The organism is Sporosarcina sp. P25, assembly GCF_002743235.1.
In the GTDB taxonomy this organism is placed as follows: domain Bacteria; phylum Bacillota; class Bacilli; order Bacillales_A; family Planococcaceae; genus Sporosarcina; species Sporosarcina ureae_B.
Map to the genome: position 1 here is coordinate 288,357 of NZ_PDYV01000001.1, position 57,671 is coordinate 346,027.

Annotated in this window: 44 protein-coding genes, 1 pseudogene and 1 other annotated feature (1 of these 46 only partly in view); of the genes and pseudogenes, 31 read left to right on the plus strand and 14 right to left on the minus strand. The window is 40.6% G+C overall.

Features of this window, described 5'->3' with window-relative positions; all coding sequences use genetic code 11:
- Positions 1–42 precede the first annotated feature (42 nt).
- The 4 genes from CSV70_RS01340 to CSV70_RS01355 all read left to right on the plus strand — a co-directional run bounded on the left by CSV70_RS01340 (position 43) and on the right by CSV70_RS01355 (position 6,801).
- Positions 43–1,923: an ABC-F family ATP-binding cassette domain-containing protein gene (locus tag CSV70_RS01340; protein ID WP_099660897.1), complete on the plus strand. Its 1,881-nt coding sequence runs from the start codon at positions 43–45 to the stop codon at positions 1,921–1,923.
- Positions 1,924–1,944: 21 nt separating this feature from the next.
- Complete coding sequence (locus CSV70_RS01345; protein ID WP_099660898.1) at positions 1,945–3,066, plus strand: virulence factor; 1,122 nt, start codon at positions 1,945–1,947, stop codon at positions 3,064–3,066.
- A 159-nt stretch (positions 3,067–3,225) separates the two neighbouring features.
- Positions 3,226–5,328: a methyl-accepting chemotaxis protein gene (locus CSV70_RS01350; protein ID WP_099660899.1), complete on the plus strand. Its 2,103-nt coding sequence runs from the start codon at positions 3,226–3,228 to the stop codon at positions 5,326–5,328.
- A gap of 165 nt (positions 5,329–5,493) precedes the next feature.
- Positions 5,494–6,801: a globin-coupled sensor protein gene (locus tag CSV70_RS01355; RefSeq protein ID WP_099660900.1), complete on the plus strand. Its 1,308-nt coding sequence runs from the start codon at positions 5,494–5,496 to the stop codon at positions 6,799–6,801.
- Between the two features lie 126 nt (positions 6,802–6,927).
- Here CSV70_RS01355 and CSV70_RS01360 read toward each other — a convergent pair whose 3' ends face one another.
- Entirely contained in the window at positions 6,928–7,842 is a 915-nt protein-coding gene (locus CSV70_RS01360) for a LysR family transcriptional regulator (RefSeq protein ID WP_099627770.1), read from the minus strand.
- Positions 7,843–7,954: 112 nt separating this feature from the next.
- Between CSV70_RS01360 and CSV70_RS01365 the strand changes: the two genes are divergently transcribed.
- From CSV70_RS01365 to CSV70_RS01380, 4 genes are all read left to right on the plus strand, one after another.
- A complete protein-coding gene (locus CSV70_RS01365) occupies positions 7,955–8,992 on the plus strand; it encodes a YeiH family protein (protein WP_233191734.1) in 1,038 nt (345 codons plus the stop codon).
- Positions 8,993–9,106: 114 nt separating this feature from the next.
- Positions 9,107–9,553 (plus strand): MarR family winged helix-turn-helix transcriptional regulator, encoded by a 447-nt coding sequence (locus tag CSV70_RS01370; protein WP_099629156.1) that lies wholly within the window; start codon positions 9,107–9,109, stop codon positions 9,551–9,553.
- A gap of 3 nt (positions 9,554–9,556) precedes the next feature.
- Entirely contained in the window at positions 9,557–12,205 is a 2,649-nt protein-coding gene (locus CSV70_RS01375) for an MMPL family transporter (protein WP_099629155.1), read from the plus strand.
- A gap of 105 nt (positions 12,206–12,310) precedes the next feature.
- Positions 12,311–13,507, plus strand: coding sequence for an NAD(P)/FAD-dependent oxidoreductase (locus CSV70_RS01380; RefSeq protein ID WP_099629154.1), 1,197 nt, complete (start codon positions 12,311–12,313; stop codon positions 13,505–13,507).
- 144 nt (positions 13,508–13,651) lie between these two features.
- On the opposite strand, the gene CSV70_RS01385 is transcribed toward CSV70_RS01380, so the two are convergent.
- The 4 genes from CSV70_RS01385 to CSV70_RS01400 all read right to left on the minus strand — a co-directional run bounded on the left by CSV70_RS01385 (position 13,652) and on the right by CSV70_RS01400 (position 18,735).
- Complete coding sequence (locus tag CSV70_RS01385; protein WP_099629153.1) at positions 13,652–14,977, minus strand: CitMHS family transporter; 1,326 nt, start codon at positions 14,975–14,977, stop codon at positions 13,652–13,654.
- Between the two features lie 187 nt (positions 14,978–15,164).
- Complete coding sequence (locus CSV70_RS01390; RefSeq protein ID WP_099629152.1) at positions 15,165–15,860, minus strand: response regulator; 696 nt, start codon at positions 15,858–15,860, stop codon at positions 15,165–15,167.
- 15 nt (positions 15,861–15,875) lie between these two features.
- Positions 15,876–17,516: an ATP-binding protein gene (locus CSV70_RS01395; protein ID WP_099629151.1), complete on the minus strand. Its 1,641-nt coding sequence runs from the start codon at positions 17,514–17,516 to the stop codon at positions 15,876–15,878.
- A gap of 319 nt (positions 17,517–17,835) precedes the next feature.
- On the minus strand, positions 17,836–18,735 hold the full coding sequence (locus tag CSV70_RS01400; RefSeq protein WP_099629150.1) for a diacylglycerol/lipid kinase family protein: 900 nt from the start codon (positions 18,733–18,735) through the stop codon (positions 17,836–17,838).
- 159 nt (positions 18,736–18,894) lie between these two features.
- Between CSV70_RS01400 and CSV70_RS01405 the strand changes: the two genes are divergently transcribed.
- Positions 18,895–19,449, plus strand: a complete 555-nt coding sequence (locus tag CSV70_RS01405; RefSeq protein WP_099629149.1) for a DUF488 domain-containing protein — start codon at positions 18,895–18,897, stop codon at positions 19,447–19,449.
- Positions 19,450–19,490: 41 nt separating this feature from the next.
- Here CSV70_RS01405 and CSV70_RS01410 read toward each other — a convergent pair whose 3' ends face one another.
- Entirely contained in the window at positions 19,491–19,856 is a 366-nt protein-coding gene (locus CSV70_RS01410; protein ID WP_099629148.1) for a DUF2188 domain-containing protein, read from the minus strand.
- Positions 19,857–20,128: 272 nt separating this feature from the next.
- On the opposite strand from CSV70_RS01410, the gene CSV70_RS01415 reads away from it, so the two are divergent.
- Genes CSV70_RS01415 through CSV70_RS16400 form a run of 3 tightly spaced genes read left to right on the plus strand, consistent with a single transcriptional unit; the run spans position 20,129 to position 21,900 of the window.
- Positions 20,129–20,320 carry a hypothetical protein gene (locus CSV70_RS01415; RefSeq protein ID WP_232319157.1) on the plus strand — a complete coding sequence of 64 codons (192 nt, stop codon included), beginning with the start codon at positions 20,129–20,131 and terminating at the stop codon, positions 20,318–20,320.
- On the plus strand, positions 20,313–21,731 hold the full coding sequence (locus CSV70_RS01420) for an amidase (RefSeq protein ID WP_099627740.1): 1,419 nt from the start codon (positions 20,313–20,315) through the stop codon (positions 21,729–21,731). Before CSV70_RS01415 ends, CSV70_RS01420 begins: the two co-directional genes overlap by 8 nt.
- Position 21,732: 1 nt before the next feature.
- Entirely contained in the window at positions 21,733–21,900 is a 168-nt protein-coding gene (locus CSV70_RS16400) for a hypothetical protein (RefSeq protein WP_157111265.1), read from the plus strand.
- Between the two features lie 167 nt (positions 21,901–22,067).
- Here the strand turns inward: CSV70_RS16400 and mgtE are convergent, their stop codons facing one another.
- Positions 22,068–23,426, minus strand: a complete 1,359-nt coding sequence (gene mgtE / locus CSV70_RS01425; RefSeq protein ID WP_099629147.1) for a magnesium transporter — start codon at positions 23,424–23,426, stop codon at positions 22,068–22,070.
- A 444-nt stretch (positions 23,427–23,870) separates the two neighbouring features.
- Between mgtE and CSV70_RS01430 the strand changes: the two genes are divergently transcribed.
- The gene (locus tag CSV70_RS01430) at positions 23,871–24,452 is read left to right on the plus strand and encodes a 3D domain-containing protein (RefSeq protein ID WP_085132912.1); all 582 of its coding nucleotides are present in this window, start codon (positions 23,871–23,873) and stop codon (positions 24,450–24,452) included.
- A gap of 68 nt (positions 24,453–24,520) precedes the next feature.
- On the opposite strand, the gene CSV70_RS01435 is transcribed toward CSV70_RS01430, so the two are convergent.
- From CSV70_RS01435 to CSV70_RS01445, 3 genes are all read right to left on the minus strand, one after another.
- Positions 24,521–25,933, minus strand: a complete 1,413-nt coding sequence (locus tag CSV70_RS01435) for a GGDEF domain-containing protein (RefSeq protein ID WP_099629146.1) — start codon at positions 25,931–25,933, stop codon at positions 24,521–24,523.
- A gap of 244 nt (positions 25,934–26,177) precedes the next feature.
- Positions 26,178–26,477 (minus strand): hypothetical protein, encoded by a 300-nt coding sequence (locus CSV70_RS01440; RefSeq protein ID WP_099629145.1) that lies wholly within the window; start codon positions 26,475–26,477, stop codon positions 26,178–26,180.
- A gap of 92 nt (positions 26,478–26,569) precedes the next feature.
- Positions 26,570–27,046 (minus strand): VanZ family protein, encoded by a 477-nt coding sequence (locus CSV70_RS01445; RefSeq protein WP_099629144.1) that lies wholly within the window; start codon positions 27,044–27,046, stop codon positions 26,570–26,572.
- Positions 27,047–27,407: 361 nt separating this feature from the next.
- On the opposite strand from CSV70_RS01445, the gene CSV70_RS16405 reads away from it, so the two are divergent.
- Positions 27,408–29,921 (plus strand): S-layer homology domain-containing protein, encoded by a 2,514-nt coding sequence (locus CSV70_RS16405; protein ID WP_099629143.1) that lies wholly within the window; start codon positions 27,408–27,410, stop codon positions 29,919–29,921.
- Between the two features lie 143 nt (positions 29,922–30,064).
- Positions 30,065–31,624 (plus strand): FMN-binding glutamate synthase family protein, encoded by a 1,560-nt coding sequence (locus tag CSV70_RS01455; RefSeq protein WP_085132917.1) that lies wholly within the window; start codon positions 30,065–30,067, stop codon positions 31,622–31,624.
- Between the two features lie 40 nt (positions 31,625–31,664).
- Here the strand turns inward: CSV70_RS01455 and CSV70_RS01460 are convergent, their stop codons facing one another.
- Positions 31,665–32,348 (minus strand): C40 family peptidase, encoded by a 684-nt coding sequence (locus CSV70_RS01460; protein ID WP_233191735.1) that lies wholly within the window; start codon positions 32,346–32,348, stop codon positions 31,665–31,667.
- Between the two features lie 183 nt (positions 32,349–32,531).
- A complete protein-coding gene (locus tag CSV70_RS01465) occupies positions 32,532–33,149 on the minus strand; it encodes a YflT domain-containing protein (RefSeq protein ID WP_099627735.1) in 618 nt (205 codons plus the stop codon).
- A 345-nt stretch (positions 33,150–33,494) separates the two neighbouring features.
- On the opposite strand from CSV70_RS01465, the gene CSV70_RS01470 reads away from it, so the two are divergent.
- The 4 genes from CSV70_RS01470 (at position 33,495) to CSV70_RS01485 (ending at position 35,624) form a co-directional block, all read left to right on the plus strand.
- Positions 33,495–33,908 carry a cation transporter dimerization domain-containing protein gene (locus CSV70_RS01470; protein WP_099627734.1) on the plus strand — a complete coding sequence of 138 codons (414 nt, stop codon included), beginning with the start codon at positions 33,495–33,497 and terminating at the stop codon, positions 33,906–33,908.
- A 386-nt stretch (positions 33,909–34,294) separates the two neighbouring features.
- Complete coding sequence (locus tag CSV70_RS01475; protein WP_085132920.1) at positions 34,295–34,879, plus strand: TetR/AcrR family transcriptional regulator; 585 nt, start codon at positions 34,295–34,297, stop codon at positions 34,877–34,879.
- An 81-nt stretch (positions 34,880–34,960) separates the two neighbouring features.
- Positions 34,961–35,347: a DMT family transporter gene (locus CSV70_RS01480; protein WP_085132921.1), complete on the plus strand. Its 387-nt coding sequence runs from the start codon at positions 34,961–34,963 to the stop codon at positions 35,345–35,347.
- Positions 35,310–35,624, plus strand: coding sequence for a DMT family transporter (locus tag CSV70_RS01485; protein WP_085132922.1), 315 nt, complete (start codon positions 35,310–35,312; stop codon positions 35,622–35,624). The genes CSV70_RS01480 and CSV70_RS01485 overlap by 38 nt, the downstream gene beginning before the upstream one ends.
- A gap of 169 nt (positions 35,625–35,793) precedes the next feature.
- Here CSV70_RS01485 and CSV70_RS16855 read toward each other — a convergent pair.
- Positions 35,794–35,838 (minus strand): annotated as a pseudogene (locus CSV70_RS16855) (hypothetical protein); the annotation flags it as partial.
- 777 nt (positions 35,839–36,615) lie between these two features.
- Here CSV70_RS16855 and ilvD point away from each other — a divergent pair.
- The 9 genes from ilvD to CSV70_RS01535 all read left to right on the plus strand — a co-directional run bounded on the left by ilvD (position 36,616) and on the right by CSV70_RS01535 (position 49,363).
- Entirely contained in the window at positions 36,616–38,283 is a 1,668-nt protein-coding gene (gene ilvD, locus CSV70_RS01495; protein ID WP_085132924.1) for a dihydroxy-acid dehydratase, read from the plus strand.
- A gap of 2 nt (positions 38,284–38,285) precedes the next feature.
- Positions 38,286–38,536: a binding site (T-box leader), on the plus strand.
- A 104-nt stretch (positions 38,537–38,640) separates the two neighbouring features.
- A complete protein-coding gene (gene ilvB, locus CSV70_RS01500) occupies positions 38,641–40,386 on the plus strand; it encodes a biosynthetic-type acetolactate synthase large subunit (RefSeq protein WP_099660902.1) in 1,746 nt (581 codons plus the stop codon).
- Positions 40,383–40,901, plus strand: coding sequence for an acetolactate synthase small subunit (gene ilvN / locus CSV70_RS01505; RefSeq protein ID WP_085132926.1), 519 nt, complete (start codon positions 40,383–40,385; stop codon positions 40,899–40,901). The genes ilvB and ilvN overlap by 4 nt, the downstream gene beginning before the upstream one ends.
- A gap of 29 nt (positions 40,902–40,930) precedes the next feature.
- Positions 40,931–41,965, plus strand: a complete 1,035-nt coding sequence (gene ilvC / locus CSV70_RS01510; protein WP_099660903.1) for a ketol-acid reductoisomerase — start codon at positions 40,931–40,933, stop codon at positions 41,963–41,965.
- Positions 41,952–43,493, plus strand: a complete 1,542-nt coding sequence (locus CSV70_RS01515; protein ID WP_099660904.1) for a 2-isopropylmalate synthase — start codon at positions 41,952–41,954, stop codon at positions 43,491–43,493. Before ilvC ends, CSV70_RS01515 begins: the two co-directional genes overlap by 14 nt.
- Before the next feature lie 68 nt (positions 43,494–43,561).
- Positions 43,562–44,662, plus strand: a complete 1,101-nt coding sequence (leuB, locus tag CSV70_RS01520; RefSeq protein ID WP_085132929.1) for a 3-isopropylmalate dehydrogenase — start codon at positions 43,562–43,564, stop codon at positions 44,660–44,662.
- Between the two features lie 144 nt (positions 44,663–44,806).
- Positions 44,807–46,219, plus strand: coding sequence for a 3-isopropylmalate dehydratase large subunit (leuC, locus tag CSV70_RS01525; RefSeq protein WP_099629139.1), 1,413 nt, complete (start codon positions 44,807–44,809; stop codon positions 46,217–46,219).
- Between the two features lie 13 nt (positions 46,220–46,232).
- Positions 46,233–46,817 carry a 3-isopropylmalate dehydratase small subunit gene (gene leuD / locus CSV70_RS01530; RefSeq protein ID WP_099629138.1) on the plus strand — a complete coding sequence of 195 codons (585 nt, stop codon included), beginning with the start codon at positions 46,233–46,235 and terminating at the stop codon, positions 46,815–46,817.
- Between the two features lie 281 nt (positions 46,818–47,098).
- The gene (locus CSV70_RS01535; protein WP_232319159.1) at positions 47,099–49,363 is read left to right on the plus strand and encodes an S-layer homology domain-containing protein; all 2,265 of its coding nucleotides are present in this window, start codon (positions 47,099–47,101) and stop codon (positions 49,361–49,363) included.
- Between the two features lie 321 nt (positions 49,364–49,684).
- Here CSV70_RS01535 and CSV70_RS01540 read toward each other — a convergent pair whose 3' ends face one another.
- Positions 49,685–51,709: an S-layer homology domain-containing protein gene (locus tag CSV70_RS01540; RefSeq protein WP_099629137.1), complete on the minus strand. Its 2,025-nt coding sequence runs from the start codon at positions 51,707–51,709 to the stop codon at positions 49,685–49,687.
- A 309-nt stretch (positions 51,710–52,018) separates the two neighbouring features.
- On the opposite strand from CSV70_RS01540, the gene CSV70_RS01545 reads away from it, so the two are divergent.
- From CSV70_RS01545 to CSV70_RS01555, 3 genes are all read left to right on the plus strand, one after another.
- Positions 52,019–53,488, plus strand: coding sequence for an O-antigen ligase family protein (locus CSV70_RS01545; protein WP_099629136.1), 1,470 nt, complete (start codon positions 52,019–52,021; stop codon positions 53,486–53,488).
- A gap of 745 nt (positions 53,489–54,233) precedes the next feature.
- Positions 54,234–56,504, plus strand: coding sequence for an S-layer homology domain-containing protein (locus tag CSV70_RS01550; RefSeq protein ID WP_099629135.1), 2,271 nt, complete (start codon positions 54,234–54,236; stop codon positions 56,502–56,504).
- 122 nt (positions 56,505–56,626) lie between these two features.
- Positions 56,627–57,671: the 5' portion of a polysaccharide pyruvyl transferase family protein gene (locus CSV70_RS01555; RefSeq protein ID WP_099629134.1), read on the plus strand. 104 nt of this gene lie beyond the right edge of the window; the window shows 1,045 of its 1,149 coding nt (coding positions 1–1,045); its start codon is at positions 56,627–56,629; its stop codon lies beyond the right edge, outside the window.

Sequence of the window (57,671 nt, forward strand, 5' to 3'; positions counted from 1 at the left end):
TATACTAAGACTAGAAGCAATTTAAGAATAGGATGTGCCAGGATGAGTCATTTAGTAGTAGAGAAATTAACCAAAACGGTTGGAGATAAAACCCTTTTTAAAGACGTTGGCTTTAATTTGACGAGCGGAGATAAAATTGGTCTGATCGGTATTAACGGTACCGGTAAATCTACGTTATTATCTATTCTTGCCGGACATGGAAGTGCAGATACGATTATAATGGATCATCCGAATAAATTCCGTGTGGCCTATTTACCGCAAGAGCCGATTGTGAATCCAGATTTAACCGTAATGGAGGCGGTATTTGAAAGCGATGCACCTGTTATACGTACAAACCTCAATTATGAGCATGCCTTGCAGCAACTAACTGAAGATTCCTCAAATCCTGAGTTCCAGGAACGTTACTCCCATTATCAAAATGAAATGGATGAAACAGGCGGCTGGGATTTGAATGCATTAGCGCGGACGATTTTAATGAAGCTAGGTATTGAAACATTCGATAAAAAGCTAGGTGAACTGTCGGGCGGTCAGCTAAAACGAGTAGCATTAGCTAAAGTGCTGATCGAACCAGCAGATTTACTATTGTTGGACGAGCCAACGAACCATCTGGATGTTGCATCGATCCAATGGTTACAAGATTTCTTGCAAAATGTTCAAGGGGCAGTATTATTCGTTACACACGATCGGTACTTCTTGGATCAAGTTGCTACGCATATTTACGAATTAGCGGATAAAACGCTTTATTCGCATACCGGAAATTATGCAGATTATTTGGAGTCAAAAGCACTGCGAGAAGAGATGTCAGCTGCTTCGGATCAGAAAGACCGTAATCGCTACCGTAGTGAATTGAAATGGATTCGCCGAGGTGCTAAAGCGCGTTCAACGAAACAGAAAGCGCGAATCGATCGCTTTGATGATCTTCAAGCGAAAGTGAAGCAGACTGATGAGTCACTAGACTTTGAAATGGATTTACAAACGACACGTCTAGGTAAAAAAGTATTGGAAATCAACAATATTTCGAAAAAATTTGACGACAAAGTGATATTGAACGGTTTTTCTGCTATTCTACAGGCGAAAGAACGTATTGCAATTATCGGACCGAATGGTGTAGGGAAGACGACACTTCTTCAAATGCTAGATGGCACGACTATGCCGGACTCGGGTGAAGTTGATATAGGCTCTACCGTAAAGATTGCTCATTTCCATCAACATTTACCACCAATGAAGGAAAATCAACGAATCATTGAATATATCCGTGAGACGTCCAATGACATTGAAGCGGGGAATGGTGAACGGTTGTCTGCCACGCAAATGTTAGAACGATTTTTATTCCCGTCTTCTGCACATGGAACACCGATCGGGAAATTGTCAGGTGGAGAGCGCAAACGTCTCTATCTATTAAAGCTATTGATGGAACAGCCAAATGTCTTACTGTTGGATGAGCCGACGAATGACTTGGATCTCGAAACGTTGTCCGTTCTGGAATCGTTCATTGATACATTTGCTGGTGTAGTCGTGACGATTTCCCATGACCGTTTCTTCTTGGATCGAATCTCACGTAAGTTATGGATTCTTGATGGCTCGGGTGAAATCGATGTACGTCTTGGTCTATATTCAGATTTCCTTGATGAAAAGAATACAAAAGAAGTGAAGCCACAAGCTAAAGTGGCGGTTGTTACGCCTGCTTCAGAAATTACAGCGCCAAAAAAGAAAATGACATTCGCTGAAAAGAAGCAATACGAAACGATTGAGTCGGATATAGAAAAGTTAGAAGAAAAAATAGCGGAAACGGAACAACAGATGACGACTACAGGCTCAGATTACGATCAGCTACGCCAACTGGATGAAGAGCTAGTAACGCTGAATCAACAATATGAAGAACTGGTCGAGCGCTGGGCTTACTTACAGGATTTAGCTGATTAATTACATTGGAGGAGATTTTTCTTGAAAATCAAATCGATTGAACCGACACCAAGTCCAAATTCTATGAAAATTATTTTAGATACCCCTTTACCTGATGGAACAAGCCATAACTATAAGAAGAAAGATGAAGCACAGGCGCCTGAGCCGGTACGTTCTCTTTTAGCTATACAAGGAATTAAAGGAATCTATCATGTACTAGATTTTATGGCAGTAGAGAGAATTGGGAACGTTGCGTGGGAATCTATTCTTGCCGAAGTACGCTCTGTTTTAAATGAAGACGGCGAATCGCTAGAACAAGCGCAAGAGCAAAAGATAGACGAGCATTTCGGCGAAGTCTACGTGCATGTACAGACGTATAAAGAGATTCCGTTGCAAGTGAAAGTGTTCAATAGTGATGAGGAATCCCGGTTTGGCTTAAGTGAACGTTTCATTCAAGCGATGGAAACCGTTCATCATTCCGAAGTGGAAAACTATATTTTACTTCGGAAATGGGTAGATTACGGAATCCGCTACGGAGAATTGCAAGAAGTGGGCGAGCAAGTTGTACAAGAACTTGAAGCTGCGTATCCTGAAACACGCTTGCATGAGCTTGTGGCAAAAGCAGAAAAGGCAGACGAAGAAACAAAAGTTCGTGGAGAGAAAGTGACACTGGTGGAATTTACTGTTCCGGAATGGGAAACGCGCTTCCGCTTATTGGATCAAATGCCAGACCCTGACGTTTCAGATTATCCAGTACTCACGCAAGCTCTTGAAGACGAGAAAATGTCCATCCGCAGATTGGCTACAGTGTACCTAGGTATGATCGAGGATGAAACAGTCATTCCGTTTATCGAAAAAGCACTCGAAGATAAAAGTTGGGCGGTTCGCCGTACAGCTGCTGACTGTATGAGCGACCTTGGCTATGTTGGTTTTGAATCTGCTGCTATTCGCTTATTGCAAGACAAAAACAAGTTGGTCCGTTGGCGTGCCGCTATGTTCCTCTATGAATCTGGAACAGAACGAGCATTACCCGCACTGCACGAAGCAGAAAACGATAACGAATTTGAAGTGAAACTGCAAGTCCGTATGGCGATCGCTAGAATTGAAGAAGGCGAAGAGGCAAAAGGCTCTATTTGGCGTCAAATGACCGAAAGAACTAACTAATTTAGTAAAGCCCAGTGGGAGTCGTTATGTATCTCAAATCCTTAACCTTGTCTACCCGACAAGGTTTTCTTTGTGACTTTCGGATAAAAAGGTATACTTTTAGCAAGGACTAAAGGTATACTATTGATCTGATCATAATTTACTAGGAGGGCTCATGAAGTGAAGAAGTCTGCAAGTATTGCGATGAAACTCTCGGGACTAATTATCGCATTATTTTTATTACTATTTTTGGTATACTCAGTCGTTACTAGCGTCATGTTACATAAGCAAAGCATTAAAGATGCTGAGGAATTTGCGTTGGAAAGTGCAAATAAAAATTCACTTGTTCTTAGTGCAAAACTGAATGAAACAAATGAAATGTTACGCACAACAAGTCACATATTGGAAACATTACAAGCAGCAGGCGATATGGAACCGGAGGAAATTATCCGGATCATCAAAAGCAATTTGAAGAAAAATGAGGACGCTACCGGGATGGCGGCGGTAATCAATCAGTCCGCGTTCGCTGAAGGGGAAGTTATGCCGAAGAATTTGCTAGATGATAATCAGCAATTCATTCCATACGTCTTTAAGCAAGACAATACTACGGATCTAGAACCATTAAGTGGCATGGATGATTCTACAGCGAATAGTTGGTATACTGTTCCCAAAAATGAAGTCCGTCCGATATTAACAGAACCTTACTCGTATGAAACAAATGGTAAAACCATCCTCATGACTACTATTTCCGTTCCGATGGTAGATGCGTCTGGAAACTATTTTGGTTTGTTGACCACCGATTTATCTATAGATTTCTTGACGGATGTAGTGAAGACGATTCAACCAAAAGGCGGTTATGCGTCTGTCATTACAGATGCTGGTTATATCACAGCGAACAGTTTGAAGCCCGAATTAAATACTAGTAATATGGCCGATGCAATTGATTGGAATAGTGCTAAAGTGGACCTAGATCAAGGTGAATTGGCGAGTATGTATGTGGATTCTAAAAGTCTGCATGAAGAAGCATTTAATGCATTCGCTCCTATTAACTTAAAAGGAATCAATGAGAAATGGTCAGTACAAACGGTTACACCAAAATCTGAAATTCTAGATACGTTTACTACTATTTTGTGGATTACGGTCATATCTGCCATTGCCATCGTGTTGCTGATGTCAAGTGCATCTACAATCTTCATTTATCGTCAATTGAGACCGTTGAAAACGTTACAACAATCAATGCAAACTGCTGCTGCAGGTGACTTGACGATGATGGTAGATGAACAGAATATCCGCCATGATGAGATAGGATTAGTAGCACTTGCTTATAACGATATGTTGCGTCGGACGAATGCGGCGTTACAAACCGTGCAGTTGTCTTCAGGTCAGTTGAGCGATTCATCCTCGCAAGTCACACATGCTTTCGAAGAGCTAGTAGCTGCGAATCAGGAAGTATCGGTAGCGACAGATGAAATCGCACAAGGAGCTTCTAAACAATCCGAAGATACGGAAGTAACAAGTCTACGAATTTCTGATTTGGCGGACCGTATGGATCATATCCACACGATGTTCATGACCATGAATCAGTTGTCTACAGACGCTTCCAATTCTGCGGAAAATGGAATGACGGAAGTGAAAAAACTACGTGTTCATAATACGACAGCAAATGAAATGAATAAAAAAGTACAGTTGCAAATCCAAACATTGACCACTAAAATTTCATCTATTAATCAAGTCATTCAAACATTGCATGATATTACTGCAAGCACGAATCTTCTAGCGCTGAATGCGAGCATTGAAGCGGCTCGAGCGGGTGAAAGCGGTAAGGGATTTGCAGTTGTTGCGAATGAAGTACGTCAGCTAGCGGAACAATCCCGCAGTGAAACTGAAGTAATTCAAGAAACCGTGAAAGAAATCTTGTCAGAATCACAGCAGACGGTCGATGTCATTGAACTGAATATGAAGTCAATGGACGGTCAAAACCAGTCCGTTACGGATACAGAAGAGTCGTTTGTACAAAATGCAGGCATCATCGATCAAATTCGCCAATCGATTACGGAATTATCCGAAAAACTTGCTGAAATGATGGAATATAAGGACGAAGCCATTTTAGCCATCCAAAATGTCTCTGCCATTTCCGAGCAGACGGCTGCTTCATCTGAACAAGTGAGTGCATCAGCTGCCGCACAGCAAGGCGAATTGGAGCAAGTAGCAGATTCTACAAATCAAATGAATCAGATCGCTGGGGAACTGCGAAGTGTAGTTGATCGATTCAAATTATCGTAATTCAATAGCGTAATCGGCAGAAGTGGCATAGTCCACTTCTGCTTTTGTCTGAATTCAAGCGTCATTAAGGAAAGGGGGGCGAGGTAAGTAAACACTTAATAAGTAGAATGAAATGATATACTAATAGTTTACTACACTAATATCTTAAAAGAGAGTTGAAGCCAAGTGTTACGTTTATTTAAAAAAGGTGAGAATCTAGCAACGGTAAAAGAGATGGAAGACCTCGAACAGCACAGTACTGGTATTATATCGTTGGAAAGATATCCGGCTGTAAAAAAGCAACTGCGAATGATTAATCTAACAGAGCAAGATTTAAAGTATCTCTCCTGTATGCAAGTGCAAATGCAACCTATTTTACCTATGATGACCAATCGTTTCTATCAAGCGATGGATGATCAGCCTCAACTTCTACATATTATTGCGGAACATAGTAGTATGGACCGTTTGAAAAAATCATTAACGAAACATATGCAGTCAATATTTCAAGGGAAAATTGACGAGAACTATTTGAAACAACGTCGCATTATAGCGAAGGTGCATGTCCGAATTGGTTTGGAACCGAAATGGTATTTAGCGGCAGTAGAATCATTGTATGAAGAGTTTTTTGCTTTTATTGAACAACAGGACTTGCCCAAGAAAAGACAATTTAATACATTGCGTGCGTTTATGAAAGTCATGAACTTTGAACAACAATTGGTTTTGGATGCATATGAAGAAGAGAATAAAGTGAAGCGACAGGAAGTAGAACATTCCAAAGCGGTCGTGAAAGATCAAGTGTTAAATACGTCCCAGAATCTAGCGGCAATCAGTCAGCAGACGAGTGCATCAACAGACGAACTATCCAAAAAAGCACACGTATTAGAAAATATGACCGTTCACAACCTACAATTTATTACGGAAACCGAGAAAACTTCATTGACAGGCAAAGAATTGGTAGTCACTCAAACTGAACAATTTGGCCAAATGGTGGAGTATATGTCAGATTTCAAGGACCGGATGAAGGCGTTACATCATTCTTCAGAGCAAATCCAAGGAGTCGTGACGCTTATTACTTCCATTGCTGATCAAACAAACTTACTTTCATTGAATGCAGCAATTGAAGCAGCACGAGCAGGTCAGCATGGTAAAGGATTTGCTGTAGTTGCGGCAGAAGTGCGAAATTTGTCGGTGGAAACTAAACAAGCAATAGGTAAAGTTACCGGCATGATTGAAGTCACCGATGCGAATATCGCCGAGATGTCTAACTTTATGAAGCAGATGGAAAAACTAATTCAGGAAAGTGCAAATGGAAACGAGCTAGTGACGCAATCATATGACGGGATTGTCCAAGCGGTAAGCGGGATGAAAGAACAAACAGCTGAATCACATACATCCATCGAAAGCACGGTTCAAATCTTAGAAGAGATTAATCAGGCAATTGAAACCATTGCTCATTCATCAGATGGATTAATTCAGTTAGCAGATGACTTGTAAGTTAGATAACTTCCGTAGGTATGCCTAAGTTACACGCAATCCAACGAACGCTCTTGCTGTGGTAGGCGAAGCCAGAGCCAAAGTGACTCCACTTTCATGCATCTAACCATAATCCAGAAATGACCATCACGATGACGTCCCGACATTCAAAACCGTCAATTCCTTGCTATTCTTCAATAAATCAATAAACACCTGCAACGCTTTCGTTTGAAACGGAGAATTTGTCACGATAGAGAAATGCCGCTTGAATGGCGTTCCTTTCACCGACAGCGTTGTCAAATCACCATGGCGCAATTCCTTTTGTATCGCCCACTGTGACAGCAAACTGACGCCAAGTCCGGCTTCAACAGATTCTTTAATCGGCTGCGTACTGCTGAATTGCATAATGCGCTTCGGATAGAATCCAGACTGGGAGAAGAATAGTTCTGCCGCCTCGCGTGTACCAGAACCTTCTTCGCGTAATAGCCAGATTTCGTCTTCTAGTGCAGTGATTGATTGGCGCCCTTTTTTTTGCGCCAGTGGATGATCAATGGAAGTCACGACGTACATTTCGTCTTCTGCGAAATCCTCATTTTGAAGCGGTGCAGCTTCCTTGAAATGTCCTTCGATTAAACCGACATCGAGCTGGTGCGTGATGACTAACTCCGCAATATCGGCTGTATTGCCAATTGTGACTTGTGGTTCAATCGATGGATAATCTGCGACAAGTTTAGACAGAATATGAGGTAAGACGTATTCGCCAAATGTGTAGCTAGCTCCAATGGTAAGAGGGCCGCTAGCTTTATTAGCCAAGTCATCGACTAAGTTTTGCATTTTGGAATACAGGCCCGCGATTTCTTTTGCATGATGATAGACAATCTCCCCAGCTTGGTTGAGTCGAACGTATTTATTAGTTCGCTCGAGCAGTCGTACACCAATAGATTCTTCGAATGAGCGAATATATTGGCTGACAGCAGGTTGTGTCATATGGAGTTCTTTTGCTGCTCTAGAGAAGTTCTTTTGCTCAGCTACCTCAATGAATACTTGTAGTTGCGGATCGATAGGGAAGCAACTCCTTTCTATGTATATAGATTTACTTATCATAGCTATTATAAATAGTTATTTCTCTTATAGCGAGCTATTTTCTATACTACTAGTAGGAGGTGTTGTCATTATGGTTTCTTTAAATAGGTCACCAGAACAGCACACACCACAACGTCCATCTAAATGGGGATCGTGGGTCGGTGGAATAGCTTTCACATTCTTCATTGCATTTTTAGGATATTTACTAGCAAAAGTACCAGGTTTCGATCATATCGGACAACTGGCATGTGCGATTATTATCGCGGTGGCATACCGTCAATTCTTCGGCTATCCTGAAATAATAAGAAGTGGGATTGCTTTCTCATCCAAGCGCTTGCTTCGCACAGCCATCATTTTATACGGTTTGAAATTAAATATAGACACAGTCTTAAGCGACGGACTCGGTTTACTCGCGCGCGATGTAGGTGTCATCATTTTCGCTATCTTCATGACTATTTGGCTCGCTAAGGTATTTAAGGCAGATAAAAATATTTCCTTGCTTTTAGGTGTCGGAACAGGTGTCTGCGGTGCAGCGGCAATTGCAGCGGTCGCGCCGATTATCAAAGCAAAAGATGAAGACACAGCAATAGGTGTAGGAATCATCGCATTAATGGGTACGGTGTTTGCGATCGGCTATACCATTCTGCGTCCAATTCTTCCGCTCGATTCAATTGAGTACGGAATGTGGGCAGGAATCAGTTTACATGAAGTGGCACACGTAGCCTTGGCCGGGGCACCGGCAGGCGAAGACGGTTTAGCCATTGCTTTGCTAGCCAAGCTTGGTCGTGTATTCCTATTAGTACCACTTTGCTTCATTTTAATATTTATCATGAAACGTAAACATAAAGATACAGACGAAACGGGCGCTAAAATTGAATTTCCGTGGTTCCTTGTAGGATTTATCGTTTTAAGTATCCTAGGAAGCTACGTGTTCGGTCATTCCATTCCTGTATCAGACAACGTAATGGAAGGCGTCTTCACATTGACTACATGGTTACTGACAGCGGCCATGGTAGGGCTTGGACTCAACGTTAGTTTACGAGACTTGAAAGATCGAGCCATGCGACCACTAGCCGCGATGACCATTACATCCATACTACTATCGGTCATCGCCTACTTTATTATTTAATACGGTTCATAACTAGCTAGCTTCAGAGAAATATCTCTAAAGCTAGCTTTTTTATTTGACTTTATTTAGTCTACTCCCTAAACTATTAATTATTGGTTTAGGGGGTAGACTATTTTGAATTATCAACTTCAAGAAGCAGTAGAACTATTTGAAGAAGTCATGATCTACGGCACGGAACATGTCGTGAAAAACTTGGACGTTCCTATCTGGAAAGATTACTCACCAGAACAAATCCAAGTACTGAAAATACTTTCTGCCTATGGCCATCTATCTAGCGGACAACTGGCAGAGATTCAAGGCGTACATAAAAGCGCCATCTCGACACGTCTCAAGAAACTGACCGAAAAAGACCTGGTGCAGTCTGAAAAAGACGTGAACGATCAGCGGATCAATCGAATCTCACTGACCCAAAAAGGCCAAGAAGTACTAGCTGTTTCAAATGCAGCAATAAATGAAAGCATCGAAAACCTGTTCACAGACCAAATTGATGAACAGGAGCTCGAACAATTCATTAAGACATTCCGTAAACTTAAATCGATTTTAGTAATGAAGGAGAGATAACGCATGAAAACGATAGTAAAATTCAAATGGCCTATTGCGATCGGTATCGTTATACTGACTGCTGTTTTATTTATAGTAGCACCCGATTTGGCAAAGCAGGCGGAAAAAGCAGGTTCCTTCCAATTGCTCGACTCAGCAGATTCCCAAAAGGCTACACAAATGCTAGAAGATGCAGGCCAAGCAGATGAAACGATTTCGCTAGTCTATGATCTCGATGAACCGGCAGATAAAGCAAAGAAACAAGAAATTTCTACGACTGCCAAAGAGATTGCGAATGCCAGCAAGATTGTAACGGATGTTCTAGATCCGTTTGAAAGTAAAGACATGGAAGACCAACTCGTTTCTGAAGATCACAAAACGGTATTACTTCCTATAACGGTAGACGGTACAGATGATGAAGTCATTCAGTTGGCTGATAAAATAAAAAAAGATATTGTATCTAAAGAAGACAAAGTGTATATGACTGGCGAAGTAATCATCAATCATGACGTAAATGAGAGTGCGCAAGAAGGGCTAAAAAAGACTGAGATTATTACGGTTGTATTGATTTTTGCTTTATTACTCATTGTTTTCCGCTCGATTGTGACACCATTCGTTCCGTTAGTGGCGGTAGGGATCACCTATTTATTAAGTCAGTCATTCGTAGCGTTCTTTATCGACTGGTTTGGATTTCCGGTTTCGAATTATACCCAAATATTTTTAGTGGCAATTTTATTCGGTCTTGGAACGGATTATTGTATTCTGTTGTTAAGTCGTTATAAAGAAGAGTTACTAGCAGGGCATGACGTGGAAGAAGCAATTATTAATACGTATAAAACAGCAGGCCGCACACTTTTCATCAGTGCACTTGCGGTATTTATCGGTTTCGCGGCAATCGGTTTTGCAGACTTCCCAATATTTAAATCGGCAGTCGCAGTAGCGGTAGGGATTGCGGTGTTAATGCTCGTTCTATTCACTGTCGTACCGCTGTTAATGTCTATTTTGAAAGACAAATTATTCTGGCCTGCAAAAGGTTCAGCTACTCATAAGGATAGTAAATTATGGATTGCGTTCAGCAAATTATCTGTTATGCGTCCATTACTTTCCATGTTCATCGTAGCCATCATTACGGTTCCGCTATTATTGACGTATGACAATGATCTATCCTTCAATACGGTAGATGAAATTGATGGAAGTAAAGAGTCTGTAAAGGGATTACATCTTATTTCAGATGCTTTCGGTGAAGGGGATTCACTACCAGTACAAGTAGTAGTAAAGAAAGATTCTCCAATCGTTAAAGAAGGAGATATCACCTATTTAGAAGCGATTTCCCGAGACTTGGAGAAAGTTGAGGGAGTCAAAAGTGTTCGTACTATCACACGACCGACTGGTGAAATATTGGAAGACTTATATGTAGATCATCAAATCGGTTTGATGGCAGATGGCTTAAACCAAGCGAATGATGGGATACAGGAAATTCGTTTAGGATTAGCGGCAGTGCAGTATAATTTACGCGACGTAGCTAATCAATTGCCTGCCGGTGGAACTAGTGGCGGCAGTGGCCTAATTCAAGCTGCAAACGGTATTGAGCAGATCAATGGCCAGCTCGCGCAGATTTCGGGTGGCTTGCAACAAGGTCTTTCTGCCGCACAAGCAGCTGGAGGGTTGAATGCATTAGGTAATGAATTGGATAAGATCAGTAAAGGCATTGCAGGAGCTGGATCTCACATCAACCAAAGTGGTTCGCAAATTGGTCAATTAAAAGGTGGATTGAAACAGCTAGGCAGTGGTGTCAAAGCTTCCAAAGACGGTTTAGCAGAAGTGACGACAGGCCTTCAAGAAATTGCAAGTATGCTGGATGATATGGCGGATACGAAAAGTGTACGCGATACTGGTTTATTCATTCCAAAAGGTACGCTTGGTAATGAAGAGTTTGCACCAGTCATCGACCGCTATACATTCGATGATGAAAAAGGAATTTTGATGGAAGTCATCCTAAAGGAAAATCCTTATTCACGTGAAGCGATTTCTACTGTACATGAAATTAAAGATACGGTGAAACGCTCGGTCATTGGTACACCATTTGAAGATGCGGATTTGGCGTTTAGTGGTATTTCTAGTATTAACTCAGATTTAAGTGATATTTCGTCCGCTGATTTTACGCGTACGGTAACTATCATGTTAGTCGGTTTGTTCGTTGTTCTCTTGGTCTTATTCCGTTCAGCTATCATGCCTTTGTATATGATCGGTTCGCTATTGTTGACATATTATACAGCGATATCTATTACGGAATTGATCTTCGTCAACGGTCTTGGTTATGACGGCATCAGTTGGGCAGTTCCATTCTTCGGATTTATCATGCTGATTGCGCTTGGCGTGGATTACTCCATTTTCTTACTCGATCGTTTCCGCGAAGAGAGTATTGGGGGTATGAAGATTCGTGAAGCGTTGATGTACTCAATGGCGAAGATGGGTACTGTGATTATTACGGCAGCTGTGATTTTGGCAGGCACATTCGGTGCTATGATGCCTTCAGGCGTTTTGAGTCTTATGCAAATCGCAACGATTGTTATTTCAGGGTTACTACTCTATGGTTTAATTATTTTACCGCTGTTAATTCCAGCCATTACGATGTCATTCGGACGTGGTGTATGGTGGCCGTTTAGAGGATAAAGGAAAAGGTGCTCAGCTACTGACTGAGCACCTTTTCTCTATGTTTATAGGAACAGTCTTACAGGGTAAAGAAAGGAAAAACGAATAGATAGGGGATTGCTACTTATGAAGTTACATACGGGGTCATTGTATTGGGAGTCGACTTTTACAAAAGAAGGTTTTGCAAAAGTAAATCGTCAGGATCTATATGATGTCGCGATAGTTGGTGGCGGGATGTCGGGTGCACTGACTTCATACGTATTATCGAATGAAGGCTATTCGATTGCGTTGATTGAACAAGAGGAAGTAGGTGGGGGAAGTACTTCTGCAAATACTGGTTTATTACAATTCTCCAATGATATTATGTTGCATGAATTAATAGAGCAAATTGGCGAAGAGAAAGCTGTGGAATTTTATCGGGCATGTAAAGAAGCAATGAAAAATTTGCAAGACGTTGCGGAACACGCACCATTTGATGTCCATTTCCATACACGTGATAGTTTGTATTATGCCAGCACAGAAGAAGATGTGGCGAGATTGCGCAAAGAGTTTGAAGTGTTACAAAAATATAGTTTTCCGGTAGAATTCTGGGAACCTGAAGATATTGAAGCGCATTTCCCATTTTCACAACCTGCCGCTATCGTGACAGCAGGGGATGCAGAAGTGAATCCGTTGCGTTTGTGTATGGGTGCCATCCAGTATGCATATGAAAAGGGCATGGACATATTTGAACATACCGAAGTACTCGGCATTCTAGATACAGAAGAACGTGTAATCATTAAAACGACGAATGGAGAATTTCAGGCAAAGTCCGTCGTGGTCACTACTGGTTATGCACCGACTCCGGATATGATGATCCCTCAAAAAGACTTAAAAGTTACGTATGCAGTCGCAACAAAGCCGATAGAAGATTTGTCATTCTGGCATGATCGTATGATGATTTGGGAAACCAAACGCCCTTATTTGTATATGCGATTGACGGATGATAATCGCATCGTGGCGGGTGGCTTGGATCAGAATATGGATACAATACCGAGTTCACAAGAAGAAATCAATAAGAAATTCAGGCAATTAAAACAGGAATTGCAAGAGTTGTTTCCTCACCAGAAGTTCGATTTTGAGTATGAGTGGACGGCGTTATTTGGAGAATCGACAGATGAGCTACCAGTAATCGGGCGCCATCCATTCGAGCCGCATATTTACTATTTGATTGGACTTGGCGGGAACGGAACGGTCTATAGTATGTTGGGTGCGTATTTACTGCGTGATGAATTAGCAGGGAAGTCGAATCCTAATGAACCTATAGTAGAAATAGAACGTTAAAAAACACATGGGCATTAGTTCTTCAGTTGCTTATAACAAGTATAAACAGAAATCGGCTATCGAGAAGCTCATTCATACATGAGGTTCCGCGACAGCCGATTTTTTCAAGATGGTGTTAATAACGATATGGAATGATAAGAGAGTTTACAACGTAATAACGCCCATAGCCATTGCAATGAGGAATAATACGATACTGAACCCCCACATGATAAGGAATGAGTAGCGGATATGCTTGCCCATCTCTAAACCTGCAAGTCCCAATGCCAGCCAAAGTGCAGGCGAGAAAGGACTAACGAATGTTCCTATAATATTTCCTACGATTAATGCGTACGCAATGGAAATCGATGGAACGCCGAAGCCGGAGACAACTTGCTCTACAATCGGTAGTAATGCGAAGTAATACGCATCCGTACTAAGCAATAGATCGAACGGAACACCGAAAAGGCCGATGATGATGTGCAAATACGGTACGATGATTGCCGGTAACACTTTCACTAAATCGGTCGCTATCGAATCTAGCATATTGGTACCATTCAGGATACCGAGGAATGAACCGGCTGCTAGAATGATTGCAGCCATTAGTAGAGCATTCGGTGCGTGTGTCTTAATACGGTCCATCTGTTCATTCACAGTGCGATAGTTTAACGGAAGCGCGATACTGAATCCGACCATGAAGATAAAGCCTGCCGGCACTTTTCCCCAAACGAGTAAGCCGATCACGCTTACGGCAATCATCACGTTAATCCATAACATGTTTGGTCGAAGGAGGGAAATGCCTTTAGATTCTTCTTTTTGCTCTTCCTCTTCTCCGAGTTCATCTAGTTCGTCTTCAAAAAATCCACTGGCTACTTTCTTAGCGATGACTCGCTTTTCACGTAATCCGAGTATGAAAGCAACTACGATTAATAGGAGAAGGCCAATGATTTGGATTTTGATAAGTGGACGCCATAATTCTGTAACGTCGACACCAAGTACAGCGGCTGCCCGCCCAAGTGGGCCTCCCCATGGAACCATGTTGACGATACTTGCTGAGATGCCGACAAGCAGTAGCAGTAAGTAAGGACTCATTTTCAACCTTTTATAGAGCGGTAAAAGCGCAGGGATTGTAATGAGGAATGTGGAAGCGCCTGAGCCATCTAACTGTGCAATAGCTGCGATTACCACTGTCGCCATGGCAACAGCAATTACATTTCCTCGTGAAATTTTAATCATAGTATTAATTAGCGGGTCGAATACGCCGGCATCTTGCATAATGCCAAAGAACAAAATCGCAAAGATGAACATAATGACAACGCTAATAACAGATTCAATTCCGCTGTTGAAAAACTCTCCGATTTCTATGAAGTTGAATCCAGCAAAGAATGCACCGAAGATGGGAACTATAACCAGACCGACAATTGGTGTGATCCGGCCACTGATCAATAATGCGACGATAATAAAGATCGTCAGAATTCCAATAATACTTAACATAGCGATTTTCCTCCAATAGATAAAATGGTGAAAGAGGTATGTAAGCGGATACATACAAAGGTATCTGAATAATCCCTCTTAAGCTGTCCATAATGTACCATGAGAAAAAGTCGCTAAAAAGCTTGTTTACATAAGAAGGATATATTTCATATTACGTATTTTGTTCATTTTGTTCACGGGCAAGTATTTAAAGTTTTCTATATGTCCTTTCAGGTCTACCGACATCTCCATAATGTAGTTGCGCTCCTACTATTTCAACCGATACGAGGTACTCCAGATATCGACGTGCAGTAGAACGACTGACACCCGCTGCTTCACCTACTTGAACAGCAGTTATTCCTTCTGCTGGACTTTGAAGTAAAACATTTTCTATACGTTCAAGTGTCAGACGGTCGATCCCTTTTGGCAATACGTTAGAAGTAGGATCCTGCCGCATTTCAGTACCAAATAATACGCGGTCAAGATCTTCTTGAGAGAGTTCATTTTTGGATGATAGCAATACTTTTCTAGAACGGTATCGTCTAAATGTTTCTGCAAACCTCACAGGCTCAACAGGCTTGATTAAATAATCCAACACCCCTCCGTGGAGTGCTTCCTCTACTATTTTCGTCTCTTTAGCAGCTGTTAGCAACATAATATCGATTGTGGGGAATTCACTTCGTAGATGCCAAAATAAATCGAGTCCTGGACTGTCGGGTATGTAAACATCCAATAAAATCAGATTGGGTAGGGCTTCAGCCTGTCGCAAAAAGGCGATGGTCTCTGAGGCAGTTCTCGTTTCTGTCACGACCTTATAGCCGGCAATCTGTTCGATTAGTTGGCGGTTAATCTCTGCCACTCGAAAATCATCTTCCACAATTATGACTTGTATAGTACTGATCACGGGGAAATCTCTCCTTTATTTATCTTTTGGTAATGAGACGACAAAATATGTACCACCCAGTTCACTCGGTTCAATGGACAGCTGGCCATTCGCTGCTTCAATAGCATTCTTTGTTAAAGCCAAGCCAAAACCTCTACCTGCTCCATCTTTTGTAGAGAAACCGCGGGATAAGACATTATCAAGTGAAGCTTCATCGATTCCCGGACCTGCATCATCAATTTCAAACAGCAGATCTTGTCCGATATCAGTAAAAGAAATCGATATGTCCCGGGAAATGGCGCGTTCGTCATAAACTGCGTCAAATGCGTTGTCAAGAAGATTTCCGATAGCTGTCAGCAGTGCTTGGCGGTTTAAGTCGGATAGTATGGAATGTAATTGGCTGTCGGGCTGGACGGATACATTAATTTGCAATTCACTCGCTTGACTTAGCTTTCCAACAAGTAGCCCACTAATATATGGATCATCTATATTATCAAGAAGTGTGTTTGTCCAGTGTTGCTGGATGTTTGTTTCTTCTTGGATGAAATCGAGCACATCATCTTTCTTGTTCAGCTGCGTCAGTCCCATGATCGTATATAATTTATTTGAGAATTCATGTGTCTGAGAGCGAAGAGCGTTAGCATATTGTTGGATATGTGCCAGTCTTTTCGTCAAATTCTCAATCTCGGTTTTATTCCGGAAAGTGGCGACTGCACCGAGCAATTCATGCTCGTAGAAAATCGGTGCACTATTTACATAAACGATATGATTGTTGAAAAGCCTTTCCTGATCGAAGACTGATTTGCCGTGCTCTAGCACATAGGGTAAATCAGAATTCGGGAAGCACTCTTGTATAGGTTTACCGATCCAATCGTCCGCTTGCTGTTCACCACCTGTCAATAGTTTTAATGCGGTGGAGTTGATCATCGTAATGAGGCCATCCTTATTGGTAGCAATAATACCTTCATGAATAGAGTGCAAAATGGTTTCTTTTTGAAAGAGTAAATGTGATATTTCTTCAGGCTCCAATCCAAACAACACTTTTTTGATATAGTTCGCGATCAGCACTGCACCGATGATGGCGGCTGTGCAAATACCAAGAAGGACCAACCAGATTTCCTGGCTATATTCCCAAATGATTGATTCGATAGAGCCTACCAAGAAACCTACAGAGACGACACCAACAATTTCTCCATCTAAGTAGACCGGAGCTTTTGCACGAAGTGAGCTTCCTAATGATCCAATTGATTTAGAAATATAGGATTCTCCGTTACTTAACGCACGTTCATTATCTTCACCGATCATCTTGTTGCCGATTCGGTCAGGACTCGGATGGGCATAGCGGATTTCTTGTTGATTACCAACAACGATAAACTCGGCGTCTGTCTGTGCTTGGATTTTCTGCACGATAGGCTGGATAATAGCGGAAGGGTCATTCGAATCAAAGGCCTGAGAAATCTCTGGTATCACGGCTACACTTTTTGCTACACTGAGAGCCCTTTTACCAATTTGAGTTTCTAATGTGTCCGTGACGAAGAAACTCATGAATCCGCCAATCAATAGAATAATTGCGACAGAAAGCGCACCGATTAAGCCGATCATTTTCAAATGGAGATTGATAAAAGGTCTGTCATTCGTTCGATGAATGAATAAATCTTCTCTACGTATACGGATCATGTCGAACCTCCGATAAACATGTTAGTAAATATAGAATACCATGCGATGCATAATATTAAATGGTATTATCGTTTAAAAAGTGGAAGAGTACAGTGGAAGGGAGGAGTATAGAGTGGAGGTTCATATAGTTACTCAATTCTACGCATAAAGCTAGTTCTATTATTTATTTTAGTAGACATGGATCGCTTCTTGATCATAAAATCGGTTATCGTCAAGCGGATCTACACGCTTATGTACCTACTTCGGATATGACCGTTACGCAATAGGATGTGAAAGGTACATAAGCGATTATGACCCAGCGAATCGAAGGACTGTCTTTTTAGAGCGCGTTTACATGAATCATCTGTAAATGACCAGGTAACACTGTAATCTGTTGTGCAGTATCTTCGTAGATTTCCCCGTCCATGTCTACTTTCTTCTCAACAGGTTGCACAATGGCCAATTCTTTTATTTGAATATATTCGAGTTCAGATAATTGCTTATTTTCCACAGCAGGATCTTGTAATGCAAATAGTTCTTTGAAAGCAGCTAAGTTGGAATCACGCACGATCAAAATGTCTAATTTTCCATCAACAGGTGATAGGGAAGCGATGGGAAGTTCAGTTGTACCAATAAAGCGTCCATTTAGTACGAACAGTAAAATAGCCTCTCCTTCTAATATCTCGTCAGTAGATTGCACTTTATAATGAAATGATTCAGTTTGATTCAACGTACGTAAAGTACTGAGCACATAACTAATCGAACCAAAGCGCTTCTTTTCTTTTGGTTTTATATTTTCGGATGTATCGGTTACTAGTCCAATTCCCCAAAAATTCATAAAGTAGTGCTCGCCCACTTTTCCTATATCGGTTTTGATAATAGAGCCGTTGAGTAAAGAAATGGCTGCTTCATTCAGAGTTTGTGGAATACCTAATGACCGACTGAAATCGTTTGATGTACCGCCAGGCAATATAGCTATGACCGGACGTATGGCGAGTGGCGCGATACTATTCATGCATGTGTGTATAGTGCCGTCACCTCCAAGAATAATGAGTAAGTCTACTTGACTGCTATATTTTACACAAGCTTGCTGAAGTTCATCTTTGGAAGCTGTATTCAGCACGATGAGCTCATCTACTGCTTGCGCGAATATGTGAAGTGTTTCAGAGAGCTTCTGTTCCGTGTCTTCCTCTCCAGCAGAACGGTTATATACAAACAATGCCCGCTTGAAATGAAGCATATTCTTCACTTCCTTTTTTAGTTTATTATTCCCGATAACGTGATGTAGAAACCAGAAGAGTTATAAAAAAGCTAGAAATAATAGACGAGATGATGTAAAAGTGAATAGGTTATTTTATTCGAGTGGTAGGGAATGGTAAGGACAAAGGAGTGAATAAATATGGAAATCTATACAGTTGGGCATTCCACACATACTAAAGAACAGTTTTTGAAGTTATTGGATGATGCGGATATTGAAAAGTTAGTAGATGTTCGTGCATTTCCGGGTAGTCGTAAATTCCCATATTTTCATGAAGATCGAATGAAAGAATGGTTGCCAGCACATGATATTGCCTACCGACATTGTGGCAAATTAGGAGGACGTAGGAGGAAATCCAAAACTATTGATAATGCAGTCAATAAAGGATGGAATAATCAATCCTTCCATAACTACGCGGATTACACGTTGACGCCCGAGTTCGAAGAGGGGATCGCTGAATTGATGAAGGAAGCATCACGACAACGAATTGCGATATGCTGTTCCGAACGCCATCCCGCAAGATGCCATCGCTTGTTGATTAGTAATTGGCTCGCAACACATGGTTGGAATGTAAAACACATTATTGATGGACCTAAAGAAAAGACTTTAATTGAAGATCATGAAGTAGGGAAGTGGGGCGCTGAACCTATTGTTTTGGATAACGGAGAGTTGACATATCCTCCTGAGCTAAATTAAGACGAATAAAATAAGTGCCCTTTTATAATAGGGCACTTATTTTATTCATATAAAGTTTTATCATGTGATCCGTCAGCATGAAAGACATTTAATATACCTTCATGTTCGTTTACATACTTTTTCGCCTTTTCAAGTAATGCGGACTTGGTATCTTCTTTAAACAGTACATGATCACTTCCGGTTTTTCTGAAAATCCATTCGTCCTCTCGCGGTTTTACTTCATAGTGAGGACGACTTTCACTTTTGCCATTTACATACTCATGTGCTTGTGCAGTTGCAATGGCAATAGCGCGCTCGTCGGAATAATTTTCACGCAACAAAGCATTGGCTATTTCGATTGCTTTATTGCGTACTGAAGGGTCCAAATTTTTTAACGAAGCAGGATAATCATTTTTACTCCATGGCATATGACATCACCTCCTAATTCACAAATTCCCGTTTTTAATGAATATAAACGGTCTTTCGAATTCTCCTTGAACTTCATCCCGCACTTTGAATCGAATAAAGTCGAATATCATCTAATTATCATTTTATTTGAAATTATTTGATTACTAGTTAAATAACTGATAATCTATAGACGTTCATATGAACTTAGCGAATGAGTTTTATGGTGAGAGTAGCTTTTTTCGTTTTTGATCTCACTAGGGGAACCTTATGAAGACAAATACAAACTGAAGGAGTGAATGCATTGTCTCTATCTGTGCAGCAACTATTGGAAAGCAAAGGGATTCAAGCTAAGCCAGAACATCTGGAAATCCTAGAAAGTCGCTGGAATGGAATGCAAAAGTTAAGAGGTACACTAGAGAATGTGAAAATCGAGGATGCCGATATCGGGCTTCGAAATATTCCTGGAGGTGATCATATTGGCTAAAGATTTGATTCAGAAATCAGTTGAGGAATTGGCACCGCTTTTAGAAAGTGGATCACTTTCACCAGTTGAGCTAACGAAGGCAGTGCTTGATCATGCGGAAGAAACGCAGGATACGATTAATGCCTATATGACAATTTACCGGGAAGAAGCAGAACAATCGGCACGTGAAGCAGAGAAAGAGATCAAAAATGGAAACTATCGAGGCATGTATCACGGAATTCCGATGGCCTTGAAAGATAATTTATACTTTAAAGGTAAAGTGACGACGATGTCATCTAAAATTCATAAGGATTTCATTCCGGAAGACGATGCGACTGTAGTCAGTAAGTTAAGAGACGCAGGTGTGATCTTTACCGGTAAACTAAGCATGCATGAATATGCTTGGGGAATCACGAACAATAACCCCCATTACGGACCTGTCAGAAATCCTTGGGATACCGATAGAATTCCTGGCGGTTCGAGCGGTGGTTCAGGAGCCGCTGTAGCGATCGGTTCAAGTGTTGCGTCACTTGGAACTGACACGGCCGGATCCATCCGAATTCCGTCATCGATTTGCGGTATCGTCGGATTGAAGCCGACCCATGGGCGAGTCAGTAAATATGGATGCTATCCATTGGCGTGGTCACTCGATCATATCGGACCGATGACTAAAACGATTAAAGACGCAGCGGGAATGATGGACATTATTTCAGGGTACGACAAAAAGGATCCAACTTCTATCAATACCCCCGTAGGTCAACATTTGGAGAGAATAAAGGGGGATGTCAACGGTTTAGTTATTGGCGTTAATGAAGAATATTTCTTTAATGAAGTAGACAACGACGTAGATCAAGTGGTGCGTGGAAATATAAAAGCGTTGACCGATCAAGGCGCGCGAGTAGAAGTGGTCAAGATTCCAACTCTAAAATATGCAGAGTGGGCAGAGCTGATCACATCACTTTCAGAAGCGTCTACCATTCATCACGAAGACATGTTAAAGCGTCCGCAAGATTTCGGTGATGATATTCGCATGCTGTTCGAACTAGGAGAACTACCATCTGCTGTCGATTATCTGCAAGCACAGCAAGTACGTCGTCAATTGAAGCAAGAATTCCATGAAATATTCCAAAAGGTCGATGTATTGATTGCGCCGACTCTGCCAGTAGTGGCTAGTAAAATTGGTGATGATACTGTGGAACTAAATGGCAATCAAGTGGATTTGATTGACAACATTATACGCTTTACAGGACCTAGTAACTTAACAGGTAACCCTGCATTGTCTGTGCCGGGTGGTTTCAAGGGAGACCTTCCTGTAGGTGTGCAAATTATTGGACCTGCTTTTTCGGAAGCTTTATTGCTTGATGTTGGTTATGCAATTGAACAGACAAACCCTATGAAAAACAGAAAACCCGCTTTACTGACAAGAGCATGAAATGAAAAAAACTCCGCGGTCAACCCATGGCCACGGAGTTTTTGGTATGTACTCGCTCTTCGACGAAGCGGTACAGACTATTCGACTTTACTTCTTCACTATCACAAACCCAGCTGCACCAAACTTCAACCCAAATCCGTTTGGACATTTGCTGTTACTACTAGTATAACCTAACAAAACCGTCATAAACGCAAATCATCAAACTGTGAAGAATGTCATGTTACTGTAGTGTTTGGCATCAAATTGAGATAAATTACATGAACCTTACATGAGCCTTTCAATACAATATAATATGCTGAATGTTCAGACTATATACACACAAGTCAGAATACTCAACTACATTAATTTCGAGATAAACATTGTAGCAATTCCAAAATAAATTAGTAACGACAGAATGTCATTGATTGTAGTAATTAAAGGACCAGAAGCTACAGCTGGATCTACTTTAAATTTATTGAGAATCAAAGGAATAACCGTTCCTGCAATTGTTCCGATAATTAGTGTAGCCACCAAAGACGAACCTACTACTAATCCTAGTGTAAAACTGCCTTGCCATACATACGCAATCACAGCGATTGCGGCACCGCAAACGGCACCTAATATAATGCCGACAATTAATTCGCGAAAGATTAAATGCAAGGACTTTTTCATATTCAAATCTTCAGACACTAGACCACGCACAACGACTGCTAAAGATTGAGTTCCTGTATTTCCGGTCATTCCAGCAATCATCGGCATAAAGAAAGCGAGAGCGACAACGGCTTCCAATGTTTCTTCAAATTTGGAAATGATGCTTCCTGAAACGAGTCCGATAAATAATAAAAGAATGAGCCAAGGTAGTCTGCGATAGGCTGCTACAAGAGGTTTTGTCTGGAAGTCGATGGATTTACCTGAAGCAAAAAGCATTTCAATATCTTTATTTGCTTCTCTAACGACTAGATCTAGTACTTCATCGGCGCGTATAATTCCTACTAAGATATTCTCTTCGTTGACAACAGGTAGAGAGACGAAATCAAATCGTCCAATCATTTTGGCTACATCGCCTTGATCAGTTGTGTCGAAAACTTTGGCGAGACCGGTTTCCATTATTTCCGTTACGTTTCTATCTGGCTTGGCGAGCAATAGATCGCGGTAAGATAGTACACCGATTAATTGCTTGTCATCATTGATGATATAGACGTAATTTAAGTAATGAGCAAACGCTTCATAATGTTTGAGCTTTTCAATCGTTTTCTCGACGGTGTATGACTGATGAATCCATACATAACGTGTCGTCATAATACGTCCGGCAGAATCTTTCGGATATTTTCGACGCTGTCGGATATTCTTTTTTTCTTCGTGACGCAATTCCGCTATGAGTTTCTCCACTTGTCTATCTGAAAGATCAGCCAAAAGATAGGTTAGATCTTCACCTTTCATTTCTTCCAGTAGTTCAGTGGAACGAACGGGTCCTACTAAATCTAATGCCCGCAATTGTTCATTTTTTGAAAGAAAGCCTAGCATGTGTACGAATGTATCTTTGTCTAGTACTTCCAAAAATGTAGTATGGCGTTTTAACGGCAATCGTTTATATTGATCAGCTACTTCCGCGGGTTCTAGTTCACCAATAGCTTTTTTCAAGGATTCCAGATTACCATCTTTAATGAGTTGTATAATCGCTCGTGAAACATCATCTTGATTCCGGTTCACTGGCATGTAACGCACCTCTCTTATCTTTAAATAGTTACGGTCATTCAATCATTCCCCTATATAAAAGGAAAGAAACCATAAGACACAATTTAAAGTCATTTTAGCCAATAAAAAAAGCCTCCATGGAAACTCTTTTGATTTTCTTTAGAAAGTCTTTGTCAGCTGGAATTGAATCGAAACATCGACTCTGTTCTAAATCTCCTAGAACATGCTTTTTGCTATTTTTAAAACTACCCCTTTCTATCTACTTACAACTTGGAAATGTATGAAATCGATGAATCATATTGTGTGTTTATAGGTCTTAACACCTTAATTATCATACAATTCCAACCGAAAACCCGTCATTTGTAACATATCAATTATCGATGTCACGGCATTGTTTCACGTTTGTAATCTTTTTGTAATATAGTCTTGGTAAGCTAAAGCTATCAAATCGTTAGGGGTGGCATATTGAAGAAGTTAGTATTTGCATTTACAGTAGCCATGTTCATTACAATATTCACGAGCGGAATGAACGAAACGTCTGCTGCAGCATCAGTTCATACAGTTAAAAAAGGTGACACACTATATAAAATATCTCAACAACATAAAGTGTCTGTTTCGAACATCAAGCAATGGAATAACTTGAAATCAACAGTTATTTATCCAAATCAAAAACTACGTTTAGTGAAGTCTTCTAAAGTGGCTGCTAGTACTCCGAAGAAACAAAACACGCCTTCCCGTTCAAATGGAGCAAGTGTTTCTAAAGAACTTATGGTAAGTGCAACTGCATATACAGCACATTGTAATGGCTGTTCAGGTGTTACTAGAACAGGATTGAACTTACGCAAAAATCCTAACTTGAAAGTAATTGCAGTAGATCCGCGAGTTATCAAATTAGGAACAAAAGTTCACGTTGAAGGCTACGGATACGCTATCGCTGGAGATACTGGCGGAGCGATCAAAGGGAATAAAATCGACGTATTCATTCCAAGTAAATCACGTGCTTACCAATGGGGACGTAAAAATGTAAAAGTGAAAGTACTGAACTAAGACGTTAAAAGCTCACACAGCATAACTGCTGAGTGAGCTTTTTTGAATACTGAGTATCATCATCTATGTTAAATAAAGGAGACGACTTGGTTTTTTCCATTCCTTTTTGCTTGGTAAAGAGCGAGATCCGCTAAATGAAATAAATCATTGAAGCCTTGCATACTACGCATTTTATTGTCACTCAGTCCTGTGCTGATAGTTATTGGAATGGGGATCATATCTGAAGTGGTTGACATAGACTCAATTTTTTTAGCGAGTAAAGTTGCCTTTCTTTTTGCATCTACCAAGGAAATATCTTGCATCACTAAAACAAATTCATCACCACCGAAACGAGCAAGTACGTCCTCTTTTCTAATTTCATTTATAGAAGTATGAGCCACGAATTTAATCGCTTCATCGCCGATTAGATGGCCATATGTGTCATTAATAGTTTTTAAATTATCGATATCATAGACCATGCACACAACGGATTTTTTAGTTAGGGTTGCGTCGGCCAACCATAGATTAGTCGTTTCTTCCAAATATTTTCGGTTGTAGACACCTGTTAAGTAATCCAAGTTTTCACTGGTCTTAACAGAAGAACTTTGCAAACGTATTTGCAATTCGTACGCTGCTTTTACCCAGCAACTGTCTTCGATTTCATGCAATAAATCGATGTATTCTTTCTGGATGATTGCTAATTCATCAAAACTACAAAGTTTTTCAGCCAACGCAATGCGTTTTTGCTGAATTTCTTTTAGGAGAGTGTAATCTCTCCATTTTTCTTCTTGTTCTTTCGCTATGGTATAAAAATGGAAAGCTTTTTTAGAATCACCTATGAAATCATAAAATCTACCTTTAAAAATTTCGAGAATTGCTATTTCACGAGGATGATTGTGTATAGTAGGTAGTTGGCTTAAATACTTTAGGCTAGTCATCGCGCAATTGGAGCTTTGTAAATTGATAGCGGATTCAATTGCGTATAAATGTGCTCGAATCAGTAAAATTTCTCTGTCTACATCTTTCATCTCTGCGTTAGAAATGGCCAACTGGGCAAACTTCAAAGCTTGCTCGTATTGTTCTATTTTATTGTGTAGATGACTTAGTTGACTGTATGCCCTGCTGATATACGAATAGTCTTCAATTTCCAGCGCGATGGATAGCATATCTTCTAGTAATTTTTGTCCTCTAGTATAATCTAATGCAAATGAGCTGACGAAGTATTGCAAATAATAAGAGCGCATCCAATCGGACTTTTCGCCATATGAAATACATTGTGAATGATGCTCTTCTATATGGAAAAGAACTTTTTTGAAATTTCCAACGTAGTAATAGGAGATAGCGCACATGTAATGAGCCGATAGAACGGCTTCTCTATTTGAAAACAACATACCTTTCCTTAATAAATCTTCCGCATGTCTAATGACTAGATCATGGCGTCCATCATTTATCACTTCGTTAATTTTACGTTCCACAGCATTTATCTCATTTTCCCCTGACATAGTTTCTCTCCTCCATAATGGGAAGTATCAATTTTTTACTAGTATATTCATTCCTTTTCATGTTTGGAATACATTACCATTATATCATTTTAGAAATAAATAGATATAATCAAATAGGCCATTTTAATGAGTGATTTCATTTTTTTATACTGGTATTTAGTTATTTATACCCCGGTATATAAAAGTATAAACGTCCTACTCCAAAGTTATGAAGTAAGACGTTGAATTATACATTATTCATTTCTTATTTTAATTGGATTTGTTTGAATAAAGAAATGAAGTGTTCCGGCTCCTCTTCAATTTCAAACGTAAAAACTCCTTCATTGGTATGCAGGTAAAATAATCCCGTTTGTCCTGAGAAAGGGCGGTAGGATAAATCAAAAACGTGTTGCAAGGGGAAAGTTCGCTGGGATGTTGTAATCCGATCTTGGAATAAACAAATTGTGTGGGTGGACTTTTGAAATGTTTGTTCTAAGTGGTCCACGACTCGTTGGATGGAAATATACCTAAGCGAAAGAATTAACTGATCATCTGAGTTATTCATTAATTAACCTCCTGTTTCGCCCATATCATAACATGGAGTATTATGCTCATAAAAATGTTAGGAATACTAAAAACTAAAATAAATCTATAGGACTACTTTTTACGTAAGTGAATTGCTAAACGAATTATAGCCAATAGAAAAAGAAATGTTACGGCGCCAGCTGTGTCTAAATAAACGTCTTGCATTGTTGCTGTACGGCCTCCTGTGAAGTATTGGTGCAATTCATCAGCGCATGCGAGTAGAAAAGTAAATAGAGCCGCCAACAATATGCGTCCCTTACTTTTAGGTAATAGCCAGTAAATTACTAACGCTAAAAATCCAAATGTAAAGAAATGTGCAGCTTTTCTTATTAGAAATTCTACAAAGTGATAATATCCACGTTCTTCAATAGAGATTGTTCTATTCCAATAGTTGAACTCCCATGTCGACAGAGTATCTTTCCCAGGTTCTCCAGGTAGCAATTCTTGTAATGTGGAGACAAGTGATTGCTGTTCGTATGTCTGACTGGACGAGATCGACAGTCCGACTAAAATGCTAATGAGTATGAGAAGTGCAAGTAATTTTTTCATATGGGGATTGTATCATAAAAAGTATCTTTATGATGTAAGCAAACTATATTTTTATTTGACTTTACTTAGTTACAATCTTGTTACCTGAATGTAATATGCCAGTTGTATAGTACATTCAGATTGGTAGTTCATAATTTATGCTGGCTATCCTACATTTTCCATTACCAACCGTGGGAAAGTATGTTAATATTAATTGGAGTAGCTAGTAATCACTTTTTTCTTTTATATTCTTAATTCTTTTAATAGTCTTTTGGATTATTTAATAAGAAAGAGGGTATTAGAGTAAGAGAGTGGTTTTTATGCTGCTCTACAACCAACCAGCATTTACGCTTACAAACACACTAGAGGAGGAAATTATTTAATGAAATCTCAAACAAAAAAGAAGTACAGCAAGTATCTAACAGGTGTAGCATCAGCGGCATTAGTAGCATCAGCGGTGGCACCAGTTGTCAGTGCTGCAGACTTCAATGACGTTGCGGACACTAACTCACACAAGGAAGCAATTGATGCACTAGCAGCAACAGGTGTTATCAATGGTTATCCGGACGGTTCATTCAAGCCTAATAAAACTTTAACTCGTTCCGACGTAGTGAAGTTAATGGGAAAATGGCTTGTATCACAAGGTTATTCAATTCCGACAGACTATAAAACTAACCCACGCTTCACAGACTTAACATCGAAGTCTAATGACGAACTGTTGCAATCAGCAGCAATCGTAAAGGATAACGATGTATTTAGAGGATATGAAGATGGGTCATTAGGCGCGGCTGGTTCTATTACCCGTGAAAATATGGCGGTTGTATTAGTTCGTGCGTACGATTCAGTTAACAAAACGAGCCTATTAAAATATGTACAAGAACAAGAATTCGATAGAGATGTTAATGATTTGAACAAAGCGAAAGCTGAAGCACGCACTGCAATCGATGTATTAGACTACTTCGACATTACGAACCCAGCTGCACCAAACTTCAGACCGAAAGAAACAACGACACGTGCACAATTTGCTTCATTCCTATATAAAACTATTCAAGTAGAAGTACCAGGAACTCCAGAAGCTCCAGAAGTATCTGAAATCACTTCTGTTACAGCAACTGGCGAAAAGGAACTTGAATTAGTTGGTAAGAACTTACACATGTTAAAAGCAGAGCAACTAAAAATTGAAGGAAATGAACTGGCTTCATTTAAAGCGAACGAAGACGGTACAAAAGCGACAATCGAATTAAAAAACGAACTGACGTCGGGTAAAGAAATGACTCTTCACTTGACGACAAAAGCAGAAGTTGAAGGCGAAGAAGATGTAGTTACTTCTTATAAGTTCACGTATGAGTTAAAAGTAGAGAAAGTTACAGCTACTACTACTCAAGTAAATGCCAAAGAGGCTGGTCAGAAGTTAACGTTTAACGTTGATGGTAAGCAGGTTGATATGAAGAAATTGACGGATGCTGGTTATAAAGTTGCGTTCCAGTCTACTAATACTGGTGTATTCTCCGATCAGGCGACTGGTACGTTGGAGTCACTCGATGCGGGTACAAAATTCTCTTATAAAGTAATCATTACGGATAAAGATGGAAAAGCTATCGAATCAGAATTAGTAGATGTTAAAGTAGTAGATTTCGCTAATACGGTTTCAGAGATTAGTAAAGTGACAGTTATGCAAGGTGATGTAAAAGTTGAGAGTGGGAAAATCTCACTTGAAGATGGCATAGTTGATGTGAAAGTTGACGAAGCTATTACACTAACTGGAGCAACACAAAAGAATCCAACCGCAACATTCACTTCTTCTAATCCAAGTGTAGCAACAGTCACTTCTGCTGGACAAGTTACACCGATCAGCGCGGGCGAAGTTACGATTGTAGCAAAAGTTGGCGATGTAACAAAAGACATAAAGCTTACAGTAGGTGTTGGTAAGCGTGTGGCAAGCAGTGCTACATTATCATCAACAGAGACTAAGTTGATACAAGGTACTACTCAAGGAACAAATGTAGTAGTTAAAGACCAATATGGTGATTTGTATGCTGGTGATATAACTGTCGAGTCAAAAGACGCTGAGATTGCTACTGTGTCTACAACTCCTTTAAAAGTGACAGAAGGTAAAACTACTGTAAACGTGACAGGAGTAAAAGCTGGTACAACAACTGTCCAAATTAAATCTGGCGATACGGTTCTAGGCAACATTGTAGTTGCTGTATCGGACGATGTAACACCAGCAACTAAAAAGTTGGAAACATCTTCCGCTTCAGATGACTTAACAATTGATGCTATTGCCGGTTCAAAAGATGGCTCTGTAGAATTAGCTTGGAAACAGTACAACAGCCAAGGATTTTACGTAAGTGACGACAAAATTGGAACTGAGTATCAAGTGACTTCATCCAATCCAAATGTGGCAACAGTTACAAAAGATGATGCAACAGGTAAACTAACTGTTGTTGCTAAAGAAGCAGGAACTACGAATATCTTGATTAAACAAGGAGATATTACAAGAGCGACTGCTACGATCACTGTAGTGAACTCAACTCCATCGATTTCTTCAGTAGAGTTTAAAGAAACGAAACCTGTTATCACTTCAGGAAACTTTGAAATGCAAGTAGTAACTGGCGATGGAATTAAATTAACTTCATCAGAAGCTACTCCATTAATGAAAAATGACGGCACTATTTATATGGTAAACGAAGGCGCTGAAATCAAATTAGGTACGATCGCAGCGACCTATTCTGGAGATGCTACAGCTGTTACTGATTTGAAAGTAGACGGCGGAAAGCTTTCTGGGAAAGCTAATGATGGTGCAAAAGGAACTGTTGTAGTAAGCGTGAAGAAAATTGGTCAATCTAGCGCGATTGCTACTAAGCAAATCGAAGTAAACGTTCCTGCAAAGTAATATAATTTCAGGTACACACTAACATTCTAACAAAACTCCAGCCCTATTCCTTGAAGACATTCAAGGAATAGGGCTTTTTACGTTTAGTCAGCTACTTATCAAGGGTACAGGTAAAATACAGACAATCAGAAAGGAGTGGGGCTATGAATTGGTTAGAAGGAATTAATTTCACAACTTCATTGGTAGTGCTCATCGTCTTGGCGATCCCCATCAGTATGGGAATTTTCCTATACTTTTTTGATCGCAGTCAAAAGCAGCATGCGATCTTGCGCAATTACCCGATTTTGGGCAGAGTACGCTATATGTTCGAGAAAGCGGGACCAGAAGTCAGACAATATTTATTCAACGATGATAATAGTGGAAAACCATTTAGCCGGGAAGAATATTTACATATGGTGATGCCGGGGAAGTATTTGAACAGTATCATCGGTTTTGGATCTAAACGAGACTTTCAAGAGCCTGGTCACTATATTCGTAATGCCATGTTCACGAAACAGAATGAAGAAATGCGTGTGGATAATGATAGTCTATTAAACACTATGCGCTATGAGGTGGATACAGACAATTTATTCTCGCGTAAAGAACATCGTGAGGAAATTACAACGTTGCCTTGGTTGTTACCTGAGGAAGATGCAATTGTATTAGGTCCAAATTGTCAGCATCCATTTGTTGTGCGTAGCTTATTAGGTCAGTCCGGGATGAGTTATGGAGCACTCGGAGACCATGCAATTACTGCACTATCTAAAGGTATTGGTATGGCTCAAGGTGCATGGATGAATACAGGCGAGGGTGGTGTATCAGACCATCACTTAGTAGGTGGAGCAGATATCATTGCGCAAATCGGGTCAGGTTTATTCGGCTTCCGAACAGAAGATGGGCAGTTTGATTTGGAAAAAGTAAAAGAGAAAGCAAAAATTCCACAGATTAAGGCATTTGAAATCAAGTTGGCGCAAGGAGCAAAAATGCGTGGGGGACATGTTGAAGGAGAGAAAGTCACAGAGGAGATTGCGGCTATACGAAATGTGAAAGCTTATACATCTATCAACAGTCCAAATCGTTTTAAACAGTTCCACGATTATCCAACTTTATTTTCCTTCATTGAAGATATTCGCCATGCAGGTGGTAAACCGGTTGGTATCAAAATAGTTATTGGAGGGAAGCAAGATGCGGAAGAATTAGCGTCTTATATGTCTGAGACAGGCATGGGTCCTGATTTTATCTCACTTGACGGAGCAGAAGGTGGGTCAGGGGCTACCTATCAAGATTTAGCGGATAGTGTAGGCTTACCCCTTCGTTCGTCACTTATTCTACTTGATGATGCGTTGCGTAAGTTTGAAGTGCGTGATCAAGTGAAAATCATTGCATCAGGGAAAATTATCACACCTGATAAAGCGGCAATTGCATTGGCTTTAGGTGCAGATTTGATTCAAGTGGCACGTGGTTTCATGATTTCAGTAGGATGCATCATGGCAGAGCGATGCCATACGAATACTTGCCCAGCCGGTGTCGCAACAACGGATAAGAGTCTACAACGAGCACTTGTTGTAGAAGAGAAGAAGTTCCGTGTGACCAATTATATTTTGACAATGAGGGAAGGATTGTTCCGTGTAGCTGCAGCGGCAGGACTGGACTCTCCAACCAAGTTTGAACGACATCATGTAGTGTATAAAGACGAGCGTGGAAAAGTCCATTCAATTGAGTAAAAAAACGACCTGATGAATGTTCATCGGGTCGTTTTACTGATTATAGTCTTCTGAAACTATTGAATTTAGATTTCCAGTATGGATTGTTTAGGCTGACAACTTCTGACTTCTTGCCACCTGCATGAACAAATTTATTGTTTCCCACATAGATTCCTACATGCGAAATCCCTTTGCGGTATGTATTGTGGAAGAATACTAGGTCTCCAGGTTTTGGCGATTTAATTTTTGCCGATTGGTTGAATTGTCCAGTTGTCGTTCTAGATACAGACTTACCATTTTTCTTGAATGAATACTGAATGAATCCACTGCAGTCGAATCCTCTAGTGGTAGTCCCACCGAAACGGTATGGGATTCCGCGCAAGTTCATTGCTGTTTTCACAACACCAGATCCGCCACCTTTAGTAGGGGAAGTTGCTGCTACTGCTTTGCCTGTAGATCTCTTTAATAGGGAACTGGAAACATATCCTCTTTTACCATTAACCTTTACTTTATACCATAATTGCTTACCTGCGTATTTTTGGTGTGTCAGTTGAACACGAGTTCCCTTTTTTAATGTAAAGACTCTTTTATGGTTTGTTCCAGCATCTGCTCGAACATTTGCATTATGTACTGTTATGTATGTACCACTCTTCGCTGTAGCTTTACTTGCGGCATCGGCTGTTCCGCCATTGAATCCCATAAACAGAACTGATGTCATCAAAATTGAACATAATAATTTTTTCACGAATGATTCTCCTCCAAAATAATGTTTATCGCTCTCTAGCTGCAAATAATATCTTACACGAGCTATGTAGTGTTAAACATTACGTTCATATTAAGAAGGAGTTACAAGAATGGTGCTTTGTAAACAGATTGTAACAAAGCAAAATAGCCTTCCTGTAGAAAGGAAGGCTTGTAGCGAATGAGATTACTTTCTAGGAAAAGAAGGAGGATCTTCTTCTACAATTTGTTCAGATAAGACAGCACGCTCTTCTTCAGAAGTAAGATCATTTGTCTGAATAGTCTCGTCTGACTTGGTTGACTTCAATACTTCAGGATGTGCAGCGTTTTGTAGTGGTTCATATCCACCATATGAGGGTTCAGATTCTATAGTTTTTGTCGTTCTAGAGGAATCGGTGATGGGTCTAGGCACAGGACTCGATAATCTGTCTGTTTGAAAAGTCTCGTCATTCGAATACACGCTGAGAGCCCATCCTTCATCTACATATAGCATCATGCCACCGTGTTGCACTTCTTCGTAATAGCGGTCTACCTGGGTCGTATCCATCCCGATGCCATACATCATTTGTTTGATATGATTTTCGCCTGTAAGGAAGTCCATAAAACGATCTGTCCACGTATCATATGCGGAGTACACGTCTGCTCCCGTTCTACTGCGCAGCATGGCTACATCGTTTTCATTTTTAGCGATTACATAAATATTGTCATCAAGATAACCGGTTTCTTTTAATTCCTCTATTTTGCTTAGAAGGTCAGCATCGTTGTAATACACACCAATAAATGTTTTGCTGATTAGTTCATCCATTGTATTGCCTCCCTCTTTATAGTTGCTCTACATAGTATACCCGTTTATTGTTCTTCAAAAACCTGCCGAACGTTGAAAAAGATTGGGGGATGGTATGTAAGATCAAGTGTAAAAAAAATCGTCTGTACAGAGTGAAGGAACTCTGCATCCACCTCCAAAATTTATCGCATGCATTCTACAATGGTCATTTCGAATAGAAACGAAGAAAAAGATTCATAATTGTGTCTGGTCATTTCGTTACATAACTCTTTAGCTGTACGTTTCATAGTATCGGTTTATTTGTTAAGGTTTTACAGATATGATAGGATACACAGTATAGTTAACAATAGAAAGGGTCGGTTTATCATGAGAAAAAGACAGCTATTGGCTCCGCTTAGTCTTTCACTTCTATTATTAGGAGCATGTAACGCGGATACTGAAAAAGAAACAGATGTAGACAAGGAACAAACCGAACCAGCTGAAAATGTCGTTAAAGATCCTATAGATAAATCTGAGACAACAGCTACTAATGATGAGTTAAAAGAGGAGTTTGGGAAAGAAGAAGGGGTATCAGAAGTAAGTTTGATTATTACTGAAGATGCAGGTGGCTTCGTCTTGCTAGACTTTGAAGTATCAGAAGACATGAAAAAAGAAGATGCTGAAAAAGTTAGTAAAAAATACTATGAACGTATTGAAAAAGAGTATCCAGAACATAGCATTGATATCCAAGCGCGTAAAAGCGGAGAAACATTTGTACAAGAAACAAAGGCAGTTAAATAATGAATGTAAAGATGCCGTCCTAACAATAGGGCGGTATTTTTATCGGTAATACTAATTGATATGTTAGTGAATGCGAATCAGTATAATATAACAATAGACGAGGCGAAGTAAAATCTCCTCTATTTCTATTTTGATCCAAGGCAAAAGCTTGCCCGTGCCACATACAAGTTTTCACTATAGAAATATCTGATAGTAGTTTGGATGTGTACTTTGCATCAAATGATGGTAGATTTGAAGAGTATTAAGTGAATCAAATAATAATTATCGTTGCTATGCAGTTGGTTACTTTTTGATTAGCTTACCGCTTCATAAATTTAGTTAAATTGTTAGAAAAGAATCATTGCGATACAATAATAGAATCTATAGATAGAGAGTGGGGATTTCATTTGGGAAAAAAAACAGCTATTGTACATTCAGCTATAGAAGTGTTTAAAGAACAGGGGATTGAGAAGACTAAAATTTCGGATATTGTTAAGCGTGCAGGGATTGCGCAAGGTACATTCTATTTATATTTTCCGTCAAAACTATCTTTAATGCCTGCGATTGCCGAGGTAATGGTGGCCAAGACGATGGATGTGGTCAAACTCACTGTCGATCACGACGCATCATATGCCAAACAGTTCGAGCAGATGGTAGATGCAATATATGAAGTGAATAAAGAATACTACGAAATATTGGCTGTTATATATTCCGGCCTAGCTTCAACTGAGCATATTCGCGAGTGGGAATCGGTGTACGCGCCATTTTATGAATGGATTAGCGAAAAACTTGAAGCCGCTAAAAAAGCAGGAGCGGTTCGTCAATCGATCAAACCTGATCGGACGGCGAAGATTATTATTGGTCTTATCGAATCGACTGCTGAGCAAGTATTTCTTTATGCTCAACATGATGAAAGTGAAGCGGATAGACAGAAAGAAGAAGTCCTCGATTTCCTATCTCATGCACTGCAATTTCAAACAGTGGAAGGTTAACATAGCCAAATGTTAGCTTTTATGATAAAATGAATGATAGTCAGTCATAAGGACGACGAAAATTAAATTGGAGCGGATAGTATGAGTAAAGCGTGGCTATATGTCGCATTAACTAGCTTTTTTGAATTAGTATGGATCTTTGGATTTAACACAGCGACTCAATGGTGGCATTGGATAGTGATCATCGGCTTTATATTTGTAGATTTTCATTTCCTCACGAAAGCTTGTGAAGGTTTACCAACCGGGACGGTCTATGCGATATTCGCTGGAATCGGAACAGTCGGTACATCATTAATGGACGTCATGTTCTTCGGTGAACATATTAGTATAGGGAAGATCTTCTTCATCTTCATTCTAGTTATTGGTGTAGCGGGATTGAAGGTAGCGGATGGTCTGGATGAAAAGAAAGCGCTGAAGGGAGTGGAAGACGATGGGGTGGATTCTAGTATTTTTGGCGGCAATAAGTGAGTTTGCCGGTGTCATAGGGCTGAAGAAATTTAGTGAAAATAAAACATGGACCAATGGCTTACTATACTACGGAGGGTTCGGTATCGCGTTCTACTTTCTTTATAACTCCTTTAAGTTTTTGCAAGTCAGTACAGCGTATGCTGTGTGGATTGGTGTAGGTACAGCTGGTGCCGTACTCATCAATATGCTGTTCTTCGGTGAATCGAAGAGTACAGGTAGAGTAGTGAGTCTCATACTCATCGTCATCGGAGTAGTTGGACTAAAAGCGTTATCATAAAATATATCTCCTTTCTTATAGAAGGAGGTGTACGTATAGAATGGAAAACGGACATGCCTATGTTAACAGGCATGTCCGTTTTATTGTATCCGAAAGATCAGCTACTGAGTTTTATCGATTCCAAGGCACGTTTACGTATCTCGCGTTCTAACATTTGGATGAACTCCAGATTTAGATGATACTTTTGGGCTTGTTGATAGGAATAGAGTAGCATTTGATCCGATAAATGTAACACAGTAGAACCGCCTCCTTTGGGATGAATTGATTGTAATCAGTCTGCATGCTTCTCTCTTGATGTTATATCTTACTTTACCAAATTTTCATAAAAAGAACAAGCGTTCTAATTGTCCACAATGCTAGTGGGTAATCTGTGGGTAATATGTGAATGGTTTACATAAACTGCTAAGATACGCGGTGTATAATGTGTATAGAGTTATGAACAAAATATAAATGTCGAATGCTGTCGAGCGAAACTTATCATACACTACTAGTATTCTGCATAATTAATGAATACGTATCGCCCCTTTGAATAGGTATAGTAGAGTGTTAGTTACAATCTGCAGCAATTGATAAACGGATGGATAAGCAAAATTGAATAAAATAAAGCAAGAACTCTATTTCATAATATTTGTAATAAAAGGATCGTCATAGGAAGGACAAGCATGGCCTTCTATTTGTAGAATAAAGATTTTACCTATATTTTCTTCTATTTAATGAAAGTAACAAGGCCAAATAAAAAAATAAATTAAGATATTTTGATATGCAATATATCGCTATATACAGGGTATGTAAGCGTATTCAGATGTTTTAAATTAGTCACAATTAACGAAAAACTTTAAAAATACGGTTGACCTTTATTCATATACAAGATATGATTACAGCAATCTAGTTCATAGCGGTGAATTATCCACTAGCTGTTCAGAATATTCAACTGAATGAAATTAATGTAATTAGCAATTGATTCGTTCAATTAGTTTAGGAGAGATTGCAAATGAGAAGTGACATGATTAAAAAAGGAATCGATCGTGCACCACATCGTAGCTTACTATATGCAGCTGGTGTTAAAACGAAAGATATGAACAAACCATTTATTGGAGTGTGTAACTCTTATATAGATATCATTCCAGGACATATGCATTTGAACAAATTCGCGGAAGTAGTTAAAGAAGCAATTTGGGAAGCGGGCGGCGTACCGTTTGAATTTAATACAATTGGTGTAGATGATGGAATCGCAATGGGACATATTGGTATGCGTTACTCATTGCCAAGTCGTGAGCTAATTGCAGACTCAGCAGAAACAGTCATTAATGCACACTGGTTTGACGGAGTCTTCTATATACCTAACTGTGACAAGATTACACCGGGCATGTTAATGGCTGCTGTTCGCACAAATGTCCCTTCTGTATTCGTTTCTGGAGGACCGATGGAAGCGGGTGTTTCTGCAACAGGTGAGACACTTTCATTAACTTCGGTGTTCGAAGGCGTTGGAGCTTACAAAAGTGGTAACATGACAGCTGAAGCGTTGCTCGACATTGAACAAAATGCATGTCCATCATGTGGATCATGTTCAGGCATGTTCACTGCGAACTCTATGAACTCTCTAATGGAAATGCTCGGTATGGCTCTTCCAGGAAATGCGACAATCCTTGCAACTTCAAATGAACGCCATGTACTAATCAAAGATGCAGTGAAACACTTGATGAATTGTATCGAAAAAGATATTAAACCAAGAGACATCATTACAAAAGAAACAATCGACGATGCATTCGCACTCGATATGGCAATGGGTGGTTCTACTAATACAGTTCTTCACACATTAGCGATCGCGCACGAAGCAGAAATTGATTACAACATTGAAGATGTAAATGATGTAGCTAAACGAGTACCTTATTTATCGAAGATCATGCCAGCATCTGATTATTCTATGCATGATATTCATCTAGCCGGTGGTGTGAGCGCAATTATCAATGAATTGTGTAAAATCGATGGTGCGATCCATAAAGACCGTATTACGATCACTGGTAAAACGATTGCAGAAGATGTCGCAGGACATGAAATTACCAATACAGATGTCATTCGAACGAAAGATAATCCACATAGTCCAGTAGGCGGTCTGTCTATTCTATTTGGTAACATTGCTCCTGAAGGTTCTGTCATTAAAGTTGGGGCAGTTGATCCCTCTATCAAGGAATTCAGAGGAGAAGCGATTGTCTTTAATTCACAAGAAGAAGCCCAAGAAAATATTGATAATGACACGGTAAAAGCAGGCCATGTAGTCGTCATTAGATATGAAGGTCCTAAAGGTGGACCGGGAATGCCGGAAATGCTAGCACCGACCTCAGCAATTATGGGGAAAGGGCTTGGTAAAGAAGTTGCTTTAATTACCGATGGTCGTTTCTCTGGGGCATCGCGAGGTATTTCTATTGGACATATCTCACCAGAAGCTGCATCCGGAGGGCCGATTGCACTTGTAGAGAACGGAGATATTATCGACATTGATCTGACAAACCGTACGATCGAACTGGTAGTATCTGATGAAGTTCTTGCAGAACGGCGCCATGCACTGGAACCATTCGAACCAAAGATTAAAAAAGGCTATCTTGCTAGATATTCTCAACTAGTCACTTCAGCAAGTACTGGTGGAGTTATGAAAATTTAATATACAAAACGTTGATGAGGTTAAAGTAGATAGAAAATGTATTCACAGAGAGCCGGCGGTGCTGCGAGCCGGTAATACAGCTATTTGCGACATCCCCTCGGAGTGGATTGCTAAAAGGTATACCGATTAGGCAGTCCCGGGCTCGATATTCGGGCTCGTTAGCAATGAGAAAGTATAGCTTCGGCTTGCTTTTTCATAAGGTGACAATTGTCACGAACTAGGGTGGTACCATGAAAGCTTTTTCATCCCTATGTAAAGAGAGAAGAATTCTTTGCGTGGGATGAAAAGGTTTTTTTTTAGGTGAAAATGTCAGTGGCCAATATAAATATAGTGGAAAATTGTAAGGAGGAGTTCAGTATGAGTGCTGAAGTACAAGAAAAACAGACTGCATCTATGCCAACGGAACAAGCTAAGAATAAACCTATGGATGGTTCTGCAATCTTGATTCAATCGCTTAAAGAACAGAATGTAGAAGTAATCTTTGGATATCCTGGAGGAGCTGTTCTCCCAATCTATGATGCATTATATAACGATCCGATTCCCCATGTGTTAGCACGTCATGAGCAAGGCGCAATTCATGCGGCAGAAGGATATGCGAGAGTATCCGGAAAAATTGGGGTAGTCATTGCCACATCTGGTCCTGGCGCAACGAACTTAGTAACGGGAATTACAGATGCCATGATGGACTCACTTCCATTAGTAGTTATTACAGGCCAAGTAGCAACCACTGTTATTGGATCGGATGCTTTCCAGGAAGCGGATATCATAGGGATTACTCAACCTATTACTAAACATAACTATCAAGTACAAAGTGTAGCGGACATTCCACGTATTATGCGTGAAGCTTTCCATATTGCTTCTACAGGAAGACCAGGACCAGTCGTTGTCGACGTTCCTAAAAATATCGCAACAGATATTTTCGTTCCTGTCGAAAAAGAGAGTAAAGAAGTGAATTTGCCTGGCTATCAGCCAACTACTACGCCGAATTATCTGCAAATTCAAAAAGCTTCGAAAGCTATCTCTGGTGCGAAAAAACCTATGATCCTTGCAGGTGCAGGTGTACTCCATGCAGGAGGAACAGCCGAGCTGAAGGAGTTTGTCGAAACGCATCGTATTCCGATTGTAAATACATTACTTGGCTTAGGTACAATTCATGGAGAACATGAACTATTCTACGGAATGGCTGGCATGCACGGTACAGCAACTGCCAACTACGCACTTAGTGAATGTGATTTGTTACTCAATGTCGGTGCTCGTTTTGATGACCGTTTAACAGGTAACTTGGACGCATTCTTGCCAAATGCTCGTGTGATTCATATTGACATCGATCCGGCAGAGATTGGCAAAAACGTTGAGACTGAAATTCCAATCGTAGCTGATGCGAAAGAAGCATTAACCGCGTTGCTGAAGGCAGATTTCAAATCACCGGACACAGCAGAATGGATAGGCTATTTAAATGGTTTAGCAGACAAATATCCGCTTTGGTATCAAACAGATGAGGAGGCTTTATTACCTCAACAAGCACTCGAGATCATACATCGGATTACAAATGGTGATGCAATCGTCACGACAGATGTTGGACAGCACCAAATGTGGACTGCTCAATATTACCGTTTTAATAACCCCGACAACTGGGTAACGTCAGGCGGATTAGGAACGATGGGCTTCGGCTTCCCAGCGGCAATCGGTGCACAACTTGCTAGACCGAAAGATCGTGTAATTGCAGTGGTTGGAGACGCAGGTTTCCAAATGACAGCACAAGAGCTTTCGCTTCTTCAAGAAATGCGTATTCCGGTAAAAGTCATCATTTTGAATAACGGTGCACTTGGTATGGTACGTCAGTGGCAAGAGACATTCTATGAAGAACGTTACTCACAGTCACTAGTTCCAGTACAACCGGATTTCATTAAATTGGCTGAAGCATATGACCTGAGAGGGTATCGAATTCACAATTTAGAAGAAGCTGAAAAAGTATTTACAGAAGCACTATTATCTGACGAGCCGGTCTTGATCGATTGCCGAGTGAAACAACGTGAAAACGTCTATCCAATGGTGGCTCCAGGTAAAGGATTACAAGACATGATTGGAGTGAGTCCTCAGTGAAACGAATTATTACAGTAACAGTAATTAATCAGAGCGGGGTATTAAACCGTGTAACGGGACTGCTAATGAAGCGTCAATTCAATATTGAAAGTATGACCGTCGGCGCTACGGAACAGCCAAACAGATCCAAGATGACATTCCAAGTTCACGTAGAAGATGAGAAGAAAATTGAACAACTTGTAAAACAGCTGCAAAAGCAGATTGATGTTATTACAGTGAAAGATATAACAGACAAAGCAATCGTGTTACGTGAGTTAGCGCTAGTAAAGGTCATCTCACCACCACAGATTCGCTCTGAAATGAATAGTATTGTGGAACCTTTCCGACCGATAATAGTTGATTCCGGAAAGAATGTAGTAACGTACCAAGTAACGGGTGACCCAGATAAAATCGAAGCGTTTATCGATTTGCTGAAACCATATGGCATCAAAGAATTAACACGAACTGGCGCAACCGGCTTTGCCCGCGATATGCAAAAAGTTCAAGCACCACAGCTGTCAATTTTGAAACAGTAAAACACACACACACTTAGGGGGAAATTAAAATGACAAAAATGTATTATAACCAGGATATCAATGAAGGACTATTAGAAGGCAAAACTATCGCAATCATCGGATACGGTTCACAAGGGCACGCACACGCGCGTAACTTGAAAGATTCAGGCTTCAACGTAGTAGTAGGTGTTCGTGCTGGAAAATCATTCGATCAAGCAAAAGCGGACGGTCTAGAAACACTTTCAGTAAAAGAAGCTTCTGAAAAAGCAGATTTGATCATGATCTTACTTCCAGATGAAAACCAAAAAGCAATCTACGATGCAGAAATCGAACCAGCTCTTGCTAAAGGTAAATCATTGGTATTCGCTCACGGTTTCAACGTACACTTCGGTGAAATCAAACCACCTGCTGATGTAGATGTATTCTTAGTAGCTCCAAAAGGACCAGGACACCTTGTACGTAGAACATTCGAAGCTGGTGGCGGAGTTCCTGCACTATTCGCAGTTTATCAAGACGTATCTGGCCAAGCAAAAGACGTAGCCCTTGCGTATGCAAAAGGCATCGGATCTGCTCGTGGCGGCGTTTTGGAAACAACTTTCGAAGAAGAGACAGTTACAGATCTATTCGGAGAGCAAGCAGTACTTTGTGGAGGATTGACTTCATTAGTTAAAGCAGGATTTGAAACATTAGTAGAAGCTGGATACCAGCCTGAACTAGCTTATTTCGAAACATTGCACGAAACGAAACTAATTGTTGACTTGATGTATGAAGGCGGAATGGCTGGAATGCGTTATTCCATCTCAGACACTGCAGAGTGGGGCGACTTCGTTTCTGGACCACGCGTAATCGATGCAGATACAAAAGCACGTATGAAAGATATTCTTACGGACATCCAATCAGGCAAGTTCGCAAAAGAATGGATTGAAGAGAATAAAAACGGACGTCCTAATTTCAATGCAATCGAAGAAGCAGAAGCTAAGCACCAAATCGAAGAAGTAGGACAGAAGCTTCGCTCTATGATGCCATTCATCAACGAAGGAGCTAAATCAAAAGAGGAAGAAGTGGTAGCGAGTGAGAAAAATTGATCTTTTCGATACAACTCTTCGCGACGGTGAGCAATCTGCAGGTATTAATTTAAATACAGTAGAAAAGTTAGAAATCGCTCGTCAGCTAGAAAAACTTGGGGTAGCAGTTATTGAAGCAGGATTTCCTGCTTCATCCCCGGGTGATTTCGAAGCCGTTCAACGCATTGCCAAAACAGTAAAGAATTCTACTGTTACAGGCCTTGCTAGAGCCATGAAGAAAGACATTGATATATCATGGGAAGCATTACGAGGCGGAGAACAGCCACATATCCATGTGTTTTTAGCCACATCACCGATTCATATGGAGTATAAATTGAAGAAATCTCCAGACGAAGTAGTGGACATTGCCGTGGATGCGGTCAAATACGCCAAACAGTATTTCCCACTCGTTCAGTGGTCGGCAGAAGATGCTTTCCGTTCTCATAAGGAATACCTGGTACGTATTATTAATAAAGTAATTGAGGCAGGAGCTACAACCATTAATGTTCCCGATACTGTAGGCTATGCAACACCTGCAGAATATGGCGCTCTATTTAAGTACTTGAAAGAGAACGTAACAGGAATAGACAACGTTAAGCTGTCCGCTCATTGTCATGATGATCTTGGAATGGCCGTTGCAAACTCTATTGCAGCAGTTGAGAATGGTGCAGATCAAGTGGAATGTACGATTAATGGTATCGGAGAGCGTGCAGGTAATGCAGCATTAGAAGAAATTGCTGTCGCCATGCACATCCGTAAAGATTTCTACAACATGGAAACTGGAATCAACCTAAAAGAAATCAAAAAAGCTAGTCAGCTTGTTAGTCGTTTGACAGGTGTAGTCATCCAGCCAAACAAAGCAGTTGTCGGTAAGAATGCATTCGCACATGAATCTGGTATTCACCAGGACGGCATGCTGAAAAACCGTGAAACATACGAAATTATTACACCGGAATTAATCGGTGAAACGGATATGCCACTAGCGCTAGGTAAACATTCCGGGCGTGCTGCGTTCAAAGATCGGGCAATTACGATGGGGTTTGAACTGACTGATCACCAATTAAATGAAGCGTTTGATAACTTCAAAAAACTAGCGGACCGTAAAAAGGAAATCACAGAAGATGATTTGTTTGTTCTATTCACAGGACAGCAATTGGCTGATACGGATACACCAATTTACGAATTGCATAATGTTCAAGTTCAATATGGAACAAATAATATTCCGACTGCTACCGTGACAGCGACAGTGCCTAGCGGGGAAACAGTTACAGTGGCAACGACTGGTGCAGGTTCTGTTGAATCTATTTTCAACGCACTGGAATTGGCCGTTAAAGGTGAAGTACTCATTCTGGATTATCGTGTAACATCGATCGGTAAAGGCCGCGATGCACTGGGAGAGGCAGTAGTCAACTTAAGACATAACGGACTTGAGCTTACAGGCCGGGACGTAGCGCAAGACGTATTAGAAGCGTCTGCAAAAGCTTATTTGAATGCTATCAATCGTCAACTAGTTCGCGAACAATTGCGGAAAGAAGAGTTAATAAAATAAGCAACATATGTCAAAGGGATAGAGTATTCGATCGAGTGATACGAGATTGATCAAGGAGGAGAAGTTCTATGGAAAAGAAAGTAGCAGTATTACCCGGAGACGGCATAGGCCCCGAGGTAGTAGCAGAGGCAGTCAGAGTATTGGAAGTGATCGGCAGACGTTTTAACCATACATTCCATACAGAATATGGACTAATTGGTGGAGCAGCGATTGATGAAAAGAATAATCCACTTCCTAAAGAGACAATCGAGTTATGTGAGTCAAGCGACGCCATTCTTCTAGGAGCAGTGGGTGGTCCTAAATGGGATCAGAATCCATCTGAATTACGACCGGAAAAAGGGTTGCTTGCGATACGTAAACATTTCGATCTATTTGCAAACCTTCGACCTGTTGCAGCTGTGCCTTCTTTGATCCAAGCTTCTCCTTTAAAAGAAGAAATCGTCAAAGAAGTCGATATGATGATTGTTCGGGAATTAACTGGAGGTCTATACTTCGGTAAACCGAGCCGTCATACAGATCAATCAGCTGTTGACACGCTTGTATATACACGTGAAGAAATCGAACGTATTGTCGACAAAGGTTTCGAGTTGGCTCGCCTACGTAAAGGCAAAGTAACTTCTGTGGACAAAGCGAATGTGCTCGAATCCAGTAAGCTTTGGAGAAAGATTGTAGAAGAGAAAAAAGCGCAGTATCCAGATGTGGAAGTAGAGCATCAATTAGTGGATTCCGCAGCAATGAAATTAATTACAAATCCCGCCTATTTCGATGTAATCGTTACAGAGAATATGTTTGGAGATATTTTGAGTGATGAAGCGTCTGTAATTACAGGATCACTTGGATTATTACCCTCAGCGAGTGTCCGTTCAGATGGTTTAGGTTTATACGAGCCAGTGCACGGTTCAGCACCGGATGTAGCAGGGCAAGGGATAGCAAATCCAGCAGCGACAATTCTTTCTGTCGCAATGATGTTGAAGTATTCATTTGGATTAGAAACTGAAGCGACAGCCATTGAAAAGGCTGTTAATACAGTATTCGAAGAAGGTCACTTTACAGCAGATTTGGCTGGCAAAGACCAACGTTCATTAACGACTAAAGAATGGACAGATAAGATTGTAGATGAATTGGATCTTCAGTTCGTTTCGAATAGTATTATGTACTCGTATATTTAAAAAAATAACGCTGTCTAAGTCTCGACATGCACATGAGGGCATACCGAAACTGGTGCGCCCTTTGTGTGTAGGTAGGGATCAGACTGACGTGTTGAAACAGATGCCACACATTATTATGGTAATGGCTTGGAAGGGGAAACAATTATGGCTAAAACAATTATTGAAAAAATATGGGATGAGCATATTGTGTACGAAGAAGAAGGAAAGCCGGATCTATTGTATATTGATCTACATCTGATTCATGAAGTCACATCACCGCAGGCATTTGAAGGATTACGTCTCGCAAACCGCAAAGTGCGTCGTCCGGATCTTTGCTTTGCGACGATGGATCACAACGTCCCGACAAAGAACTTACCGGTAATCAATGACCCGATTGCAAAAAAACAAATCACGACACTTCAAAAAAACTGTGAAGAGTTTGGTGTGCAATTGGCAGATATGCAACATCCAGACCAAGGTATTGTGCATATTATCGGTCCTGAGTTAGGATTGACACAACCAGGAAAGACGATTGTTTGTGGTGATAGCCATACATCAACACACGGTGCGTTTGGAGCCATTGCGTTCGGTATCGGCACAAGTGAAGTAGAGCACGTATTATCTACGCAAACATTATGGCAAAGTAAACCGAAAACGATGGAGATTCGCGTAACAGGCAAAATTGGGTTTGGCGTAACAGCTAAAGATATTATTCTCGCGATCATTTCAAAGTTTGGAATTGGCGTGGGTACTGGACATATTGTCGAGTATACAGGAGAAGCAATTCGTGGACTTACAATGGAAGAACGTATGACCATTTGTAATATGTCAATAGAAGCAGGGGCGAAAGCTGGTTTAATTGGTCCCGATGAAACAACAATCAATTATTTGCGTGGTCGTCGTTATGCACCGCAGGGCGAAGAATTCGAAGCGGCAGCAGAGCGTTGGCTCGCATTGAATACGGATGAAGATGCAAAATATGATCAAGTGCTTGAAATTCATGCAGATGAAATCGAACCATTCGTAACGTGGGGAACGAACCCATCGATGGGATCTGGAATATCGGCTAACATCCCTACGACTGCAGACTATGTATCCGAAACTGATAAATCTGCACTTCGTTCTGCAATGGAGTATATGGGACTTGAAGAAGGAATGGCGTTAACTGATATTGAAATTCAGCACGCATTCATTGGTTCATGTACAAATGCGCGTCTTAGCGATTTGGAAGCAGCGGCGAAAGTGGTAAAAGGTCAACATGTTCATCCGACTGTGACTGCAATTGTTGTACCTGGTTCACGTACAGTGAAAAAGCAGGCAGAAGAGATCGGACTTGATAAAATCTTCCTGGACGCTGGTTTTGAGTGGAGAGAGTCGGGATGCAGTATGTGCTTGGCTATGAACGATGATGTAGTACCAGCTGGCGAACGTTGTGCTTCTACATCCAACCGGAACTTTGAAGGACGCCAAGGTGCAGGCTCACGCACACATCTAGTCAGCCCATCCATGGCTGCAGCGGCTGCCCTACATGGACATTTCGTAGATGTTCGTAAAATCGAAGCAGCTGTGCAAATTTGAGGAGGGTATTCAGATGGAACCAATTAATAAAATAGAGAGTGTACTCACTCCTTTAGATAAAAATAACGTAGATACAGATCAGATCATATCCAAGGAATTTTTGAAACGTATTGAGCGCACTGGTTTCGGGGAATATTTATTCTATCACTGGCGTTATAATGCAGATGGTACAAAAAATGAAGAGTTCGTGTTAAATGATCCTCGATACGATGGTTCAACTATCCTAGTAGCACATGATAACTTCGGTTGTGGATCATCTCGCGAACACGCACCTTGGGCAATTTTGGATTACGGATTCCGAGTTGTTATTGCACCAAGCTTTGCAGATATATTCTATAGTAATTGCTTCAAGAACGGCATTTTACCGATTAGGCTATCTGTTGCAGAAATTGATGAGTTTCTACAAAAAGGGAAAAAAGCCCCGTATACATTAACAGTGAGTCTCGAGGACCAGACTGTAGCAGGTGAGGATGGTTCGGAGTATAGCTTTGATATTGATCCGTATAATAAAAAGATGTTGTTGAACGGGTGGGATGAGATTTCTCTGACCTTCCAATATGAGGACAAGATTACAGAGTACGAACAAAAACATGCATAACTCAAAACAGTTCATCGCTTACTTAGCATGAACTGTTTTTTCGTGTGGGCATAAATAGTGAAGGTAAAGTGTAAAACTTTGAAACTATTTCTATTTTTCTACGTCTGTACGCTGAGGTTACAATGAATTGAAAAGTAGTCTAAGTACGTATCACAGCTTTACAGTATGGAGTATTCTTCCTTTACAATGAAAGCCCAAATGAAATGTTTGGTATGCTATAATTGTCGAAGGAAACTACATACTAAAATCAAGAAATTCAAAGACTGGAGTTGATTTTTAAGATGTTCAGCGCATCAAAGAAAAGTACATTCGCTATTTTTAATTCTTTTCTCATCGTGATGTTATGCTTCATTGTACTACCAATACATGCGCAAGCGGAAACGGTAAACCAACGTTTCTCCGATGTAGGGAATGAATATTGGGCAAAAGATGAAGTAATGCAGCTCGTGGAAGAAGGAATCATTAACGGATACCAAGATTTGCAATTCCGACCAGGCATCAGTATTAAACGTGGACAAGCAGCAAACTTGCTGACTGCGGCCTTGAAATTACCGGAAGCTCCCTACCAGCCGATATTCAAGGATGTCAGCGCAAAGTCATCTTACTTACGCGGTGCCATGTCTACTTATCAAGAAGGTATATTTAAAGGAAAGCCCGATGGTAACTTCGGTGTAAGTGATGAATTAACACGTGAACAAATGGCCAGTGTGCTAGTTCATGCATTTAAATTAAAAGACACAGGTGAAAAAGTACAATTTACTGATGAGAATAAAATTAGTGAATCTCACAGATATGGCGTCAAAGTACTTATGCAACACGGCATTACCACAGGTAAGGAGGACGGATCCTTTGCTCCAAAACTTTCCGTAAACCGTGGTTCATTCGCTGTATTCCTACATAGAGCAATGATTCAAGCAGGACTTCTTGAAAAAAAGCAACCGATTGTTTTCAATAAAATACAAACTATGGGGAAATTTGATCCGATACGTTTTAATCAATTTCTTACGGAAGTCCCCCTAACGCAAGAAGGACAGACATACTTGCGGTCAAACCATTTCATGTCTTTAACAGCTAAGCGAGTAAAAGCCCATGGACATGCAACGGATCATATTTATGTCTATGGTGTCAGTGAAAGAAAAAATACGAGAGTCACTGTAACGAAACGCGAATTGCCAAATGGCGATTACTTTACATTCGTAGAGTTGAGAAACCCTGACCGTCTGCCGATTCGTGTCGACTTGGTACGAATTGATGGAGATATTAAAACGAATTCGATGGAACGTTTCGATAAGTTCCCCATGAAAAAAGATGTGGATGAAACATTCGGATTCGATATTGCTACTTCGCCAGTTGGTGTTCTTGAAACGATTTCGCAACAAGGTACTGGGCAGCAAATGATATCAAAAACCTATCGTTCACGTGAGCTTGAGTTAAAATACCGTAATGGTGCAGTCAGCAGAACACGAGAGCTCCAGGACGAGAAAGAATCGTACAGCAATATTCTTATGGGGGATAATCGTGTATCAGTGTATGAGTTAAACTCTAGAGGGTACGATGTAGTGGATCAATGGTATCTTTCATCCAATAAAAAACTCTTTTCGTCAAAAGAAAGATTGGATTCATGGCTTCGTGAGTCCATTACCAACTATAAAAAGCGCAATAAATGGTATACAGCACAAGGGCCATACAATAAGATGGCAACCACTATCGAACCGATGCCTGCTTCAGGGCGAGGATATGGTCGTAATTTACTTTTAGTAAAAGAAGATCGTGTCATGTTGTTATACAACCAAACGAAAGAACGCTATTATGAAGATATTTTGCATAACTCCTTTACGAACTTAGCTATCTTTAGAGGGAGTAAGCCGTATTGGGAAACTGAAGTGACTAGTACGTATTTGACGAATTTATATGGCTTTACAGCACCATTCGTCGATACACGCTTCAATGAACAGATTGCACTATTCCTTTATAATGGTGGCAAAGCATTCAATCATAAAGATTACAACGAAGGCTTACGTAACTATGCGAACTTGCTTGTTCAGCAACATAGAAAAGGGAATGTAAACTTCTTGTCTCCAACTGCCTATTATATTCCCGATTACTTCCCGGCAAAATCACAAGTGAAGACCCATACGTCAATGAATCATTTACTTGGCGGCATGAACATTCTCTTGCTTGCATTCCAGGAGTTCAATGATCCGGTCTATTTGGAAAATGCCAGTGCCATTGAAAAAGCGATTCGCTTTGAAGAAAAGAAATGGACGCGTCCAAATGGGGACATTTGGTACAAACGTGCCCCAAATGGTCAATTTTCAGGAACAGATTATGTTCATCTGACATTAGAAGACTTAATTTATTCTTATGAAAAATGGTCACAAGTCGATCAGTCGAAAGCTAAAGTATTTGAGCGGATGATTAAATCGAAGGCTGGTTATTTGAACAGTACGAAAAAAGGTTATACGACGAAAATCAAAGAAGGTTTGAAACGTATCAACATGTCTCACTTATTGCCAGCAGGTAAAGAGTATACAGACGCATTATAATGAAGCCATCACCATCTCCGTTCGTCTAGGAGATGGTGTTTTGTTGTTTTACTGAGCAATTAAGGGGGATGGGTGTTTTAGGTGGATTCGGAGTTATCGTGGTGAAGATGAATAGAGCGGTTACTGACGTGTATAGAGCGCTTGCTGAGTTCATAGAGCGATTACTTAGTTAGATAGAGCGTTTTCGAGGGATTGTAGAGCACTTTTGAAGGTTTATGAGCGGATATCACAGAACTATGAGCATTTCTTCTTCTTAAATCATTCTCCACACTAAAAACCACCATATCCTAAGCTACTGGAGATGGTGGTTTCACGGTCTATTTAATTAATAAGCGTCACTAGATCGGAACGGATCCAGCCATATGGTTCGTTGATTTGTTGTGTTCCTGGATTGATATCCAGACGCACCTTGTACCAAACAAAACCATCTGCGCCTGTCGTACGATCCGTAACAATTAGTGGATAGCCGAATGCTGCCAGATTACCTGGATGCTTGGGCTTGTAAGAGAATAGAATATTATTTTTATTCCCCGTTTCAGGGCTTGTCCGAATATTAACTGCTGTATTGCCTGTATAGGAAATCACAGCTAATTGCGCTTGGTTCGCATCTTTATTACCTAGGAACTGATCGATCCGCCACATATGGCCCGCAATCTTGCTTCCCCAGAATGGATCCGATGCATACTTCATATTGAAGCCGACAGCTTTATTTCCTGGAGCTGCACCATTGGCATAAGCACCGAGTGGATTCGCATAGTTTAAGTTGATGTAGCGTGTGATGAATGCATCGACACTTTTCGTCGGATTACTATAGACTTCACCTTTATCTGGTGAAGAATCAAATACGCGGATACCGAAAATGTTGTTTTTCTGCTGTGCATTGCCACTCATTCCATAATCACTCTCATGTATAGCGGTTGCTAAAATGAACATCGCATTGACGTTATGCTGTTTTTCCATTTGTTTCACATACGTACCCAATCCGATTAATTTCGACTTAGTTGTAGCATTTTTATAGCGTGCAATACCTGTTTTTTGTCTGGCTTGTAATGCATTAGAAATAAAACGATCCAGTTCCTGTCCAGTGTAAGTAGAAGGCTGGCGCACGGATTGGAATTGGAAATACGGATAATAGGTAATAGTCGCGGTACCGTTCAATTCTTTAAAATGAACGCCATCGTTACTTGTATAGGTCTGTCCTTTTTTCATTGCGGGAGAAGCTGGGCCTACTGTATACTCTGCGTAACTGCCTTTATATTGTTTCGTCTTGGCATCGTACGTACGATAATATGGTTGGTGAATGAGTAAGCCGTCGCTTGTTACTTTATACTGGCTTGCCCCTTTAGATAATAATGAAGGGACTAGATCGATTTCATCGTGTTTTGCGTAATAGGTATAGCCGCCTACGTCTACTACAACGCGTTCTGCGCTACTGCCTACATAGTCCAGTTCATACCCTTTCTGGATATATGTCACTTCGTTTTTTAATGTGGGGTCGCTATATAGTGACGTATACTGCTTTGGGTTTTCTGAAGCAAATGCCTGACCTGACTTCATTTTGATGATTGTATTATTAACGGAAATCGCCTGAATGTTTGAAGAGGCATTATATGCTGCCAATGCATCTTCAAACGTGAGGTATGATTCATTTGTTACATTCAGCTGATTGTTGGAAATGGCGCTGACTTTATGCACTTTAGGGTTTTCCGTACTGCCAACATCCGTTGGGGGACGAGTATTGCCTTTTCCGTCAGCGACTGCGAACATACGGAATAAAAATGCAGAAGCATGAGCAATCGTTGCGTTACTTGTCGGTTTGAAGTACCCTTGATCTCCTCGTATGATATTCAATGAAGAAGCCGCAGATACAGCCGGTATGAAGTTCGAAGAGATTTTCTTGCTATCTTTAAATTGAACTGTAGGTGTATTGACAGAGATATCAAGGAAGCGGAATGCTTTAAATATCATTCCTGCCATTTGCTGTCGAGTAATCTGCTGATTCGCCTTGAATGTACCATCAGGATATCCAGCTAAAATTCCAGCACCTGCAGCATTTTGAATCTCAATAGTGCGGGAATGATTTGCTTTTAAATCCTTAAAGGTATATCTTGTCGAAGCAGGTAATTCGAGTGAACGTGCCAAATACGAAGCAAATTCTCCTCGCGTGACCGCACGATTCGGATAGACATTCCCTTTTGCATCCTTTTGTATCACGCCTTTATCTACCCAAAATGTCAGTTCTTGCTGCATTTGATGACCAGTGAAATCATTTGCACTTGCCACTGGTGTGAAGATAGGAGAAGCTACCAAAAGCGAAAGTGTCAGTAATGTAATCAAACGTTTCAAATCAAAACCTCCTATATAAATCTCCTACTATTGTAGCAGAAAGGACTATTATTGGTAAGCACCTTTTGGTATATTAATAGACTATTATTGTAATTAATTCCTGTATAATGAGTGGTATTACTAGAACGGTAGGATAAAAGGGCATACCAATTATTAAAAATACGCTTGAAGGTTGAAATACCAAATATAACAATAAACGACAATCTACAATTATTTGAAAAGATGCAACGAATGCTTTCACTATTCCGTCCTAGATAGTGATATAATGCAACAAGGAACTAGCAAGCGTAGAAAGGGTTTTATAGACTAATGAATATATGGAAACAACGATTAGAAAAACAAAACACAAGTACCATACTGATTGCAGTAGCAGTGATGATCATTGCACTATTGCTGCCGTCAAAGATAGCATTACTCGGAACGGCCTTATTTTTTGTCCTATTTTCTATCATTAAACCCCAGCAAAGTATTCTATTTCTGGTTATCTACGTCAACATCCGACCATTTTTGCTAGAAGTGAATAGTGGGATGAAGTTAATAGGAGATTTAATTATTTTTGTCGTATTTGCGTGGACATTGTTCCAGTACCGACATAATATTCGTTCTCTATTTACATTCAAATGGTTTGAGTGGTCTTACTTTGCCTTTATTTTATTTGGCTCGATCGTAGGATTCTTGAACGATGTTACACCGACTTCTATTATTTTCCAAGTTCGAACATTTTTGATTATGTATTTGCTTTACTACATCATTTCAAGAATGACATTGACGAACAAATGGCTACAACAACTTGCGTGGGTGACAGTGTTTTTGAACATTGTGATGTCGCTTCATGGTTTAGTGGAAAAACTGTCATTGCGTCAGTGGTTGCTTCCTGAAGAATGGAAGTATAAAGTTTTATCTGCAACAAATGCTGTGCGTATTTACGGACTTACCGGTAATCCGAACTCTTTGGCATTATCCCTATTTTTCGGGATTATCGGGATCGTTTATTTGCAACATGTTTACCAGCAGAATAAATACAAATGGACATTCCGTGTATTACTCGTATTGTTCTTCGGTATTCTAGTTCTTACTTATTCAAGAGGAACTTGGATTTCAGCAGTGGTGTTCGGTATTGTCTTTATCCTTATGACGAAAAAATGGTATCTTCTGAAACGACTAGTGATTGCAGGTGTCGCATCAATTATCTTGATATATTATCCAGTAAACTTAGCTGTACAATATATAACAGAGTTAGGTGTGACAGTTGATGAAAAGCCTAGCGGAGCGGGAAGTATCGGGGGACGCTTCGGTGAAACGTTTGATGAGAAGAACTTAGCGCTCATGACTGAGAGCGGGAGGTTTTTCTATATTAGTAAAGGGTTTGAGATCTTCGGTGATCATCCTATAATGGGAACAGGATTCGGTTCATTCGGCGGTTCAGCCACATTATCGTATGGGTCACCGATTTATGACCATTATGGTATCAATTCGGATATTTACGGTGGGAAGTATTTCTACTCAGACAATCAATATATTCAAGTGATTGCAGAAACCGGCATAATCGGAGTATTGATTTTCGCGCTCTTCTTACTAAGTATGTTGTGGTACTTCTGGAAATCACGTCACACGAATTTCGGTGTATTTATGATTGCACTATGGTTTTCAACAGGCGTTTCCGGAATGTACTATAATATTTGGGAACTGAAGATGTATACATTGTTTTACTTTATCTTGCTTGGTGCATTTGTTGCGTTTAGCAAGCAGCAAGACACATCGAAACCTACGAATGGTTAATCCATTCGTAGGTTTTTTTGGGGGGAGATACGGGGTAATCGCTCAATGTTGTTTGGGATCCGCTCATAGCCCTGCGGTAATCGCTCAATGTTGTTTGGGATCCGCTCATAGCCACGCGGTAATCGCTCAATGTTGTTTGGGATCCGCTCATAGCCCCGTGGTAATCGCTCAATGTTGTTTGGGATCCGCTCAAAGCCCCGTGGTAATCGCTCAATGTTGTTTGGAATCCGCTCATAGCCCCGTGGTAATCGCTCAATGTTGTTTGGGATCCGCTCATAGCCCCGCGGTAATCGCTCAATGTTGTTTGGAATCCGCTCATAGCCCTGCGGTAACCGCTCAATGTTGTTTGGAATCCGCTCATAGCCCCGCGGTAATCGCTCAATGTTGTTTGGGATCCGCTCATAGCCCCGTGGTAACCGCTCAATGTTGTTTGGAATCCGCCCAAAGCCACGCGGTAACCGCTCAATACAGACTAAAACCCGCTCATTGTTTCATCCAAAGATCCACGTCTCGAGCTAAAATAAGTGATAAGCATCATAAATCCAAACCACCACTTCATAAGATCCCTATATCTCTCTCAATTTCCACAATTCTTCTTTTCTTTACTTATTTCGTTCAAACGGTGCATGAAAACATAGGCCTTATTTGTTAGACTAGAGATTGATAAGAGTAGGAAAGGTGGAGTTGTGTTATCGTACAAAATACTTTGCTGTCTCGCACGAAGCGGAAGGTAGTCATTACCGCTATGTCAGCAGCTATGCTCATTTCATTGCCATTCTCAGCGGCGGCGAGCACGAAAGTTGTTTCTAGTTACCCCGTGTCTTCAGGTGTTACTTATTCTCACTATACATATTCAGCAAGTAGTCACATCAATCACATAGGCGTGAATCTCAGTGATCCATTCACGAAATTGAAAATGGGTCTTCCCGCACCTATTTCGAAAACAGCCCCTACATTGACTTTGGCAAACCGCGATTCAAAAGAAGGTCATCGCGTTGTAGGTGCAGTAAACACTTCGTTTTTCGATATGAACACAGGTATGCCGATGTATCTGTTGTCCGAAGGTAATGAAATCGTTAATGGTGGTGTCATCTCGAATGCAAGTTCATTCTATGTCAGCCATCCAATTGCATTTGGTGTGACGAGTAATGGTCTTTCCGAAATTGATTATTTCAATCTAGGAATTGAAGTGGGAGTCAATGGTAATGTCTTTCAAATGACGGGCCTTAACCGTGAGCGTCAGGCGGATGAAACCATCATCTTCACTCCGCAGCATGTGAAAAACTCAACCGGTTCCAATGAATACGGCATTGAATTAGTCGTTGAAACAGATGCGCCGATCACATCGACCCATTATGGGCAGCAACTTCAAGGTAAAGTGGTCAAAGTACGTGGTTACGGGGATAAGCAAGCAGTAACGATACCGAAAAATGGTTTTGTTGTATCTATCCATGGGAAAAAAGGATTGGAACGATTCAAATCCGTCGCTGTTGGAGATCCGCTGTCCTTGAATCTATCAATCGATGATAAATGGAAAGACTCTGAATTTATGATGGCGAGTGGGCCGATGCTTGTGAAAGACGGACAACGCCATATCACGATGGATACGAATAACTGGCGTGCGACCGCAAAGACGGCTAGAACGGCTATTGCAATCAGTAAAGATAAAAAGCAAGTTCATATGGTGACCGTTGATTCAAGAGCAGGATATAGTAACGGCATGACATTGATCCAATTTGCAAATTATCTTGTATCACAAGGATATGACCGCGCGTTGAACTTTGACGGTGGCGGGTCTACTACGATGGGAATTCGCAATTATGGCAGTAACGAAGTAGTATTGGCTAATCGTACATCCAATTCGACACAACGAAATATCTCGGCAATTCTCGAAGCGGTAAGTACCGCACCAACTGGGCAACCAGCACATGTGAGTGTTTCCCGCTCTCAAATGGGAGAAATGTTGGTCGGTGCTACAGCCGATTTGAAAATCAATCATGTATTGGATGCGCATTATAATCCCATTGTGCCGAGCGCTTCCCAATTGAAAACGACGTCTGCAAAAGGAACGGTTGAAGGAACAGGTCTGACATATAAAGCGGTTCAGGCAGGAGAAGATCGCATCAGCGTCAACTACGGATTAGCTGAACAATCTTTCCCCATCACGGTCATTGACCAACCTGCAAGACTCGACGTGAAGTCTTCTGCAACAAGTGTCAAGCCAGGTGAAAAAATCACATTTACTGCTACTCCGGCAGATGCTTCCGGTAAACCGATCATCTATCAACCACACCAATTAGTATGGAGTGTCACAGGTAATATTGGTTCGATTACTTCATCTGGAACGTTTACGGCAACAACAGTTGGTAAAGGGCAAGTGCAGGCGACTCTTGGCAAGAAAGTGATTTCTGTACCGGTTGAAGTGAAATCCACTGAAGGCCCACCTGCGCCAGTGGAACCTGTGCCACCTATTATAGATAATCCGAATAAAGAATTGTTCAAAGATGTACCTTTATCGTATGCGTACGCGACAGAAATCTATTTCTTACGTGATCGAGGTATTATTAATGGAGATACAGACGGAACATTCAATCCGGGTAACACTTTGTCAAGAGAGCACGCGGCATTGATTTTAAGCCGAGCTTTCAATTTATCACCGGCAGAGGAAGCACGTAAAGAATTCAGTGATGTTCCAAAGACACATCGCTATTACAAAGAAATCAGTGCGATCGCCAATGCCAATATCGTAGGCGGTTATTCTGATGGGACATTTAATCCGACAGGACAGTTGACTCGTTCGCAGATGGCGATGATTTTAGTCAAAGCCTATAATTTAGAAGGAGAGTCTGCGAAGAAATTCATAGACGTTTCCCCACAGCATGGTGCGTACAAGCAAATTCATATTTTGGCAAACCACGGCATTACAACTGGAAATGAAAAAGGGGAATTCATGCCAGGCAAGCCGGTCAACCGTGCTCAATTCAGTGCGTTCTTATATAGAAGTATAGAAAAGTAATAATAGAAGCTTTCCAATCCTTGGTGTGTTCTTGGATTGGAAGGCTTCTCTGTCTTTTGAATACACTATAAAAGGTCACTCTGCTATACTTATAGCAAATGAACTGCAGAGGATGGTATAAATTGAAAATAGGAATAGTAGGGAACTACGGAAATGACAATAATGGCGATGAAGCCATTTTATTGAGTCTTATTTCACAAGTTACATCGACGTTCAATGTCCCAAGTGACGTCATTACGGTATTCAGCAATAACCCGAAGCAAACTGCGAAGCGCTATCAAGTGATGAGTGCACCTTTATATTATAAAAAAGGCAACGCAGTGAAAACGTTCGGTGCTACATACCTTCAAAACAAAAAGATTGTTAAAACCTTCGACTTGTTGATTATAGGCGGTGGCGGAATTCTAATGGATCTGTATAAACGCGAAGCACCATTATACGGATCATACGCTATGATGGCTAAAAATTCTGGTGTCCCTTATGTCATTTATGGCTGTGGGGCAGGACCTCTTAGCAGTGAGTTAGGCAAATGGTTCATCCGGTATATGAGCAAACATGCTGAAAGTATTTCAGTGAGAGATCCTGAATCCGCTGAATTATTGAAGTCAGTAGGCGTACAGAAACCTGTGGAAGTGATAGGGGACCCGGCATTTTCATTAAAACGTGAGCGCACAGTGACAGCTGATCGTCCGTTGAAAATCGGGATTACAGCTGTACCCTATTATCATGCTGGCTACTGGCCGGAAAGCAAAGAAGATATCTATCAACAATATATAGAAGGAATGGCGAGAAACTTAGATGAATTAGCGGCTAAACATCCTGTAGAAATCACATTCTTTGCTACAAAGTTCCCACAAGATGCCGATGTTACGAAAGATATTCAATCCTTAATGAAGGAAGCTCAAAAAACGACTATAATCGATCGTAATTTATTACCAGTAGACTTACTGCAAATTTCTGCTGAACAAGATATAGTAATTGGCACAAGATTGCACTCGTTGATTTTAGCAACATGCACGGCAACACCTGTTATCGCGGTCTGCTACCATCATAAAGTGACAGACTTCATGAAACTTGCAGATCTATCAGATGTGGCGATTCCAATTGGTGAAATGCATACATCGGACGATCACTTCACTAAAGCTTTTGATGCACTGGCAGTAGACT

Bases quoted from the DNA above. Each gene is read 5' to 3' on its own strand.
- CSV70_RS01440 (WP_099629145.1), bottom strand. From the start codon at position 26,477: ATGAATAACTCAGATGATCAGTTAATTCTTTCGCTTAGGTATATTTCC.
- CSV70_RS01405 (WP_099629149.1), top strand. From the start codon at position 18,895: ATGGAAATCTATACAGTTGGGCATTCCACACATACTAAAGAACAGTTT.
- CSV70_RS01485 (WP_085132922.1), top strand. From the start codon at position 35,310: ATGGGGTGGATTCTAGTATTTTTGGCGGCAATAAGTGAGTTTGCCGGT.
- leuB (WP_085132929.1), top strand. From the start codon at position 43,562: ATGGAAAAGAAAGTAGCAGTATTACCCGGAGACGGCATAGGCCCCGAG.
- CSV70_RS01545 (WP_099629136.1), top strand. From the start codon at position 52,019: ATGAATATATGGAAACAACGATTAGAAAAACAAAACACAAGTACCATA.
- leuC (WP_099629139.1), top strand. From the start codon at position 44,807: ATGGCTAAAACAATTATTGAAAAAATATGGGATGAGCATATTGTGTAC.
- CSV70_RS01400 (WP_099629150.1), bottom strand. From the start codon at position 18,735: ATGCTTCATTTCAAGCGGGCATTGTTTGTATATAACCGTTCTGCTGGA.
- CSV70_RS01480 (WP_085132921.1), top strand. From the start codon at position 34,961: ATGAGTAAAGCGTGGCTATATGTCGCATTAACTAGCTTTTTTGAATTA.
- ilvC (WP_099660903.1), top strand. From the start codon at position 40,931: ATGACAAAAATGTATTATAACCAGGATATCAATGAAGGACTATTAGAA.
- CSV70_RS01340 (WP_099660897.1), top strand. From the start codon at position 43: ATGAGTCATTTAGTAGTAGAGAAATTAACCAAAACGGTTGGAGATAAA.
- CSV70_RS01435 (WP_099629146.1), bottom strand. From the start codon at position 25,933: ATGTCAGGGGAAAATGAGATAAATGCTGTGGAACGTAAAATTAACGAA.
- CSV70_RS01385 (WP_099629153.1), bottom strand. From the start codon at position 14,977: ATGTTAAGTATTATTGGAATTCTGACGATCTTTATTATCGTCGCATTA.
- CSV70_RS01395 (WP_099629151.1), bottom strand. From the start codon at position 17,516: ATGATCCGTATACGTAGAGAAGATTTATTCATTCATCGAACGAATGAC.
- CSV70_RS16405 (WP_099629143.1), top strand. From the start codon at position 27,408: ATGAAATCTCAAACAAAAAAGAAGTACAGCAAGTATCTAACAGGTGTA.
- CSV70_RS01445 (WP_099629144.1), bottom strand. From the start codon at position 27,046: ATGAAAAAATTACTTGCACTTCTCATACTCATTAGCATTTTAGTCGGA.
- mgtE (WP_099629147.1), bottom strand. From the start codon at position 23,426: ATGCCAGTGAACCGGAATCAAGATGATGTTTCACGAGCGATTATACAA.
- CSV70_RS01465 (WP_099627735.1), bottom strand. From the start codon at position 33,149: ATGGATGAACTAATCAGCAAAACATTTATTGGTGTGTATTACAACGAT.
- CSV70_RS01470 (WP_099627734.1), top strand. From the start codon at position 33,495: ATGAGAAAAAGACAGCTATTGGCTCCGCTTAGTCTTTCACTTCTATTA.
- CSV70_RS01455 (WP_085132917.1), top strand. From the start codon at position 30,065: ATGAATTGGTTAGAAGGAATTAATTTCACAACTTCATTGGTAGTGCTC.
- ilvD (WP_085132924.1), top strand. From the start codon at position 36,616: ATGAGAAGTGACATGATTAAAAAAGGAATCGATCGTGCACCACATCGT.
- CSV70_RS16400 (WP_157111265.1), top strand. From the start codon at position 21,733: ATGAAAAAAACTCCGCGGTCAACCCATGGCCACGGAGTTTTTGGTATG.
- CSV70_RS01535 (WP_232319159.1), top strand. From the start codon at position 47,099: ATGTTCAGCGCATCAAAGAAAAGTACATTCGCTATTTTTAATTCTTTT.
- CSV70_RS01365 (WP_233191734.1), top strand. From the start codon at position 7,955: ATGGTTTCTTTAAATAGGTCACCAGAACAGCACACACCACAACGTCCA.
- ilvB (WP_099660902.1), top strand. From the start codon at position 38,641: ATGAGTGCTGAAGTACAAGAAAAACAGACTGCATCTATGCCAACGGAA.
- CSV70_RS01410 (WP_099629148.1), bottom strand. From the start codon at position 19,856: ATGCCATGGAGTAAAAATGATTATCCTGCTTCGTTAAAAAATTTGGAC.
- leuD (WP_099629138.1), top strand. From the start codon at position 46,233: ATGGAACCAATTAATAAAATAGAGAGTGTACTCACTCCTTTAGATAAA.
- CSV70_RS01375 (WP_099629155.1), top strand. From the start codon at position 9,557: ATGAAAACGATAGTAAAATTCAAATGGCCTATTGCGATCGGTATCGTT.
- CSV70_RS01380 (WP_099629154.1), top strand. From the start codon at position 12,311: ATGAAGTTACATACGGGGTCATTGTATTGGGAGTCGACTTTTACAAAA.
- CSV70_RS01550 (WP_099629135.1), top strand. From the start codon at position 54,234: ATGTCAGCAGCTATGCTCATTTCATTGCCATTCTCAGCGGCGGCGAGC.